Genomic DNA, 55,754 nt, shown 5'->3' with positions numbered 1-55,754 from the left:
CTTGTAGCAGCTGTCGAGCCCCGGCGAGGCTGCGTTCGGCTTGTAGCAGCTGTCGAGCCCCGGCGAGGCTGCGTTCGGCTGCGTAGCAGTCGTGAACCTGGCGAATTCGGTCTACCTGATATACCGCAATCTCTGATTTTACGACTGCTTCGCAGCCGAACGCAGCCTCGCCGGGGCTCGACAGCTGCTACAAGCCACGTTGTTTCCTGCGCCGAAATAACTGATAACAGACCCTCATGACGCTGCGCTACAATCCTCCCCTTTGTGCTCTGGAGACCTCACATGTCTGACTTCTCTGGCTTGGCGCTGGTGATCGAGCCGAGCGACCTGCTCCCGCGTCTCGACTCCCGCGAACTGATTCTGGTGGACCTGACCAGCAGCGCCCGCTATGCCGCAGGGCATATCCCCGGGGCACGCTTTGTCGATCCAAAACGCACTCAACTGGGTCAGGCGCCTGCGCCAGGCCTGCTGCCGACCCAAGCCGCGCTTGAAGCATTGTTCGGCGAACTGGGCCACAACCCCGATGCGGTCTATGTCGTCTATGACGACGAAGGCGGCGGTTGGGCCGGGCGCTTTATCTGGCTGCTGGATGTCATCGGCCACAGCAAGTATCACTATATCGATGGTGGCCTGAAGGCCTGGCTGGCGGAAGGCATGCCCATGTCGATCCAGATCCCGGCTGCGGTCGGTGGACCGGTCGCCCTGACGCTGCACGACGAACCCACCGCCACCCGCGAATACCTGCAAAGCCGTCTCGGTGCCGCTGACCTGGCGATCTGGGACGCACGCGGGCCGCAGGAATACTCCGGCGAGAAAGTGCTGGCGGCCAAGGGCGGGCACATTCCGGGCGCTGTCAATTTCGAATGGACAGCCGGCATGGATCAGGCACGCAATCTGCGCATCCGCACCGACATGCCAAAAATCCTGGAACAACTCGGTATCACCAAAGACAAAGAAGTCATTACCCACTGCCAGACTCACCACCGTTCTGGCTTCACGTATCTAGTAGCCAAGTCGCTCGGTTATCCGCGAGTCAAAGGCTACGCCGGCTCCTGGGGCGAATGGGGCAACCATCCCGACACGCCCGTAGAGATTTAAGGTTTTTAAGGACAGTTAATGAATAAGCGTTTGTTTATCCTCAGCCAATACCTGTTGCCTCATCACTTGCTCTCGCGACTGGCCGGCTGCATTGCCGAATGCCGCGTGCGCTGGTTCAAGAACGCCCTTACCGCCTGGTTCGCCAAGCGTTATCAAGTGGACATGTCCCAAGCGCTGGTCGAAGACCTGACGGCTTACGAGCACTTCAATGCATTCTTCACTCGTGCCTTGAAAGACGGCGCTCGCCCGCTGGACGAAACCCCAGGCGCGATCCTCAGCCCGGCCGATGGTGCCGTCAGCCAGCTCGGCCCGATCGAACACGGTCGCGTTTTCCAGGCCAAGGGCCACAGCTTCAGCGTGCTGGAACTGCTCGGTGGTGACGCGGCCAACGCAGCGCCATTCATGGGCGGTGATTTCGCCACCATTTACCTGTCGCCCAAGGATTACCACCGCGTGCATATGCCGCTGGCCGGCACTCTGCGCGAGATGGTCTACATCCCAGGCCGCATTTTCTCGGTCAACCAGACCACCGCTGAAAACGTACCGGAACTGTTCGCGCGCAACGAGCGTGTGGCGTGCATTTTCGATACCGAGCGCGGGCCGATGGCCGTGGTGCTGGTGGGCGCGATGATTGTGGCGTCGATCGAAACTGTCTGGGCCGGGCTGATCACGCCGCCAAAACGCGAGCTGAAAACCTTCCGTTACGATGAAGCTGCCCGTGCGCCGATCCATCTGGAAAAAGGCGCGGAGCTGGGTCGCTTCAAACTCGGCTCTACGGCTGTCGTGCTGTTCGGGCCGGATCAAGTGAAATGGGCTGAAGGACTGGGCGCTCTTTCGCCAGTGCAGATGGGTCAGAGCATCGGCTTGCCAAGCGCCTGATCCCGGGCCCGCCGCCCCGAATTTCTTCCGGGCGGCACATCCCCCTGCAAGGCAAGCGTGACGTAAAAATCGCGACACCCCCTCCGCGTTCATAGCTGCTACAGTCAAGTCATTCACTGCCCATTTCCCGGTCGGAGTTTGTCTACGGCATGAATGAGACCAATCCTGTCTTGCTGCTACGCGCACCAATCCCGACGCAGTCGCGTTTGTCTTTCTGCGAAGCCACGCCTCGCGACCTCAAGCGCTGGATCGCCAACCTGCCCAAAGCCAACATCGGCGAAACCGCTCGCCAGTTGTATCAAGGCTTGAGCGAACTTAATCAACTGCTCACACCCAGCGATAATCGCCTGCAATTGCTCGAACTGCTGCGGCCCGAGGTGTATTACGTCTGCAAGCACCTGGAGCGGCATTTCCTGCATCAGGCCATTGTGCTCGACGAGCGCTCGCGCAAGATCGCCAACCTTTGCCAGGTGCTGCAGAGCCACTTGGCGATCGGCTACAAGCAAATCGTCATTCGCGTCACGCCGCGCTTCAGTAAGGATCGCGCGCCGCTGCTGACCCAGGCTTTGCAGCGGGCAATCCATTGCCTGAACGGCGCATTGATCCGCGCCACTGAACTCTATTGCCCGGTACCCGAAAATCTGTGGCTGGAACTGCATCAGCTGTATCGGATTGGCTGTCAGTTCCAACTGCAAAATCTGAGTGTGCGCGATGAACTGGCCAGCCAGACGCAAAAGCTGAGCATCGAGCAAACCTACGTCGTCGCCCTTCTGCTGGGTGCTTCACGCTGCAATCAGCTGCGCCAGAACCAGATCGCCCGGCTCGCCGAGGTGCTCGAACCCTGGAGCCAGTGGATCAAGCTGCAACCGGCCAAACCGGACAACGGGCTGTTTGCCATCGCCCCGGATCTCGACACCGGGCCGCGCTACCGCTCCAAATTCCTCGCCGAACAACAGGAGAGTTTGCTGGGGATCGACCCGCAACCCTTGGTCATGGCCATCGAGAACCATCTGCAGCAGTCGGCCGACAAGGCATCGCCGCTGCCCGTTCCGGCGGGGCTGAGCCTGGATACGCTGCAACACCTGCATGCCGCCTGGGGTCAGGCCGCCGAGCGCAGTTTCCAGCGCACTGTCGGCCACGGCACGTTGACCCTGTGCGTGGGCATGAGTGCATTGCACTTTTATCTCGGCGGGCAACGCTCGTTCAACGACATCCTGAAGAAACCCGGCGCCCGCCCCGCGCAGTTCTCGGCGACCAACCCGACACGTCGAGCCAAAGACCAATGGAACCAGGCCTTCGACGCCGCCCCCCATGGCACCGCAGACACGCTGCTGCCCTACGAAGAGATCGAATACCCGCACCTTCAAAACGATGACAGCCACGAGGCATCCGACCGCCAGCAGCATTTCCCGACCTATGCGCTGCCGGTGATCAATCACAGTCCTGGCGGCTATTGCCTGGCCTGGCCCGGCGCGGTGCCCGCCGAGCTACAGGCTGGCGAAATGGTTGGTATCGAGGATGCCGCCGGTCAAGGCTGGAGCATTGCAGTGGTGCGCTGGATCCGCCAGGTGCGGCGCGGCGGCACGCAGATGGGTATCGAGCAAGTCGCGCCTTGCGCCGAACCCTGCGGCCTGCAACTGATGCGTGCCCACGACGAGCACAGCCAGTACTTGCGCGGGCTGTTACTGCCCGCCATCAGCGCCATCGACCTGCCGGCCACCCTGCTCACGCCGCGCCTGCCGTTCCAGGAAGGCAATAAGGTGTTGATCAATACCAACGGCGAGGAACGCCGGGCCGGGCTGGAGCGTCGGGTGGCGAGTACCAACAGCTTTAATCAGTTTGCCTACCGTTCGCTTGAGACAGCCAGAAACGAAAACGCCGCGGGGAGCGGCGTGGTCGGGGTAGCGGAAGAATTTGATTCGTTGTGGAAGTCGCTTTGAGCGTAAGTCTGTAAAACCGCGGCGCGCCCTTCGCGAGCAAGCCCGCTCCCACATTGGATCTATGTCGATCACACGATCAATGTGGGAGCGGGCTTGCTCGCGAAGGCGCCCTGCCAGTCAATACAAAGCTCAGAGCTGCCCGTCGCGATCCCGAAAGCCCAGCAGATACAGCACACCATCCAGCCCAAGGGTGGAAATCGCCTGTTTCGCCGATTGCTTGACCAGCGGCTTGGCACGGAACGCTACACCCAGCCCGGCAATCGCCAGCATCGGCAGGTCGTTGGCACCGTCACCGACCGCAATCGTCTGCTCCAGACGCAAACCTTCCTTATGCGCCAGCTCACGCAGCAGATCCGCCTTGCGTTGCGCATCGACAATCGGCTCGACCGCCACACCCGTCACCTTGCCGTCGACCACTTCCAGTTCGTTGGCAAATACATAGTCGATGCCCAGCTTGGCCTGCAGTTGCTTGGCGAAGTAGGTGAAGCCGCCCGACAGAATCGCCGTCTTGTAGCCCAGACGCTTGAGTTCGGCGAACAGGGTTTCGGCGCCTTCGGTCAGGCGCAGCGAGGCGCCGATGGAATCCAGCACGCTGACGTCCAGCCCTTGCAGCAAGGCCAGGCGTTCTTTGAAGCTGGCGCGGAAGTCCAGCTCGCCGGCCATCGCCCGCTCGGTAATCGCAGACACCTGGTCGCCCACACCGGCGGCCTTGGCCAGTTCGTCGATGACTTCGGCTTCGATCAGCGTCGAGTCCATGTCGAACACCGCCAGACGGCGGTTACGGCGGAACAGCGAATCTTCCTGGAAGGCGATGTCGACGTTCAGCTCTTGCGCGACGCTGAGAAATTCGGCCCGCAGCGCTTGCGGGTCCGCCGCCTCGCCGCGCACGGAAAACTCGATGCAGCCTTTGCCTTTGTCGGCCGGAGTGTCCAGCGGCATGCGCCCGGACAGGCGATCGATATGATCGATATTCAGCCCATATTTGGCGGTGATCGAGCTCACGCGCTGCAATTGCTCGGCGGTCACTTTGCGGGTCAGCAGGGTAACAATGTGGCGTTTCTTGCCCTGATTGCCGACCCACTGCTGGTAATCCTCTTCGGACACCGGCGTGAAACGCACCTGTTGCTCAAGCTCATAGCCTTTGAACAGGATGTCTTTGAGCACCGAGTTACCTTGTTCGGTATCGGGAATTTCAACCAGGATGCCAAACGACAGGGTGTCGTGGATCACCGCCTGACCGATGTCGAGAATGTTCACACCACCCTGGGCCAGAACACCGGTAATGGCCGCAGTCAGACCCGGACGGTCGACTCCCGTGATGTTTATCAGGACGATTTCGCGCAAGGCGCACCCCCGCAGGTGGAAAAAAACCGCATTCTACCCATTTTCAGTGACCATCGGGCACCGCGAGCGCTTTGACGGCCTAGGGCCTGTCGCTATACTGCGCGTCAACTTCACGGACAAAGAGCCGAGCTCAAGTGAACCGGCCCACGCCAGTAAAAACCGATAACTTCTTTCTGCTGATCTTCCGGGCACTGCGTCATCGCCGTGTGCCGATCGCATTGCGCATTGCCAGCCATAACGTGATCCTGGTCGCTCTGGCCCTGGTGATCTATGCCTGCGTGATGGGTTTGCAGTTCAAGCAGGCCATGCACGAGCAGGCGGATGCCCTGGGCGAAAGCCTGACCACCCAGACCGCGACCTCGGCCACGGAGCTGTTGGTGTCCAATGACATCCTCAGCCTGAATGTGCTGCTCAACAACCTGACCAAGAACAAACTGGTGGCTCACGCGGCCATTTACAGCGTGGATAACCGTATCCTCGCCGAAGCCGGTCAGCGCCCCAAGCACGGCCTGTTGGGCGAAGCCGAAGGCATGTACCAGAGCAAAATCACTTTCCAGGATGTGACTGCCGGGCAACTGCGCATCAGCCTGGACATGGATCAGTTCCAGCAGCCGATGACCATCAGCCTGCAAAGCATGGGCATCCTGAGTGCGATTCTGCTGGCGCTGTCCCTGGCCTTGAGCCTGCGCCTGGGGCGCAATATCTCCACGCCGCTGCTGCAGCTGCGGGTATGGCTGCGCAATATCGACGAATACACCCCGGCCACCGAGCGCCAGGATGAGGTCGGCGACCTCGCTCGTCAGCTGCACGCCAATTTCGCACCGGAGCCTGCCGAGCCCGTGCCAGAACCTGAGTTCGACGACAGCGATTACGACGACGAAACCGATCCGGCCTTCGAAGTGCGCAACCTGCGTGATCCAAGTTTCGATGAAACCAAGCCTGTAGCCGGCCTCAAGCCTGCGCCGCGGCGCATTGTCAGCACCGTTGAAGACGATGATGACGAAGATCCGTTTGCCGATCTGCGTGACGACGCGACAGACAGCGCACCGAAACCAGTCGTAAAGCCGCAGGTATCGAATCTGCCGCAGCACAGCGCAGTACTGGCCGTGCAACTGGGCGCACAAGATCAGCTGCGCCGCCTGCCCCGCGCACGCCTGGAAGAGCTGCTGAAGCGCTACCGCGATTGCCTCGATCAGGCTGCGTCGCTTTACCAGAGCGAACTGCACACATTGAATGATGGCAGCACGCTGATGCTGTTCCACACCGAAGACAGCGGCGACGATTACCTGACCAACGCCATCTGCTGCGGCGAGTTGCTGCGCGCCCTGGGTCATCAGTTGCAGATCGAAGTCGCCGACAGCGGCATCACCCTGCAATTGCAGCTGGGTCTGACGCTGGGTGACGAGTTGTTCGGCTTGAGCCAGATCGACTTGCTGCTGACTGAAACCGCTCAGGATGCACTGGCCCTGTCGCAACACAGCCGCAACCTGCTGCTGGTTGAGCGCAAGATCAGTGACGACGCGCTGATTCGCCAGCGTGCGCGAATCCGCCCGATCGCAAGCCCTGAAGGTGCATGTTGCGTAGAGCGCTTGATGGAGCCTTATCCGTCGATGCTGGAACGGCAACTGGCGCGGATGCACGAACGCCGGGCGTAAGCCTTAGCCTTGCTGTAAAGAAGCCCGCAGATGAGTGATCGTCTGCGGGCTTTTTGTTGCCTGTTCGGACGCTATCGCGGGCAAGCCCGCTCCCACAGTGTGCGTGTCGTACACAAAATTTGTATTCGCAGCGGTAAATGTGGGAGCGGGCTTGCCCGCGAAGAGGCCGGCAGCAGCACCGAAGATCTCCAACCTGCAGAAACGACAAGGCCCGCATCTACGCGGGCCTTGTTTCGGATCAATCCAGGCTTAGAACCTGAACACTTCCATATCCGTGCGAATCGGCGAAGCCATCGGGATTTTCGGCTGCTTCTCCGGTTCTGCTGCCGGTGTCACAGGTTTGGCAGCTGGCTTGCGAGGTGCTTCGGCGATCGGCGGCTGGTTCGCCAGTGGCTTGAGCGCCGTCGACAGCTGCTCGGCCAGACGCTGCAGCAACACACCCTGAGCCTGAACCTGAGCCGCAGTCCCGCCGGTGTGCTGTTCCTGCAGATGAATGATGCGGTTATCACGCACCTGACCACGACGGTCAATCAGCCGCCATTGGGCATCAAGGATCGCCGGTTGCGATGCACCCGAGTCCAGACGCGTGATCGTCAGCAGCACCTGAACATCCGGCGTGAAGCCTAATGTCGCCGGTGCCAGGACAACGCGCTGGCTGTCCAGATGGCCGGCGACCTGACGCAGCAACAGCTGATCGATATCGGACGACAGGCTACCCGCCCAACGACCATCAGCCGAAGCTTGCAGGCTGCCATCGGGCTGACGCTGCAACAAGGTTTCGCGTTGCAGGTAGTCGGCAACCGTTACCGGGCCCAGCAATACCGCCATGCCAGCGCTTTGCGCAGGCTGAGCCGGACTTCCGCTGTCCAGCTGATACAGCGACACCGGTTGGTGAACGCTGCAACCCGCCAGGCCAAGTACGCCGGCGAGCATCAAAATAAAAGGAAGGCGCAGAGCAGTCATCGTCCCATCCAGGTGGCTGCCACAAGGCTAACCACAGTGAAAATACTCAAAAAATATGAAGAACGCTCGGCTACGCCGGCGCTTGAAAGGCCATATCATCCGTGAATATGCGTTCCGACTCCAGCGGCAAAGCGTCGATCTACGCTTTAAATCGTAGATCGAGCGCTCTAGGACGCCTAATTGAGGTTTTCGACGAACAGCGCATCAACCCTCTGAAAGCCACGTGGCAGTTTGTTACCGCGACGTCCACGCTCACCTTTGTAGTGTTCGAGGTCGTCCGCCTTCAGTGACAAGGTACGTTTTCCGGCCTGCAGCACCAAAGTGGCACCCTCCGGCAAAACGGCAATGTCCGTGACATATTCTTCGCGACTGGCAACACGTTCACCGGAAATCCCGATGATCTTATTCCCTTTTCCTTTACCTAATTGTGGCAAATCGCTGATTTTGAAAATCAGCAGCCGACCTTCGGTGGTCACCGAGGCCAGCCAGTTGTGCTCACGATCGGCTACCGGACGCGGCAGAATCACTTTGGCGTTGTTCGGCAAACTCAACAGGGCCTTGCCCGCCTTGTTCTTGGCTTGCAGGTCTTCACCCTTGACCACGAATCCGTAACCGGCGTCGGAGGCGATCACGTACAGCGAATCGTCTTCAGGCATCAGCACGCATTCGAAACTCGCCCCTGGCGGCGGCGTCAGGCGGCCGGTCAGCGGTTCGCCCTGGCCGCGGGCCGATGGCAGCGTATGTGCAGCCACCGAATAGCTGCGACCCGTGGAGTCGATAAACACTGCAAACTGGTTGGAGCGACCGGGCGCTAAGGCCTTGAAACCATCCCCGGCCTTGTAGGAAAGCCCGGTGGCGTCGATTTCGTGCCCCTTGGCAGAGCGAACCCAGCCTTTTTCCGACAGAACTACGGTCACTTTCTCGTTCGGCAGCAGATCGTGCTCGGTCAAGGCCTTGGCTTCTGCACGCTCGACGATTGGCGAGCGACGGTCGTCGCCATACGTTTCGGCGTCCTTGATCAGCTCGGTGCGTACCAGCTTTTTCAGCTTGGCTTCGCTGCCCAGCAGGGCTTGCAGCTTGGCTTGCTCCTTGAGCAGTTCATCCTGCTCGGCACGCAGCTTCATTTCTTCCAGTCGCGCCAACTGACGCAAACGGGTGTCGAGGATGTAATCGGCCTGGATTTCGCTCAGGGCGAAACGCTCGATCAGTGCGGCTTTCGGGTGTTCCTCGGTGCGGATGATGTGAATCACTTCATCCAGATTGAGGTAAGCGATCAACAAACCGTCCAACAGGTGCAGGCGACGCTCAACCTTGTCCAGGCGGAATTGCAGACGACGACGCACGGTCTGCACCCGGAACTCCAGCCACTCGACCAGCAAGGCCCGCAGGTTTTTCAACTGCGGCTTGCCATCCAGACCGATGATGTTGATGTTGACCCGGTAGCTCGACTCCAGCTCTGTGCTGGCGAACAGGTGCTGCATCAGCGCGTCGTGATCGAAGTTTTTGCGCGCACCGGGAATGATCACGATCCGGCACGGGTTTTCGTGGTCGGACTCGTCGCGCAGGTCAGCGATCTGCGGGGCCTTGGACGGCTTGGCCTGCATCATGGCCGCGATCTGTTCCAGCACCTTGGCACCGGAGACCTGGTGCGGCAGCGCGGTGACAATGATGTCGCCGTCTTCAATGTGGTACACGGCGCGCATGCGCACCGAGCCCTTGCCAGTTTCGTAGATTTTCAGCAGGTCGGCGCGCGGCGTGATGATTTCTGCTTCGGTCGGGTAATCCGGGCCCTGGATGTGTTCGCAGAGCTGCTCGACCGTGGCTTTCGGCTCGTCCAGCAAGCGCACGCAAGCGGTCGCGACTTCGCGCAGGTTATGCGGCGGTACGTCGGTGGCCATGCCCACGGCGATACCGGTGGTGCCGTTGAGCAGGATGTTCGGCAAACGGGCCGGCAACACCAAAGGCTCTTCCAGCGTGCCGTCGAAGTTCGGGCCCCAATCCGCAGTGCCCTGGCCCAGTTCGCTGAGCAGCACTTCGGAATAACGTGATAGCCGCGCCTCGGTGTAACGCATGGCGGCGAAGGACTTCGGATCGTCCGGCGCACCCCAGTTACCCTGGCCGTCGACCAGCGTGTAGCGGTAGCTGAACGGCTGGGCCATCAAGACCATGGCTTCGTAGCACGCCGAGTCGCCGTGCGGGTGGAACTTACCGAGCACGTCACCGACGGTACGCGCCGATTTCTTGTGCTTGGAATCGGCGTCCAGCCCCAACTCGCTCATCGCATAGATGATGCGCCGCTGTACCGGTTTCAGGCCGTCGCCGATATGCGGCAGGGCACGGTCCATGATCACGTACATGGAGTAGTTGAGGTAGGCATTTTCGGTGAAGTCAGCCAGTGACCGGCGTTCTACACCGTCCAGGCTGAGATCAAGGGAGTCGCTCATGCGGGCCTCATCAGTTCGTTGTCTGGCGCAGCAGCATGGTGCCACCGCGCTGGGTAAATTCAAGTTTGTTCAGTGCGCTCATACCGAGCAGCACCTGATTGCCGTGCAAACCGGGCGCCACCAGCGCGCGAACGTCACGCAGCACGATGTCGCCCAATTGCAGGCGGTCGAGGCGGGTTCGATAGCCCTCGCTCAAGCCATTGGCCGTGCTCAGGGTCACCCCGAAGCCTTTTTCCAGTTTCAGTCGCTCGGCCATTTCGGCCGGGATCGCCACGTCGGTCGCACCGGTATCGAGCATGAACTCCACCGGCTGGCCGTTGATCTGGCCAGTGGCAATAAAATGCCCCTGGCTGTTGCTGATCAGCTTCACTTCGATAAAACCTTGGCCCTGCTCGGAGCTGACGACAGTATTGGGATTTTGCTGGCGCGCCTCCCACTGAGCGAAAAACCGCGTTGCCAGAAACAGCGCGGCGCACCAGGCCAACACCATCAACACCCGACCGGCGCGTTTGCCCGGCGGCTGTTGACTCATGGCTTGGCACTCCAGCCACCTTCAGGCGCGGCAAAGCGCCAGACAATCGGGCGTTTCTCGCCGTCGACGCGCGCACCATTATTGTTGTCGATACCGATCCAGGCGCCATCGGCGTCCACGATCAACGCTTCCGCCAGCCCAAAGGGCTGCGAATAACGACGGTTTTCCTGCAAGGCCTCGGCGGCAAACGACCAGCAGCGCTCGACTTCGCCCGTCGCCGCATCGCGACGGCAAACCTGAAAGGCATTGCGCTCAAGGGTAAACAGCTTGCCGTCGAACAATGACAGATCGGCAAAATCCCGGGAGCGCGCTTTGGCCTTGGGAAATTGCGCTGGCTGCATTTCCACCCCAGCCTCACTCAGCAACACACATCTACCGTTGCAGTCCCAGACCGTTTGCTGGCGCTTGATCAGCAGCAAACCCCGGCGCTCACGTTCGGCGGCCAGCCACAGCGTGTCACCGGCCGGATTGATCGCCAGCCCTTCAAACAATGCATTGAAGTGCAGCAACATACCGCTCGCCCGTGCTTCGCGTACCAGCATCGGCGAGATTTTCAGCCAGGACGCAGGCCCGATTGGCGGAACTTGCAACACCGCGGCGTGTGCTTCGCTGACTATGTAACGATTGCCAGCGCTGTCGCAGGTGATGCCTTCGAAATCCAGGTCCCCGCCCCGCACGAACGATGCCGCCCAAGTCCGCGAACGCAAGCCCCAGGGTAAACCGCTGTCGGGCACCAGGGGTGCGTCGATGCGCACGGTTTCGGCTTGCCAGGTGGTGTTGCGGGTGTCGAGGCGATAGATTTGATCATCGTCACGATCCGAAACGGTCCACAGATCCTTGCCGCACTGGGCCAGCCCCGACAGATTGCCGCCGCGCATGCCGTCGACGGCATGCTCGGACAACAGGCGCAGCTCGGGTGCAGGCTCCGCCGAAACCGTTATCGAGGTCAGCAGCAACGCACACGCCAGGGCCCAGCCAAATCGCATCAGCCCAGAACCTCGGCCAGGTTACCCTTGGACTCCAGCCAGGACTTGCGATCGCCAGCGCGTTTTTTCGCCAGCAGCATGTCCATCATTTCCGAGGTCGCGTCGAAATCTTCCAGCGTCAACTGCACCAGACGCCGCGTGTTCGGGTCCATGGTGGTTTCGCGCAACTGCGGCGGGTTCATTTCACCCAGACCTTTGAATCGGGTGACCTGTGGTTTGCCGCGTTTCTTCTCGGCTACCAGACGATCGAGGATGCCATCGCGCTCGGCTTCGTCCAGGGCATAGTAAATTTCTTTGCCCAGGTCGATACGGTACAGCGGCGGCATGGCGACGTAGACGTGACCGGCATCCACCAGCGGGCGGAAATGCTGGACGAACAAAGCGCACAGCAACGTGGCAATGTGCAGACCGTCGGAGTCGGCGTCGGCGAGGATGCAGATCTTGCCGTAACGCAGCTGGGCGATGTCCGTCGAGCCCGGATCGACACCGATGGCCACGGCGATGTTGTGCACTTCCTGGCTGGCCAGCACTTCGCTGCCGTCGACTTCCCAGGTGTTCAGAATCTTGCCGCGCAATGGCAGGATCGCTTGAAATTCTTTGTCCCGCGCCTGCTTGGCCGAACCGCCGGCGGAATCACCTTCCACCAGGAACAGCTCGGAACGCATCGGGTCCTGCCCGGCGCAGTCGGCGAGTTTGCCCGGTAATGCCGGACCTTGGGTAATGCGCTTACGCTCGACCTTCTTGCTGGCCTTCAGACGACGGCCGGCGTTGTTGATCGCCAGTTCCGCCAGCAACATGCCGGTTTCCGGGTGGGCGTTGAGCCACAGGCTGAAGGCGTCCTTGACCACACCGGAAACAAACGCCGCCGCTTCACGGGAAGACAGGCGTTCCTTGGTCTGGCCGGAGAATTGCGGTTCCTGCATTTTCATCGATAGAACGAACGCGATGCGCTCCCAGACATCTTCCGGCGCCAGCTTCACACCGCGCGGCAACAGGCTGCGGAACTCGCAGAACTCGCGCATCGCATCGAGCAAGCCCTGACGCAGACCGTTGACGTGCGTACCGCCCTGGGCTGTCGGGATCAGGTTGACGTAGCTTTCCTGAACGCTGTCGCCGCCTTCGGGCAACCACAGCAACGCCCAATCGACCGCTTCTTTGTTACCGGCCAGGCTGCCGCAGAACGGCTCGTCCGGCAGGCGTTCGAATTCGCTGACCGCGTCCACCAGGTAGGAGCGCAGGCCGTCTTCGTAATGCCATTCGACTTTCTCGCCGGTGGCCTTGTCTTCAAAACTGACCAGCAGCCCCGGGCACAGAACGGCTTTGGCCTTGAGCACGTGCTTGAGGCGGCTGATGGAGAATTTCGGTGAATCGAAATACTTCGGGTCCGGCGCGAAGAACACGCTGGTGCCGGTGTTGCGCTTGCCGACGGTGCCGATCACTTCCAGCTCGGTTTTCTTGTAACCGTCAGCGAAAGTCATCTGGTATTCGTTGCCGTCGCGTTTTACACGCACCCGGACTTCGGTCGACAAGGCGTTGACCACAGAAATACCCACCCCGTGCAGACCGCCGGAGAACTGGTAGTTCTTGTTGGAAAACTTGCCGCCCGCATGAAGCTTGGTGAGGATCAGCTCGACACCCGACACACCCTCTTCAGGGTGAATGTCCACCGGCATGCCACGGCCGTCATCGCTGACTTCCAGGGAATGATCGGCATGCAGGATGACCTGCACCGATGTCGCATGTCCGGCCAAGGCTTCGTCGACGCTGTTGTCGATGACTTCCTGGGCGAGGTGGTTCGGCCGACTGGTGTCGGTGTACATGCCGGGGCGTTTGCGCACCGGGTCGAGGCCCGAGAGGACTTCGATGGCGTCTGCGTTATAAGAGCTAGCGCTGGGAGTGGCCATGGGGTCTCGTCGTCCGCCTGTAAAAAGTGTTCTGTGAAAAAGAGGCGACAAATCACAGTGCAGTGAAATCAATCGCCTGATACAAATCTGCGCCGATGCCGGCGAAACTCAGCATTGCCGGCAATTGCTCGGCAAAACCCTGGAAACTATGGTCGCCGCCCGCCTGGATACGCAAGGCACAGGCCCGGTAATACTGCTGGGCGAGGCGATAATCCAGCGTTTCGTCGCCGGTCTGCAACCATACTTGAAACCGCTGCGGATCCTTGGGCGCCGGCACTTCCAGCTCGGCCAGGGCCGTCACGTGGTCGCGAGTCAATTCCCAAGTCTCATCGGTGTACAGATTTTTCTGCGTTCCCAGGAACCCGTCGAACATCCGGTGCGGGCTGACGGCAGGATTGATCAGCAGGGCTTTCAAGCCATGGCGCTCGGCCAAGTGAGTCGCATAGTAGCCGCCGAGTGAGCTGCCGACCAGCAGTGGCCGCCCCAGCTCGGCAATCGCCTGCTCCAGCTGAGCAATGGCCTCGCGGGGATGGTGATGCAGGGCCGGCACACGCAATTGGTCGCTCAAGCCCAGCCGTTCCATCACATTAATCAACTGACAGGCCTTTTTCGACGCCGGCGCGCTGTTGAAACCGTGGATATAAAGGATCGAACCAGACATTTGAGCTCCCTTTGCGTCGGGTAAAGAAGGCGGAGTTTACAGGGAGTCGGGGAAATCGTGGATATGCGTGGGATTCATGTCGCCTGAATCGACGCTATCGCGGGCAAGCCCGCTCCCACACGGATCTGAGGTGCTCACAAATCCCCTGTGGGAGCGGGCTTGCCCGCGATGGCCGCGCCTCGGTCTTTGGAAATGACAAAGAAATCAGTAACCGTTAGAACCATAATCAATCTGGAAATCGAACCCGCTAACGCGCTCCACGCCCGTTTCCAACCGACCATCGGGCAAAAGCCGCAACCACCGATACCCCGGCGCCTGCTCACTCACCTTGAAATCATCACTGCCCGGTTCGAACTGAATGCAGGTCGAGGGCGATGCGATCAGGCGCACACCGTTGCGCACCTGATCAATTTCCTGATGCACATGCCCCCACAACACCGCACGCACCTGTGGAAAGCGATCCAGCACCGCGAATAATGCTTCTGGATTGCGCAAGCCAATGGGCTCCATCCATGCACACCCGATCGATACCGGATGATGATGGAAACACACCAGATGATGCCGCTCCGGTGCCTCACTCAACGAGCGAGCGAGTAACTGCAATTGCTCATCCTGCAAATACCCCGGCACCGACCCTGGCACCGCCGAATCGAGCAACGTGACCCGCCAGTTGCCGATATCCACCACCGGCTCCAGCAGCGCACTCTGCACCGCCGCCACGGCCATGATCTGCGGCTCGTCATGATTACCGGGAATCCAGCGTGCCGGCGCATCGATCTGTCGGCTCAGGTCACGAAACAGCTGATACGACTCCAGCGTCCCGTCCTGAGACAGATCACCACTGGCAATCATCAGATCGATCTGCGGCTGCTGCTTCAATACCAGCTCAATGACCTGTTGCAGGCTGTCGCGGGTATTCATGCCCAGCAACGTCCCGCCCGCCTCGGCAAACAGATGGCTGTCGGAGAGTTGCACCAGCAACGCCGGATCGGCGGTGGTCAATGTGGATACGCTCGGCAAGGCGTTCTCCCAGGGCGTGATCACGGGATGGATAAGTGCCGCAATTATGCTGGGGGACGATCAAAAGAGGAAATCTGTGAACCGGACGCAGTTCACAACTACACAGGGCTCTTAGCGCACAACGGCGTACTCGTGCCCGCAAGCCAGGCAATGACTCAGCCATTCCCCCAGGAACAGATTGAGCTGAGCTTTTTCATCCGGCTGATGCATCGCGGCGTTCGGGTAAGGATAGATGCCCCGGAAGCGTCGTGCATGTTCGGCGCTGACCACTTCGGCCATGCACGCGTCGTGATACACCTGAACTTCAAGTTGCGGCACCGGCAGCCACGGCAGGCTGTGTTCCTGGCGGACTTGCAGGGTCGTGGTGTACGGACAAACCTGCAGCACTTCGAGGGCCAGCACGCCCAGCATCTGGTCGCCGTGGGTCACGGCAATGCGCCGCGCCTGCGGCTCGCTACGCATATCCGGTAGCAGTCGCATCAGGCGCGCGTAGTTGGCCTCGCAGGAGGCTTGCAGCCCCACGAGGTCGATCCGGTAGCGATCGCGCAGCTTGTTTACGACCATAACCCCCTCACTTCAACGCGGTTCAAAGCCAGCCATTGCAAGGCAATGATGCTTGGCGCGTTGGCAATACGTCCGTCGCGTACGGCTTGCAGGGCATCTTCGAACGCCCAGACCGTGACACGAATATCTTCTGCCTCTTCCTCCAGCCCATGCAGGCCGCCAACCCCGGCACTGTCGCAACGCCCCAGATACAGATGCACAAATTCGTTACTGCCACCCGGCGATGGAAAATATTTGGTTATCGGCCAGAGTGCCCCGAATACAAGCCCAGCTTCCTCCTGCGCTTCGCGGTGAGCAACTTCTTCCGGTACTTCATCCTTGTCGATCAGACCGGCGACCAGTTCGATCAGCCACGGGTTATCGATCTTGCCCATGGCGCCAACGCGAAACTGCTCGATCAGCACCACTTCATCGCGCTGCGGATCGTAAGGAAGCACGCACACCGCATCGTGGCGCACGAACAGTTCACGATTGATCTCGCGACTCATGCCACCGGCGAACAACTCATGACGCAGGTGCACGCGGTCGAGCTTGTAGAAGCCCTCGTAGCACTTTTCGCGCCGAACGATATCAACGGCGGTCGGAATGGCGTTGGCAAAATCAGTCATGACAATCCTCGTTTACTGCAAATCCGTTACGAGGCTCCTTTTTGTTACTTGCAACCTCGACTTCGCGCCATCCTAACGCGCCCGCGATGTTTGATGCAGCCCCTTTCCAGTCAGCGGGATAGACGGTGAGGGTGAAACCAACTCTAATTAGCTTAGTGGCGAACTGACTGCTTCGTTGAGAGTCGAAGCGGGTAACTTTTCGCCTTCCCCTGTTTCGTAAAGGACGCCCATGTCGCTTTTCAAGATCGCCTCCGTGGCCGCCATCGCCCTGACCCTGGGTGCGTGCCAGAGTTTGTTCCAGCCCAACTATCGGGCGCCGCTGGAAACTACCCGCGACGCATCGGAACAGTTGAAACCAGGCTGTGCCAACCCTGAATGCCCGTTGGTGAATATCGATACGCTGCGTTTCCCCGATGAGCCTGCACTTGACGGCATCATCGAAAAACGCCTGCTGCAAATGACCCGCACCTCGCCTGACGCCCCTGTAGCGCCAACGCTGGCGGCGTATCGCGAGCAGTTTTTGAGCAGCGCAGGCCCGCGCTACAGCAGCTACCTGCAAGCCAAGGTACGTGAGCAGCATGACGGCTTGGTGATCGTTGAATTGTCCAGCTACCTGGACACCGGCGGTGCCCATGGCACGCCGGGCCGCGGTTTCATCAACTATTCACGTCAACAGCATAAAGTGCTGACCCTCTCGGACATGTTGATCCCGGGGCAGGAAGAGGCATTCTGGAAAGCCGCCCAAGTGGCGCACAACAGCTGGCTGATCAGCACCAAGCTCGATCAGGAACCGGAGTTCGTGAAAAGCTGGCCCTTCGTGAAAACCCAGAATGTGGCGCTGACCTACGGCGGGGTGATCCTCAAGTACGAAGTGAGCACCCTTGCGCCTTACGCATTGGGCCACGTCGAACTGAAGATCCCCTACCCGCGCCTGAACGGTATTCTCAAGCCTGAGCTGTTTCCCGGCCGTAGCTGAAGGCTCGACCGAGCAGCAGTTGCAGCAGCCCTGCCAGTACCAGCGACGGCAGGGTTGCGCCGATGTCCGGATAGAGATTGGCCAGCAAGTGATAGGTGCTCACCCCACCTAACCAGGCGAGCAACGCCGGCCAGCGCAATGCAGCTGACGCTACCTGGCCACTGCGCTTGCGCAAGATGAAGTGATCCACCAGCACCACGCCGAACAGCGGCGCAAACACCGAGCCGATCAATAGCAGAAAGTTCTGGTACTGGGCCAATGGCGCCAGGCAGGCGATCAGCGTGCAGATGACGCCGATGGCCAAGGCCAGATGCTCGACTTTCAAGCGCAACAGAATCCCGCTGGACACCGCCGCCGAGTGAATATCGGCAAAGGCATTTTCCGACTCATCCAGCAAAATCAGCAGCAATGGAATCCCCAGTCCTGCACCGGCCAATGCCAGCAACAAGGCATTCACTTCGCCGCTCGGCGCGAACGCCAGGGTGTAGGCCACGCCTAGGCTCATCAGCCAGAAGTTACCGAAAAAGAAGCCCAGCGCCGTACCGCCGAAGACATTCTTCGCACGCTTGCCGAACCGCGAATAATCGGCAATCAGCGGCAGCCAGGACAGCGGCATGGCGATCGCAATGTCGAAGCCCACGGCAAACGGCATCGAACCATCACCGGCCTGCGCCCACAATGCGGCCAGATCGGCTTTGGCGAACAGGTTCCAGGTCAGCCAGATACACGCGGCCAGCAGCAGCCAGATACCCCACTTGCGCAGGATCTTGCGCACGAAGGTCAGTGGCCCGCTGACGGCCAGCAAAGTCGCCAAACCACCGAAGAAAACTGTCCAAAGCAGCGGATTCGACAGCAGGCTGCCTTCGCTGAAAGCGCGGGCGCCGAGCAGGCTGGCAGCGTCGCGCATCACGATGATTTCGAACGAACCCCAACCGATCAGTTGCAACAGGTTCAACACCGCCGGAAGGCTCGCGCCATGACGGCCCAGGCTGAGTTTGAGTGCCGCCATCGACGACAGGCCGGTGTCGCTGCCGATCACACCGACAGCGGCCAGCAACAGAACGCCGACCAGCGTGCCGAGAAAAATCGCCAGCAACGAGCCTGACAGGCCCAAGCCTGGTGCGAGCAAAGCACCGGTCTGCAACACCATCAGGCCGATGCCAAGGGAAAACCACAGGGAAAACAGATCACGGCCGCCGAAGACACGTTTGTCGATCGGCACCGCGGTATCCGGGGAGTAAGTGCTGGGTTGGATGCTCAAGGGTGTTATCTCAGAGGGATAAGTGTATCAGTGGGATTTTTGGTGCCTGATCCGACGCTTTCGCGAGCAAGCCCGCTCCCACATTTGATCCCGGTCGTACACAAAATTTGTGTTTACAGGTGATCCAATGTGGGAGCGGGCTTGCTCGCGAAGACGGCAGCACAGGCACCGTCAATCACAGGTCAAATCAAACCTTCTTGTACAACTGACTGCCTTCCTGCTTGAACCGCTCGGCCTGTTCGGCCAAGCCCTGGGCGATTTCCGCATCGACGGTTTCGATCCGCTGGTTGGCCGCGTATTCACGGACTTCCTGGGTGATCTTCATCGAACAGAATTTCGGCCCGCACATGGAGCAGAAGTGCGCGACCTTGGCCGAATCCTTCGGCAGGGTTTCGTCGTGATACGAACGCGCGGTGTCCGGGTCCAGGCCCAGGTTGAACTGGTCTTCCCAACGGAATTCGAAACGCGCCTTGCTCAAGGCGTTGTCGCGAATTTGCGCCCCCGGATGCCCTTTCGCCAAGTCGGCAGCGTGGGCCGCGATCTTGTAGGTGATGATCCCGGTCTTCACGTCATCCTTGTTCGGCAGGCCCAAGTGCTCCTTCGGCGTCACGTAGCAAAGCATCGCGCAACCGAACCAGCCGATCATCGCCGCACCGATACCCGAAGTGATGTGGTCGTAGCCCGGCGCGATATCGGTGGTCAGCGGGCCGAGGGTGTAGAACGGCGCCTCGTCGCAGCACTCGAGCTGCTTGTCCATGTTCTCTTTGATCAACTGCATCGGCACGTGGCCCGGGCCTTCGATCATGGTTTGTACGTCATGCTTCCAGGCGATTTTGGTCAGCTCGCCGAGGGTTTCCAGCTCACCGAATTGTGCGGCGTCGTTGGCGTCGGCAATCGAGCCCGGACGCAGGCCATCGCCCAGGGAGAAGCTGACGTCGTAGGCCTTCATGATTTCGCAAATCTCTTCGAAATGCGTGTAAGCGAAGTTCTCTTTATGGTGCGCCAGGCACCACTTGGCCATGATCGAACCGCCACGGGAAACAATACCGGTCACGCGTTTGGCGGTCAGCGGCACGTAGCGCAGCAACACGCCAGCGTGGATGGTGAAGTAGTCGACACCCTGTTCGGCCTGTTCGATCAGCGTGTCGCGGAACAGCTCCCAGGTCAGGTCTTCAGCGGCGCCGCCGACTTTCTCCAGGGCCTGGTAGATCGGCACGGTACCGATCGGTACCGGCGAGTTACGGATGATCCACTCGCGGGTTTCGTGAATGTGCTTACCGGTGGACAAGTCCATGATGTTGTCCGCGCCCCAGCGAATGCCCCAGGTCAGTTTCGCCACTTCTTCTTCGATGGACGAACCCAGTGCGCTGTTGCCGATGTTGCCGTTGATCTTCACCAGGAAGTTACGGCCGATGATCATCGGTTCCAGTTCGGTGTGGTTGATGTTGGCGGGAATGATCGCGCGACCACGGGCAATCTCTTCACGGACAAATTCGGGGGTGATGATTTTCGGCACGCTGGCGCCGAAGCTGTGACCGGCGTGTTGCTGGTCCAGCAAACCTGCGGCGCGGGCCACTTCCAGCTTCATGTTTTCGCGGATGGCAACGTATTCCATCTCGGGCGTGATGATACCTTTGCGAGCGTAGTGCATCTGGGTGACGTTGCCACCGGCCTTGGCGCGGCGCGGGTTGTTCACGTGAGCGAAGCGCAGCTTGGTCAGCTCCGGATCCGCGAGGCGTTCCCTGCCGAAGTTCGAGCTCAAACCCGGCAGACGCTCAGTGTCGCCACGGGCTTCGATCCAAGGCGAACGCACGTCAGCGAGGCCTTTGCGCACGTCGATGATGACGTTGGGATCGGTATAGGGGCCCGAGGTGTCATACACCACCACCGGCGCGTTGATTTCGCCGCCGAAGTCGGTCGGGGTCACGTCCAGGCTGATTTCGCGCATCGGCACGAGGATGTCGGGGCGAGAGCCCTGGACATAGATTTTTTGCGAGCGGGTAAACGGCTGAACCGATTGCTGATCGACCTTGGCCGAGTCACTCAGATTGGTTTCGATTTTTGATTTTGTAGTCATCACGGGCTCTCCAGACACACATCCAGGCAGTGGATTTTTGTCGGAGCGAACCTGTAAACGAATGGACGCACGTGCGCTGGGAAAACCAGCTGTGCTGTGCTCGGTGCTCGAGGGGTGTTCGATTGTCGAACAACATCCCGGACGAAGCACAAGAGGACTCGTCGGGTGACGAGAAATCTTGTTCCCTACGCAGGCGTTAACCTGATCAGGTTCAACGGGATCCGAAATTATTCGATCTCAGCCTCATAGCAAGGCACCCCGACAAGAACCCGGCCAGTCTAGACACAACCGGCAAAGAACGCCAACTCCGCAGCAAACACCATGATGAATGGCGCAATTGCAGGATTGTTGCCATGCCTGCGTGCAACTACACTCGCTACGCCATGCCGCGCCTTGACGCTGCAGGGCGCCGCGCCGTAGCCTTGGCGCTCAAATTATCAGCGTAATTTTTTAGGGATGGCCTCATGCTGCGCAAACTCTCACTGGCCCTTGCCGTGTCTTGTGCGTCCAATGGAATGGCCTGGGCAGCAGAAGCGCCCTTATCGACCAAGACTGACCTGGTCAGCGTCTATCAGGAAGCGGTGGACAACAACGCCGACCTCGCCGCCGCCCGCGCCCAATATGGCGCCCAGAAGGAAGTCGTGCCCCAGGCTCGCGCTGGCCTGTTGCCCAACCTGTCTGCCGGTGCCGACCTGAACAACACCCGCACCTCGCTCGACCAGCCATCGCTGACCTCGACCCGCAGCGGCACGGTGTATCAGGCGACTCTCGCGCAACCGATTTTCCGCGCCGATCGCTGGTTCCAGTTACAGGCCGCCAAGGACGTTAACGAACAGGCAGCCTTGCAACTTTCGGCCACTGAACAGAACCTGATTCTGCAAAGTGCCGAAAGTTACTTCAACGTGCTGCGCAGCCAGGACACTTTGGCCTCGACCAAGGCCGAAGAAGCGGCATTCAAGCGTCAACTCGACCAGTCCAACGAGCGCTTCGACGTCGGTCTGTCGGACAAGACCGACGTGCTGCAATCCCAAGCCAGTTACGACACCGCGCGGGCCAACCGGATTCTTGCTCAGCGCCAGGTGGATGACGCGTTCGAAGCGCTGATCACCCTGACCAACCGTCAGTACAACTCGATTCAGGGCATTGTCCACACCTTGCCGATCCTGCCGCCGGCACCGAACGATGCCAAAGCCTGGGTCGACACCGCCGCCAAGCAGAACCTGAATTTGCTGGCCAGCAACTACGCGGTGAGCGCCGCCGAGGAAACCCTCAAGCAGCGCAAGGCCGGGCATGCGCCCACCCTGGATGCGGTCGCGCAATACAAGAAAGGTGACAACGACGCCCTCGGCTTTACCAACCCGAACCCGAACGGCGTGCGTTACGGCGGCGATGTCGAGCAGCGCACGGTTGGCCTGCAATTGAGCATCCCGCTCTACAGCGGCGGGCTGACCAGCTCCCAGGTGCGTGAGTCCTATTCGCTGCTGACTCAGACCGAACAACAACGCGAAGCGCTGCGTCGTCAGGTCGTGGAAAACACCCGCAATCTGCACCGCGCCGTGAACACCGACGTCGAGCAGGTGCAGGCCCGCCGGCAGTCGATCATCTCCAACCAGAGCGCGGTGGAAGCGACCGAAATCGGTTATCAGGTGGGAACGCGCAACATCGTTGACGTGCTCGATGCCCAGCGTCAGCTGTACACCTCGGTGCGCAACTACAACAACACCCGCTACGACTACATCCTCGACAACCTGCGCTTGAAGCAGGCCGCCGGCACGTTGAACCCGGGGGATTTGCAGGACCTGACGCGTTACCTCAAACCCGACTACAACCCGGACAAGGACTTCCTGCCACCGGATCTGGCCAAGGCTGCGGCGGAGCAATTACGGGCTAATCCCGCCCAATAAAAGAAAACTCTGTGGCGAGGGAGCTTGCTCCCGCTGGGCTGCGAAGCGGCCCCAAACCCTGAGCATGCGGTCTGTCTGGTAGACCACATCGGCTGATTCCACGACTGCTTCGCAGCCGAGCGGGAGCAAGCTCCCTCGCCACAAAGGAGCAGTGACAAATTCAGGACTTGTCGATCAACCTGCCCACCCCATCCAGCAACCGCTGCAACGCCCCCTGATTGGTGCGCATCACTTTCAGCCCCGCCTCCGCCATCCGCTGCGCATCGCTCGGCAATTCGAACAGTCGCTGCACCGCCAGCGCCAGACCTTCGGCATCATCGACCTCGGCCAACGCCCCGGCGCTACGCAACTGCGTGGCGATTTCGAGGAAGTTGAACAGGTGCGGCCCGCTGAGCACCGGTTTGGCAAGGGCCGCCGGTTCCAGCAGGTTATGACCGCCGTTGGGCACCAGGCTGCCACCGACGAACGCGCTGTCGGCCAACGCATAGAGAAACAGCAACTCGCCCATGGTGTCGCCCAACAGCACCGAAGTACTGGCGGTAACCGGCTCGCCCGTCGAACGCCGCACCGTGGCGAATCCCTGCTGCCGGCACAATTCGAACACCGGGTTGAAACGCTCCGGATGGCGCGGCACCAGAATCAGCAGCGCATCAGGATGATTGGCCAACAGCCGACGATGGGCTGCCAGCACCACGTCGTCTTCACCTTCATGGGTACTCGCGGCGATCCATACCGGGCGATCCTGCGCCTGCCACTGCGCACGCAACTCAGCGGCACGCTGCAGCAGTCGTGGGTCGATGGTCAGGTCGAACTTGATCGAACCGGTCACTTCGACGGTTTCCGGGCGCGCGCCCAAATCCCGGAAGCGCTGCGCCTCGGCTTCGGTCTGCACCGCGAACAGGCTCATCTCGGCGAGCATCGGCCCAGTCAGTTTATGGAAGCGGCCATAGCCTTTGGCTGAGCGCTCGGACAGTCGCGCATTGGCCAGCGCCACGGGAATCCCGCGCTTGGCGCATTGGTGGATATGGTTGGGCCAGAGTTCGGTTTCCATGATCACCGCCAGTTTCGGCCGGGCCCGATCTAGGAATCGCTTGGCGGCGCAGGGCAAGTCATAAGGCAAATAGCAGTGCTGAATGCGCGGCTCGTTGGCGAACAATGCCTGGATCCGCTCGGACCCGGTCGGGGTCATGCAGGTGACGGTGATCGGCAGCGTCGGATACCGTTGCAGCAAGGCGCGGATCATCGGCGCGGCGGCGATGCTTTCGCCCACCGACACCGCATGCACCCAGATACCGCCCGGCTTCATCGCCGGTAGCGCGAGGGAGAACCGTTCGCCAATGCGCTTGGCGTACGCCGGCGCCTTGCGCGCCCGCAGCCAAAGCCGAATCGCTACCAATGGCAGCCCCAGGTAAAACAGCGCGGTGTAGAGAGTTCTATTCATGGCGGCGGAGTTTATCGGTTTTTTAGCCGATCGCCTGCAAGTGCACGGCAAAACGTTCCGCCAGCCAACGGGCCGCCGGGCCGAGGGGCTCATCGCGACGCCAGACCAGTTCGACAATCAAGGCCGGCGGCGTCCATTCGCTGGCCAGTTCGACCATCTGATTCTGATACGCCGGGTACTGCACCACATGTCGCGGCAACCAGGCCCAACCAAGACCGCGCATGACCCATTCAGCCATCACATAGAAACTGTCGGCGCGCCAGACCTGCGGGCTGGCCGGCTCACTACCGGGATAGACGCTGGATTGCGTGGACATCAGCAACTGTCGATGCTGCGCCATTTGCTGGCAATCGACCTGCGCCTGCTGCGCCATGGGATGCCCGACGCCGCACACCGTAACCATTTCGACGCTACCCAGCACCCGCCGCTCGAGGGCTTCGGGTATTTGCTCATGATAAAACAGCAAGCCCAGATCGGCCCGGCGCTCCACCAATTTGCGCGCGACATCCCCCTGGGCGGCGCTGGTCAGCTGAACTTCGAGGCTGGGAAACTTTTCTGCCAGGGCCTCGAAGCTTTCAACCACTGCTTGATAGGGCATCGCCTCATCCTGAGCCACCCGCAGACTCGCTTCCTGGCCGCGCATCATCGCCAGCGCCCGGCCATTGAGGCGCTCGCATTGGCGCAGTACTTCCCGCGCCTCCTCAAGCAGGGCGGTGCCGGCTTCGGTGAGTTTCGGCTGACGACCACTACTGCGATCGAACAGGCTGACGCCCAGGTCCTCTTCCAGCAGCGCAATCGAACTGCTGACCGCCGACTGCGCCTTGCGCTGATCCCGCGCCACCGCGGAGAACGAACGCTGTTCCGCGACACTGACAAACAAGCGCAGCTGTTCCAGATTCCATTGCATGTTCATGGCTCAACCCATCTCCAGATCAGATAGGTAATGACTTTACCGCATCTGGCGAATCTCTAGAATGCCGACCTCAGAGAGCAACACTTCATACGAGGATTGACCCATGACCGCTTACTACTACCTGGCCATCGCCATCTGCGCCGAAGTGATCGCCACCGTTTCGATGAAAGCGGTCAAAGGTATCAGCACGCCACTGCCGCTGCTGCTGGTCATCGTCGGTTATGGCATTGCTTTCTGGATGCTGACCCTGGTGGTGCGCAGTGTTCCGGTGGGCGTGGCCTACGCGGTATGGGCCGGCATGGGCATCGTGATGGTCAGCGTTGCGGCGCTGTTTATCTACGGGCAGAAGCTCGATGTGCCGGCAATGCTGGGGATGGCGCTCATCGTATTGGGTGTCGTAGTCATCCAGCTCTTCTCCAAAACCGCCGGGCATTAAAACCCGAAGTGCGATCCATTGTGGGAGCGGGCTTGCTCGCGAAGAGGGGCTGTCAGTCGACTTCTATGTTGCCTGACACACCGCTTTCGCGAGCAAGCCCGCTCCCACAGGTTTTGCATCCATCCGATTGATCACCAACAATCCCCTTTTCTTCGAGTCTGTATACTGCGCCCTCGTCTTGAACACTGAGGTCGCTGCATGCCATCCGTTATTTCCACCGACGTTCTGATTGTCGGCGCTGGTGTCGCCGGCCTCTGGCTGAATGCGCGCCTGCGCCGCCAGGGCTTTTCGACCGTGCTGGTGGAAAGCGCCAGCCTCGGTGGCGGGCAGAGCGTGAAGTCCCAAGGGATCATCCACGGCGGCGCCAAGTACGCGTTGCACGGCGCCCTGACCGGCGCCTCGGAAGCCATTGCCGACATGCCGCGTCGCTGGCGTGAAGCGTTGGCCGGCGACGGTGAACTGGACCTGTCCGGCGTGCGTCTGCTGTCCGACGCCCATTACCTCTGGTCCCCCGGCACCCTCGCCGGCAACCTCACCAGTTTCTTTGCCAGCAAAGCCGTGCGCGGGCGGGTCGATCAGGTCAAGGGCGAACAATTGCCGCCAGCCCTGCAAGACAAGCGTTTCAAGGGCAAGGTCTATCGCCTGGCGGAATTGGTGGTTGACGTGCCAAGCCTGATCCAGCGCCTGGCCGATTTGGCCGGTGACGGTCTACTGGCCGGTCAGCACATCGAACCGCTGCTGGAAAACGGCGAACTGGTCGGCTTGAAAGTCGACGAACGCGAGATTCGCGCCCAGCGCATCGTTCTCAGCGCCGGTGCCGGCACCGCCGACCTGCTCACGGCGCTGGGCCTGAGCCAACCGGCCATGCAGCGCCGTCCCCTGCACATGATCATCGTCAAAGGCCCGGGCCTCAAACCGCTGTACGCCCATTGCCTGGGCGGCGGGCCGAAGCCGCGCATTACCGTGACTACCCACCCGGCCGTCGATGGTCAATGGGTCTGGTATCTGGGAGGCGATATCGCCGAAGCCGAAGGCGTGGCCCGCGATCCTGCGGCGCAAATCGCCACGGCGAAAAAAGAACTCGGCAACCTGCTGCCGTGGATCGACTTGAGCACCGCGCAGTGGGCGACCTTGCGGGTCGAGCGCGCCGAGCCGCTGCAATCAGGCCTGACCCGCCCGGACAATGCCTTCCTCGCCGAGCAGGATCGTCTGCTGGTGGGTTGGCCGACCAAACTGGCCCTGGCGCCGGACTTCGCTGACCGCGTCCTCGCCGCACTGCAACGCGACGGCATCCAGCCGAGCCATCCGGCGCCGCTGCCGGAACTGCCAAAACCGCCGATGGGCGTCCCTGCCTGGGAGCAACTGCTGCCATGAGCCAACCGACCCTGCACGATCTGCATCGCCCTTTGGGCAGCACCGGCCTGCTGGTTTCGCCCCTGGGCCTGGGCACGGTGAAACTTGGCCGCGATCAAGGAGTGAAGTATCCCAACGGTTTCCAGATCCCCGGCGATGACGAAGCGCGCATGCTGCTCAAACTCGCGCGCGACCTGGGCATCAACCTGATCGACACCGCGCCGGCCTATGGCCGCAGCGAAGAGCGTCTTGGCCCGTTGCTGCGGGGTCAACGTCAGGACTGGGTGATCGTCAGCAAGGTTGGCGAAGAATTTGCCGACGGCCAGTCGCACCACGACTTCAGCGCCGCCCATACGCGCCTCTCGGTGGAACGCAGCCTGCAACGCCTGGAAACGGATGTTATCGATCTGGTACTGGTGCACTCCGACGGCAACGACCTGGCAATCCTCAATGGCAGCGAGGTCTATGCGACCCTCTCCGAGCTCAAGCGCGAAGGCAAGATTCGCGGTTTCGGTTTTTCCGGTAAAACCGTCGAAGGCGGCTTGAAGGCTCTGGAACAAGGTGATTGCGCGATGGTCACCTACAATCTGAACGAACAGAACGAGAAGCCAGTCATTGACTATGCTGCTGCTCACGGCAAAGCGATCCTGGTCAAAAAAGCCCTGGCCAGCGGCCACGTTTGCTTGAGCCCTGGCGTGGACCCGGTGCGCGCCAGCTTCGAGTTGTTGTTTGAACACCCGGGTGTGGCCAGTGCTATTGTCGGGACCATCAATCCGCTGCACCTCGCCCACAACGTCGCGACCGTTGCGCAGGTCCTTCGTAGCCATTGATGCCGCCCACGCGGCCTTAAGCAGGAGCCGACATGCCGCGTACGCTGATAAGAAAGAACCCGAGCAACTTCAAGACCTTGCCGTTATTCGTCGAAGCGACACCCGAAGGCCTGAGTTACCAGAGCGTCGGGATGCCGTTGAATTTCTCCCAGACTTTGCAGCGCCGCCGTCCGGTAACGGTGCCCGACAGCGAACGGTTTGCCCTGGAGCTGGCGAACCTCGGGGTTTCGGTGCGCCTGACCCTGCATTGGCAGAATCGCGATTACTGGGTATTGGTGCGTCAGCGTCGGCAGGACCGAGGCGATGTGGTGCTCAAGCTGATCTCGGGTTATGTGCCGGCCCATGAACTGAACCTGCCGCTGCACACGGCAACCCAGGAAATTGCCGAAGAGTGCCTTCTGGAAACCCCGGAAGGCTGGCTCAGCGGGCGTTTCAACGACACCTGGCTGCCCGCGCCCTACTCGTCCGCCCTGCATTACCGCGAAGCCCTGCCGTTTCGCCTGACACCGCTGTCCGGTTCGGCGCGGCCGGTGCGCTGCGCCAACATGCCGCTGATCGAGCGTCCTCGGGCCTACGTGCATTTGCCGACCGCGTCGCTGCAATTGATCTACGACTTGCGCCTGGATGTGCCCAAGGAAGCCAAGTCCCTAAGCCTGTTTCATGTCGACGAACGACTGGAAGGCGATCAACTGGTGGCCCGGCTCGATCGCAAACGTCCCGATTTGTATCTGATGCCACTGCAGGACGGCCAGCCGATGGCCGAGCTGTATACCCTGAAAAAAGATCAGCTGTACCCGGCGAGTACCCGCGGGCTATATCTGGCAGAGAGTTTTGCCCGACAGGAAGGATGGCTGGTGAAGGATGAGCGGATTCGCTGGAAAGACTGGGTGCGCCAACAGGGTTTGAGCCCGCCGGGGAAGGATTCCGGTTTAGCCCGCTTGCATGGAAAAGCAAAGCAGCTGCTGAAAAGAATCGTGCCGCGCAAGAAGGTCAGCTCTTAAAAGCAAAAGATCGCAGCCTCGTTTCACTCGACAGCTCCTACATTAAAATGCGATTCCCTGTAGGAGCTGTCGAGTGAAGCGAGGCTGCGATCTTTTTTGGTGTTACTCGAATTTGCGGATCTTCTCGACAATCGCCGTGGTCGAGCTGTTTTCTACCAGCCCCAGCACTTTCACAGTCCCGCCGTAAGCAGTGACGATGTCTGCGCCAACCACCTGGTCGATCCCGTAATCGCCGCCCTTGACCAACACATCCGGCTTGACCTCGCGCAGCAGGTTTTCCGGGGTGCCTTCAGCGAAGCTGATTACCCAGTCCACTGCGCCCAGACCGGCCAGTACAGCCATGCGACGGTCGACGCTGTTGATCGGCCGACCCGGCCCTTTCAACCGGCTCACCGACGCATCGTCGTTGACCGCCACGATCAGACGATCGCCTTGGGCACGCGCCTGTTCGAGGTAGGTCACGTGGCCGGCATGCAGGATGTCGAAGCAGCCATTGGTGAACACAATCTTCTCGTTGTGTGCACGTGCGTCGTCGACTGCCAGCAACAGCTGCTCCAGCCCCAACACACCACGCTCGGAACCTTCTTCACGCTGGATCGCACGACGCAATTCCGGGGCACTGATGGCCGCGGTACCGAGCTTGCCGACCACGATGCCTGCCGCCAGGTTGGCCAGGGCCACCGCGTGAGGCAGTTCTTCGCCAGCGGCGATCGCTGCCGCCAGGGTAGAAATCACCGTGTCACCGGCGCCGGTCACGTCGAACACTTCGCGGGCACGGGCCGGCAGGTGCAACGCCGGATGATCCGGGCGCAGCAAGGTCATGCCGTGCTCGCCACGGGTCACCAGCAAGGCGCCGAGGTCGAGGTCGTGCATCAGCTGCGCGCCCTTGCTCACCAGCTCGTGTTCATCGGCGCAACCACCGACGATGGTTTCGAATTCGCTGAGGTTCGGGGTGATCAGGCTCGCGCCGCGGTAGATCGAGAAATCCTTGCCCTTGGGATCGGCCAACACCGGAATCCCACGGGCACGGGCAGCCTGGATCAGCACCTGATGGTTTTTCAGCGCGCCTTTGCCGTAGTCGGACAGCACCAGCACCTTGATGCCTTCGAGCAATTCGTCGACTTGCTCGCCCAGCGCCAAGGCGTCGGTAGAGAAAGGTTCTTCGAAGTCGATACGCAGCAATTGCTGGTGACGGCTCATCACCCGCAGCTTGACGATGGTCGGCTGGTGGGCGATGCGCTGGAACAACGCCCGCACACCGGCGCCCTTGAGGCTATTGACCAGACTGTCGGCAGCCTCGTCGTCGCCGGTCACGCCGACCAGCGAGGCCGGCGCACCGAGCGCGGCAATGTTCAGGGCAACGTTGGCGGCACCGCCCGGGCGGTCCTCGATTTGCTCGACTTTGACTACCGGTACCGGTGCCTCAGGGGAAATCCGTGAGGTACCACCATGCCAGTAACGGTCGAGCATGACATCACCGACCACCAGGACAGGGGCCTGATCGAATCGTGGCATGGATAACTTCATGGAAACTCCAGGGGCAATAAAAGCGTCGCGGATAATAACATAGCGAAAGAATGCGGCCGCACGCGAGCAAACAGGCTCAGCGGCGGTCATCCTGTGGAGGGGCATCCAACGGACGCACCCAGAAAAGTTCGTGTCGGCGCACCGCTTTGCGGAAGAACTCGTCTTCACCTGTGCGGGGCCAGCGACGCCCGGCCAACAACCGCTGAATCACCCGGCGCAGACGTTTTTTGAGCGGTGGACGGCCCTGCAAGTCGTGCTGCATGCCCAAGGCCATGGCTTTGTCCATGCGGGTTGGCGCGTCCAGTAACGGGCTCCATAGCCCATCGGCCGGTAACGGCTCGATGGTAGGCGGCAGGGCAATGCCATAACACGCCGGGCCCATTGGCCAGCGATCGTTGTCGTGCAGGTGATTGGCATAGAGCAGCAGGGTACGCGGGCGCCAGGTACTGAGTTCAATCGCGTCCATCAAGGCGCGCGTGCTGGCGACATGATCGCTGTGAGGATCCAGTTCGGGATGGGGCGTCAGCACCGCGTCGGGACGGTGATGTTCAAGCAGACGCGCCAGATCAGCCACCAGGTTGCGCCAATGGGGCTGACCGTCGACGTCACCCGGCAGGCTCAAGGCATTGTGCCGACGCACGTCGCGTATATCGCTCTCCCCCGACTCCAGGGAACCGAAGCTTTGCTCCGGCTGCTGCGCCATCGCATTCAGCTGCAAGCAGTAGTAGCCCAATTGCACACATTGCTGTTGCGCCACCCCGCCCCACAGCGGCACTGCCAGGCTATCCCAACTGCGCAGGCGCCCCTTCAGACGGGCGGCCTGAGCGGTGTCGAGACCCATATCGCGATAGTTTTCGGCCTCAATCTCGCCTTGGGTCAGTGTGACAATAGCCACCTCCGACGCCCGGCTATAGAGACCGAAAGCCGCCAGTTCAGCATCATCGGCATGGGGGGCGATGATGAGCAGGCGCTGCTGAGCAAAATCCGGATTATTCAGGGCGTGCAAAGTTGCCTGTGGCGCCAGGCTGCAAAAGCGTCCACGTAAGGTCAGGGTCCCGGCAGCCAGCGCCGAACCTTGCCCGGACAGATTGAGAAAACGCTCTCCCGCGACACCGCGCTCCAGATCCTGACGGTCGTCACCGATCCATACCTGGGGATCAAGAAAGCGCCCTAGCCAATGGCTCTTGACCCGCACCTGCAAAACCAGGGTTTGCGCCACGCCAAAGTCCCCCGCCACCTGCAAGACACCATTGGCCAGGGTGATGGGGAATTGCGGCGTACCCGCCGGGAAGTCATAGCGATAATCGTCGCTCGGGGCATAGAACAGATGGTCGGCGAACCAGGCCTCATGGGCGATCCAGCCCAGCAGCAAGAACAGCGGCAACGGCCACCATGCGACAAAAATGCCAAATAGTAATGCAGCCAACAACGCACCGATCAGCACCACACGTTTGCGTTGGCGATGGCGTTTAAGCAATTGTTGCTTGCGTGCGCTCATGACTGCCTGTCCTCGCTCAAACCTGATAGACCGGAACCCGGTGACACCAGCGATCCTTGTATTCGCGATCGGCGCGGCCGAACGAGTAACGCAGCGGCTTGCCCACGGCGCGGGCCTGCTCCCATGCGGCTTGAGTGTTGACGAAGCTGAGTACACTGCCAGGGCTGAACTCGCGGTTTTGCGGGTCGACACCGCCGTTAATGTATTCCAGGCTGACCCACTTGGGCGCCTCGACCCGGTACAGAATCTGGATCGCCACCGGTTCGTCGTTCAGGTAAATCAACGACCCGGTCATGAACTCACGCAACAGGCTGAACACTTCAGAAAGACGCGCCTTGCCCGGTGCTTCAAAGTTCCAGCGGCGCTGGAACAGGTCAGCATAGATGGTGGCCTGTTCGCTGGCGCCCAGCTCCAGCATCGGTCGGATGATGCCACCCGCCTCTTCAAGCAAACGCTGGTCACGACGCTGGTTGTAGCGAAACTTCTTGCTGTAGTCCTCGGGCTCACGAGCCAGCGCCAGGCCTTCAGGTTGCTCAGCGAGACCGGTGATGTTTGGGGCATTGAGCTCGGACACATAACGCGCGCGATGCCGCACACGAACCTGGACGTCTTCGGCAACCGGCAGGATGATCTCGGCATTGCCAAGATCGAGCAGGCCACGTTTGCCTTCACGCTTGAGCACTTCCTTGGACAAAGCCACATGACGGCCCCAGGTCGGCATCGCGGCGCACAACTCACCGTCGACGAACCAGCCCAGATAACGCACCGGGATGCCTACCAGCCCTGCCAGACGCTCAACCACTTCGGGATGAGTCGCCACGCTGCCGCCGAACTGTTGCCAGGCCTGGCTATAAGCCGTTGCATCGATGGGCGCCCAACCGCTTTCTCTCCAGGCTCGCCAGTAACTCAAAATCAAACGTGGGACTCCGTCATCGCCTCGTCGGTGCTTTCGACGAAGTCCTTCTCGTGCAGGCGTGCGTAGTGACCGTTCAACGCCAACAACTCGGCGTGGGTGCCGCGTTCGACGATGCGGCCCTGGTCCATCAACAGGATCAGGTCAGCCTTCTCGATGGTCGACAAGCGGTGAGCGATCACCAGCGTGGTACGGCCCTTCATTACTTGTTCCAGAGCCGCCTGAATGTGGCGCTCGGATTCGGTGTCGAGGGCCGAGGTAGCCTCATCGAGAATCAGCAATGGCGCATTCTTGAGCAGTGCCCGGGCAATCGCCAGACGCTGGCGCTGACCGCCGGAAAGCAGCACACCGTTTTCGCCCACAAGGGTGTCGTAGCCTTGAGGCATTTGCTCGATGAACTCGGCGGCGTAGGCATCTTCGGCTGCCTTGCGCACATCTTCGAACGGTGCGCCGGCGAGGTCGCCGTAGGCAATGTTGTTGGTGACGCTGTCGTTGAACAGGGTGACCTGCTGGGTCACCAGGGCAATGTGACGACGCAGGTTGGTCAGCTTGTATTCCTCGACATCCATACCGTCGAGCAGGATCTGGCCCTTGTCGTGGTGATAGAAACGCGGAATCAGGTTGGCCAAGGTGGATTTGCCGCTGCCTGAACGCCCCACCAAAGCAACCATCTGGCCCTCTTCGGCGGTAAAGGAAATATCGTTGAGCACGAGTTTCTCGGTGCCCGGGTACTGGAAGCTCAGGTTACGCACTTCCAGGCGACCGCTGACGCGCACCATTTCCTTGGTGCCCGTATCGACTTCCGGTTCTTCGTCGAGCTGCTCGAAAATGCTCTCCGCACCGGCCAGTCCTTTCTGGATCGTGGCGCTGACTTCCGACAACTGACGAATCGGCTTGGGCAACAAACCGGCAGCGGTGATGTAAGCAACCAGTTCGCCAGCAGAGGCATCGCCGCGAAGGTAAAGCACCAGATACATCAACACGGCCATGCCGATGTAAATCACCAGTTGCAGCATTGGGGTGTAGATCGATTGGGTGCGGGTCATGCCCAGGCTGCGGTTCATGTTGTCGGCGCTGGCCTTGTGGAAACGCTCGATTTCGTAAGTCTCACCGCCAAAGCTGCGAACCACGCGGTAGCCCTGGATCGTCTCCGAAGCCACATGGGTCACATCGCCCATCGCCACCTGGATTTTCTTGCTTTGCTTGCGAAATTTTTTGCTGGCGCTACTCACCAGAATCGCGATGACCGGCAGGATCGCCAGCAATACCAGGGTCATTTTCCAGTTGCTGTACAGCAGGTAACCGAACAGGAACACCACCGTCAGGCCTTCACGGATCACCACTTTGATCGCATCGGTGGCGGCACCGGTAACCATTGTCACGTTATAGGTAATACGGGAAATCAGGTGCCCGGAGTTGTTGTTGTCGAAGTAGCGGTTAGGCAGGGTCAACAGGTTGTCGAACAAGGCGCAACGCAGGTCGTGGACCACACCACGGGCAACCTTGGCCAGGTAATAGTTACCCAGAAATGAGCCGATACCCTGGTAGACGGCAATCAGCACAATCAATAACGGTACGCCGAGTACCAGCGAGACACCCAGAAACTTGGTGTCATTGGGTTTTTGCAAGGCGTCGAGAAAATGTTTGAGCATATCCGCCAACATCGGCTGGCTAGATGCGAATAGCACGAAGCCGACAATACTGAGGGCGAAAGCGCCCCAGTACGGGAGCACGTATTTCAGCAACCGCAGGTAAATCTTCATGCTTGATTGCTGGTCGGAATTGGCCATTCGGCACGCCTCGTACGTTTGAAAAAGACAGACAACCTGTGGATTGTAACAGCGAACGAATTACAACATCGGCTCAGCCCGGACGAGGGGCCGAAACGCTTTAGCATTTCGCTACCGGACCACGCGCATCAGGAGTTGCAACACTCCAGACGAAATCCTTGGTTGCATTGCTCCCACGAGCGGCCAGTACGATACTCAAGGCAATCGGCAACCAGGTGATCAACCAGTCGGCATTGGGCTTGAGCCAGAGGCCAATGCCATCAGTCATCAGTGACGCCCCGGAAAATACCCAAAGAGCCAACAATGCCTGCCCCAGTGGCTGCGCGCGCGAAATCCAGCCACGCCAGCCAGTTGCCAGCCACAGCCAGCCGAACAGCAGCAGGCCAGGGACTCCGAGACGCACACCGATATCCAGAAACAGGTTGTGCGGATGCTTGAATGCCTGTCCGATTTCGGGGACAGGAATCAGGTACTCATGGAATCCCAACCCCATCGCCCAATGATCCAGCATCAATTGAACGCCGCCGTTCCATAGCTCGGGACGGAAAGAAACACCGCGCTGCAAGAGAATTTCCGGCTTGAACACAGCAACGGACGCCAACCCCAGCACCACCAGAATGATCAGCCCGCCTGCCAGGCGCGACGGTCGCGCCACTCCCATCACGAAGAGACAGGCCAACAAGCCAATCCACACACCACGGGTTTGGCTGAAACCCAGGAATAACGCATATCCCAGCGCCGGAATCAGCACCAACACCATTAGCCAGGGATTGAAGCGCTTGGTTTGCAACGTAAATACGCCAAGAATCAGCAAGGCACCCACCGCATGCGCGGCCATGATTGCAGTGTCCCACAAGCCAATGGCAATCAGCCTGCCGCTGAAAGGTTGAGCGGACACTTCATAAAAGTAGACCCAGGAAGCCGCAGCAAAGAAACCGCCCATGATCGATGCGTACAACAACATCGACTCCAACCGCCACTTGCGGTTCTGGGCAGCCAGTAGCACGCCCAACAGGGTAAGGGCCACATAGAGCGTCACCTTGCTTTTGCCCAGGATATTATTGCCACCCTCAACCATCAGCACCAGTAACGTCCAGGCCACGAAGAAAACAAAAAGGACGCACTCCGGTTGCTTGAGCATTACGCGAAAATCCCGATGGAACAGCGCCAACAGGGCGGGCAGCCACAGCAGGAAAATCATCATCTGGTGATATAGCTTGTTGTCCGGCAGTACCCATGCCCCACACAGCAGCACAAGAAAACCGATAGACGCCCACACTTCCAGGACTTCCTTACCGAAAAACTTCTTCATTCCTGTCAGCACTCGGCTTTACCCAGCATTCGATTGGCGACCCGCTGCAACTGGGCCTTGTCGGCGTTCTTCCAGCCACCCTTGATGCAGTAGTGCTCGGAGAGGTAGTGGAGGAAGTTACGCCTCAACCGCTCATCGAGTGGCCATTGCGGGAATGCACGCGCCAGTTCCATCACCTGCTCGGCGTTGTCGGCATGCATTACCAACCCCTCAATATTGAAAAACGCCTGACCCAGGGTCAGCACGGGCTTACCCAAAAGCAGGCTTTCCAGGCCGACCGTCGAGTTCAGCGTGATCACAAACTGGCTGGACTCGATCAACTGCTGAGTGGCATTACCGTTGGCGAACAAAAGGCGGTCGTGAGTACGCTCATGCAACTCAGGATACGTTTCGCGACTGGATGGATGCTCCTTGAACACCACTGTCAATCCAGTCTCTTTGGCCAAGCGCTCGCCCAAGGCGAACATCTCGCGCATGTTCTTGATCCAGGGAGAAAACAGCCGAACCTGGCTATCGCGATCATCCTGGAACGGAATAAAGACGAATTGCTCCGGAAGCACAATCGGGGCCGGGCCGCTGGTGCGAGGCTGGCGTGGAATCAGCACGGGTGCTGCCTGATTTTCAGGAACCGGATAAGGATAGTTGAGATAAAAACCGGCTTCGCGCGGAACGGCATTCAGGTAGTTCACGCCCCGCGGATCAACGGTGGTGGTATCGGGCAACAAGCCGTTCTCGAAAAAGAACGTCTTGCAACCCGCCGGCGCCAAGGCCGTCAGCAATCGGCAGTAGCGGTGGGAACCATTCCAGAACACCAGCGCATCGGGGTGCTCGCGATCAAGCAACGCCTGAGCGCGTAGCGCCATCCAGATCAGCTCAAGACGTAACAGTAGACGATACAAGCGACCGTCGTTTTTATTCTTGACGCGCCGCTCCTCGCATTTTTCTTCGATCAGGCTCGGCCAGTCGATTCGCGAAAGCACTCTGGATGCATGCGACAGCTTTGGCCAAGGCATCTGTGGCGGGGTAACGACTTTACCTTGTAGCTCGGTCTCGTTGAGTAACCGATTGAAATAGAGGCCTTGATGCTTGGCCAAGGAAATGAACAGCATTGTCGTCATAGGGTGTCCAAAAAATAGGCCGCATCCACCCGCCAAAGCGCAATATAACCACGTGCGACACGTCCGCAGACATCAACACCCTGTTATTCGCCCGTCCGCGTATAGAAGTATAAAACCAAGAATCAGAAGCAAGCACTCTGTGGTATTGCGCCAGGCAACCCCGTGAACGGGCAACTGCCTCTTAAAAAGTGCGGCGATTGTACCACAGCGGTTTTTTGCAGCATGCGCACTGCGGTAACATAGCCGGCTGACCATCCCATCAGGCCAAGCCTTGGAGCCTTGATGCAAACGCTCGACCATACCGCTTATCTCAACATGCGCGAGGGCGCCGACGTTCTCGAGGCCGATGGTAAAGGGGATAAAGTCTTGTGCCTGGCCGATGGCTCGATGCTCAAGCTGTTTCGCCGTAAACGCCTGCTGACTTCTGCGCTTTGGGCGCCTTACGCCCGGCGCTTCGCCGACAACTGCCGAGCACTGCACGAACGCAATATCGAATGCCCAACGGTTCGCCAGATTTATCGCATCCCCAGCATCGAGCGCGATGCCGTGCATTACGACCCTCTGCCAGGTCGCACCCTGCGTCAGTTGCTAGGCACCGACAACAACGAATTTCTCCGGGCACAGCTGGGTGAGTTCATTGCACGCCTGCATGAGGACGGCATTTACTTTCGCTCCGCGCACTTGGGCAATGTGGTATTGACGCCTGAAAACACGCTGGGGCTGATCGACATCGCTGACCTGCGCGCCTATCGCAAGCCGCTGCGCAAAGGCCTGCGCCTGCGCAATTTCAAGCATATGTTGCGCTATCGCCAGGATCGCGAGTGGCTACTCAAGGACAACCAGTTCCTTGAGCATTACCTGAACCACCAACGTGTGTGCAGTGGACGCGAATTGAGCCTGGCGCTCACCCCTTAAGCCCTGGTGCCGTCAGTGTCAGCCGGCGGCAGACAGCCTGAAGGTCTCGAAGTCACGTGCAGGGTCTGCGCCTCGCAGCAAGTTATCAACCAGTTGAATGGTCTTTGCCAAACCCTGAGAACCGTATACCAGGTGGTAATCGGCAAAACGCCGGGCCTGGGCCACATGCCCCGGATAATCCTGCTCAAGCGCTTGTAGCTGGCGGGAAAACTCATGCTCATCGCGCACTTGAGGCCCAAAAAACAGCGAGTGAGAGAAAATATCCACATCGCTGCCCGCATTCACATGGATTACCGGCCGGCCCGCCAGCCCTGCCTCGATACCAGCATTGGACATGATATTGACCACAACGCTGGCCTGCGCCAGAGCGTCCGCCAGTGAACACTTGCTGTCCAGCAAGTCGATGTTGGCTAACTGCGCAGCGGCATCGCTCCAGAATTGCGCCTTGCTGCGCGGATGACGCTTGAACAGCACGCGATAATGCGGATGCTGCTCGGCCCAGGTGCGCAGTAACTGATAGGTGCGCTGATAGCCCGGTTCTTTTTCCCGATCAGGGCCAACCCCCAGAATCAACAACGTATGGAGAGCAGGATCGGCAACTGGCAGATCATAGGTTTCATCGGCGAGGTAAGAACCGATCAACACCACCGTCGACTCACCGAATCGCAATGTTCTTTCCTGCAAGGCAACCAGCGAACTATGGCCAAAGACGCCGTAATAGTCGTAATCGTTCATCCCCAGTCGCCGAGAAGATTCCAGCGTCGTGGCATGGGCCAGTTGCAGCAATCGGGCACCACGCGCAGCCAATGCCAGGCGCAGGAACGGCGCATGAAGACTACCGTTGCGTTCGTTGATCAGTACCTTGGGCGAATACGTCGTCACCAGCCACTGGGCATGGGCGGCGTACACCAGATAACGCAGCGGCACAGGCTGCGGCGGCGCCAGGAGCATGCGCTGGGCGCAGGCGTCCGATGGCGAACGTAACGCGGCCTCTGTCAGGTGGTGCCCGCGCTTGCGCAGGCCCTCGATCAGAATATTCTTGCGTTGCAACGCCATGGACTTTGGCGCCGAATGCAGCAACAGCACCTCACAGGGCGCAGAGACAACCGAACCACTCAAGCACGCTTTGGCGCGAATCCCGACCGCCACATCCACCAGCACATCACGAACCAGACGCAACAAGCTGCCGCAGCGACCATGACGCTCGCGCAGCAGCTTCCAGCGGTAACGGTCCAATTCACGCGCTTTTTGTGCCCAGCATCCCGCAGCCTGGAACACACTTGCCTCAGACGGCGGCACGTTCACTTGAACAACAACCGGATGGCCTTGCGGGTATAGGACCAGCGCGTGAGCGAGCGCAGATCGGCGCGCACGGCGCGGGCGTAAAAAGCCTTGGCGTTGACATAATCGCCGGCACTGTAGCAATCGCGGAACAACGACAGGCAGCGCTGAGCCAGGAAAGCCTGGCGCAGGTCCTGCAGTTCTTGAGGCATGCGTACCGAGGAAAATACCTCGTCAACCATCCCCACGCCCGCCGCCAGGCTTTGCTTGAGGTCATGCCGCATGCTGTCGCCATGCTTGTAGATCAACGCCAGCGGCTGATCGAGCACACTGCACGGGAAACGCGCCAGTACCTGAGCAAACACCGGAATATCCTCAACGTTGCGCAAGTGCTCAGGATAGTTGCCCGGCGCGAACACTTCGCGATGCATCGCGCAGGCGCCGTTGGACAGCGATACCGTCTTGTCCAGCAAGTAGCCACGCACACGCTGGCGCGGGGTAGCTGGCAAGGGTTTGACTGCGTGCTGGACACGACGACCGTCGTCGAACACCGACCAGTGACCGCCAATAATCAAACGGCTGTCAGGGTTGCTGGAGATATGCCGGGTCAACGCAGCCAGCGCACCAGGCGCCATCTCATCATCGGCATCGAGGAAGATCAGGTATTGCCCCCGAGCCTCCTCGATCCCGCGATTACGCACCGAAGACAAACCGCCATTGGGTTTGCGCAGAGCTCTAAAGCGTCCCGCATGTTCAGCCAGGAGCTGCTCCAGAACTTGCGGCGTCGCGTCGGTGGAGCCGTCATCGATCACCAGCAACTCAGCCTGGGCATCCCCTAACTGCGCCAGCACCGATTTCACCGCACGCGGCAGGGTTTTGGCGTAGTTATAAGCGGGAATAACGACACTGATCAGCACGTCAGTCAACGGCATACCCGTCCGCGCCTTCTTTGACCACCAGAATGTCTTCCATGATCAGGTACTGCAGGTCGGAACCGAAGAACATGTTCAAGGCATCGGTCGGCGAACAGATCATCGGCTCGCCACGACGGTTGAGCGAGGTGTTCAGCGACACGCCGTTACCGGTCAGCACTTCCAGCGCCTTCATCATGTCGTAGTAGCGCGGGTTGTATTCGCGCTTGAGCACCTGGGCGCGAGAAGTACCGTCTTCATGGACGACTTCCGGCACGCGGGTTTTCCACTCTTCAGCCACTTCGAAGGTGAAGGTCATGAACGGCGCGGGGTGATCGATCTTGATCATTTGCGGCGCAACGGTGTCGAGCATCGACGGGCAGAAAGGCCTCCAGCGCTCGCGGAACTTGATCTGGTGGTTGATGCGGTCAGCCACACCGGTCGCGCTCGGGCAACCGATGATCGAACGACCGCCCAAGGCACGCGGGCCGAACTCCATGCGGCCCTGGAACCAGGCCACCGGGTTGCCGTCGACCATGATCTTGGCAATCTGCTCCGGCATGTTCTCAAGCTTGCGCCATGCAGGCTTGTTCGGGTGACGGGCACAGGCCGCGAGCACGTCTTCGTTGCTGTAGGACGGGCCGAGGTAGACATGTTCCATCTTCTCGACCGGTACACCACGGGCGTGGGACACGTAAGCCGCAGCACCCACCGCGGTACCGGCATCACCGGAGGCAGGCTGAACGAACAGCTCCTTGATGTCGTCGCGGGCAATGATTTTCTGGTTCAGCTTGACGTTCAACGCACAACCGCCGGCGAAGGCCAGCTTGCCGGTTTCCTTGAGTACATCGCCCAGGTAGTGGTCGATCATCTGCAGCGCCAGTTTCTCGAACAGCGCTTGCATGCTCGCGGCGTAGTGGATGTACGGCTCGTCGGCGATGTCGCCTTCGCGCTTGGGCCCCAGCCACTCGATCAGCTTCGGCGAGAAGTAGAAACCTTTGCCCTTCTCTTTATAACGGCGCAGGCCGATGACGTTGGCGTAGTCGGTGTTGATCACCAACTCGCCGTTTTCGAACGAGGCCAGACGCGAGAAATCGTATTTGCTGGCGTCGCCGTACGGCGCCATGCCCATGACCTTGAACTCACCGTCGAGCATCTCGAAACCGAGGAACTCGGTGATCGCGCCGTACAGGCCGCCGAGGGAGTCCGGATCGAAGAATTCCTTGATCTTGTGGATCTTGCCGTTTTCGCCGTAACCGAAGAAAGTCGTGGCGTACTCACCCTTGCCATCGATCCCCAGGATCGCGGTTTTCTCTTTGAAACCGGAGCAGTGATAGGCACTGGAGGCGTGGGCAAGGTGGTGCTCGACCGGCTCGATCTTGATTTTCTTCGGATCGAAACCCAGTTGCTCGAGGCACCAGACAATCTTGTTGCGATAGCGCTTGTAGCGACGGTTGCCCATCAGGATCGCGTCGAGGGCGCGGTCCGGGGCGTACCAGTAACGCTTGGCGTAGTGCCAGCGAGCCTTGCCGAACAGGCTGATCGGCGCGAACGGAATCGCTACCACGTCAACGTCGGACGGCTTGATGCCCGCTTGTTCGAGGCAGAACTTCGCCGATTCGTAAGGCATGCGGTTCTTTGCATGTTTATCGCGCACGAAGCGCTCTTCTTCAGCTGCCGCGACCAGCTTGCCGTCGATATACAAGGCTGCGGAAGGATCATGGCTAAGGGCGCCGGACAGGCCAAGAATCGTCAATGCCACAGGGGTCTAGCCTCTTTAGTCTGCATGCAGGCGCAACGCGCCTCAAAAATTAATGTGCCCTCGCAAGGGGCGAGAGACAGCTAAAGGGCGGGATTATAGCTTAAACGTGTCGGGAATGACCCTGCCCTTATCAGCACCGTGAAGATGACGTCGAGCCCACGCGTTCGCCTTCGCTTATCCGCGACCCGGACGCCCGTAAATCCTGATATTGCCGTCGGTTGCCTGCCGGTAAATCGCATAGGGCAAGGAAACCGTGCCGAGGGTTTCCTCACCGAGTGACTCGGCTGACAGTTCCGGCCTCCTCGCGAGCAAGCCCGCTCCCACATTAGGTTTATGTTGAACACAGATTTTGTGTACGACCGAGAACCACTGTGGGAGCGGGCTTGCTCGCGAAAGGGGCGAAGCCCCGATTCAGGCAGCGCTAGAGATATCTTTGGGCAATCGCTGATCAATCACCCGATACAACGCACTACTCTCGGGCCAATTGCGCATGAACCGCGCCCGATCCCGCGCATACGCCGGGGCAAAGCTACTGACCGAGCTATGCTGACACATCGAATCCAGATCGATCAGCGCCCAGCGATCCTGCTGCCAGAACAGGTTATGGCCCTTGAAATCGCCATGGCTGATGCGCTCGCGAATCAACTCCGCGAACAGGTGATCCAGGGCCTGAAGCTCGGCTTGCGGCGCTTCGCCGCTTTCCACGTAGGGTGCGAAGCGCTCGATGATGTCCGGCCCCGGCAAATATTCGGTCACCAGGTACGCCCGGCTGCGCAGCCAGAGAAAACGCTTCTCCAACAATGCCAGTGGCTTGGGCGTGGCGATGCCCAGGAATGCCAGGCGATTGCCTTCACGCCATGAGTGCCAGGCGCGGCTCGGGCGCCAGAAACGTTTGAGCCAATGGGCAAAGCCCTTGATGTTGTAGCGTTTGACCAGCAATGTGCGACCCGCCACTTCGACCTTGCCGACGCTCGCGGCGCCGCCGGTCTTGTACAGATGGCCTTGATCGAGCAAGGCATCAGCCTGCTCCAGCACCGGCAACATCGCCGCCTCTTCGTCACGGCGAATCGCCCGCAAGCCGAACGCCCCGCGCTGGACGCAGAACAACGTGCATTCGCGGCCGACCTTGATCAGGAAATCCTTCAAACGCCAGCGACGGACCTTGTCGATCTGCTTCTGCAACGCTTCCATGGGCAAGGCATGCTCGCCGTTTCCCAACAAGTAATACACCAGCAATTCTTCGGTGAAGGGTTCCAGCGATTTGGGCAACTGGGCGAAAAACACCCCGAGGTTTTCCAGGACTTTGTGCTGCGACAGTGGCTTGCCAGCCGTCTCGGCACAGATGCCGGCACCATCGATCAAATACAACAGACCGCCATGGCGCAGCAAGTTGTCCAGATGCAGATCTTCCTGCCACAGGCCTTTGCTGTGCAGATGCGCGATCGCACCCAACGCCTCGGCCAGCACAGCTGATTGTTCATCCGCCAGCACTGGCAAGTGTTCGACCTGTTTCCAGGCGTCTCCCAGGCTCTCAGCGCCCTCAAGGAAATCGAACAACAGCCAGCCGCCCTCGCCGTCCTTCAGGCCATCAGCCAATAACAACGGCGTGGTCAGCCCCTGAGCCGCGAGCAAACGCACGCCGTCCAGCTCACGCTGAAAATGCCGCGCCGCTTTACCGCCAACCAGCAATTTGGCCAGCACCGGCCGGCCGCGCCAGACGCCGGCGCCCACATAACGCTGCCCTGGCAACACCCGCAGCAGGCTCAGCAGTTGCAACTCTGCAGCCCCTGCGGCATCGGCCAGTGGAATGCTTAGAGGCAGGCCTGGGCTGCGGCCCGCATGTTTCAGTTCGGACAAACGCATCAACGCGTCTCCTTGTGACTGCGCCGCGCACTCAGGCGCGATACCCAACTGTCCACCAGCGAACTGTTCAAGGGCTGATCCAGATAAGCCGCCAACAACTCGCGCAACTGACTTTCGCTCCATTCCGACGCCCGACGTAGCAACGGCTCCAGGTCCTTGACCCGATCACGTTGGCCAAACAGCAATGGCCGGGTTTTTTCCAGGTCGATCAACTGAGCCTGGTAACCGTCACCGGTGGCCTGGAGAAAAATATGCTTGGGATAGAAGCACCCGTGCAGTTGACGCTCCTCATGCAGGCGTCGCGCCAGTTGCCCACAGGCTTTCAGAATTGCCGTGTGCTGCGCCGCGCTCAGGTCGGACCAGCGCTGCAACAGTGAATCCAGATCATCCCAACCGTCCAGCGCACGGGTCAGCAGAATCGCCCGGACTTCGCCGCCGACTTTGCGCTCACCGAAGAACGCCGCCTGCAACGCCGGAATGCCCAGTTTCTGATAACGCCTGATGGTGCGAAACTCACGGGCAAAACTCGGCTCGCCAAAGGGAGAATGCAATGTACGTGTCAGGTAGTTGCACTGGCGCTTGAGGTAGTAACCATGACCTTCCAGCTCTAGCCGAAATACACTGCTCCAGCCACCACCGACGGTATTGGGTTCATCCACCGCCTCGAGCTGTTTGGCCCAGAGTGCGTCGAAGGTGCCGAGGCCATGACGCTCAAGCAGCGCACGGTCTTCAGCAGCCAGAAAATCAGTCATTCGCGTCCCTCGAAAAATCTCACCACGTGCCGAATCCGTTTCTTGTCGGCGGCATCGAGCCGGGTGCTTTGGCGGTATTGCAGATAGAAGCGCAGGCGCTGGGTGGCCGACAGATGATATTTGGCCACTTTGTCCAGACACGCCAGGTCCTTGGTGATCCGGTACTTGAGCCAGAAGCCGCGCCAGAAATCACCGTTGGGGCAGTCGATCAGAAACAGCCGCGCCTCATCGTCGATCAGCAGGTTGCGCCATTTCAAATCATTGTGGGTAAAACGATGATGGTGCATGGTCCGGGTATAGCCCGCCAGCTGCCGACTGATGTTGTCGACCCAGGCGCGGTCCGCCAGTTTCGGATCATGCCGACCTGCCAGGGCCGACAAGTCTTCGGTATTGGGCAGCTCGCGCGTGATCATCGCCCCACGATCGTATGCCGCGCCGCGCCGTTCCAGCCCCCAGGCCACTACTTCGGCGGTGGGAATGCCCCATTTGGCGAAACGCTTGAGGTTCTGCCATTCGGCTTTCACCCGCGGCTTGCCCAGGTAACGGCGCAGGCCTTTACCTGCGCCTGTGTAGCGCTTGACGTAATAATTGACGCCATTGCGCTGGACGCGAATGACCTCGGACAGTGGATCGCGGGTCAGTCGCTCGCCTTCGAGCGCGAACACCGCGTCAAGACTGCCGAAGTCTTCTGCCAGATCGCTGTAAGCAGGTTCCAGTGTCCAACCCGACATCAGAGCGCATCCCCGTATCGCTGCTTACGCTCATAGAGCTTGTTGGCCTTGCCTTCGAGCCATGCCAACAGTCCCGCTTCTTCAGCCAGAATCTGGCGCAGGGGCTGTTGGAAGTACCCCTTGAGGAAACGCAGTTTGTCGCGACGGGTCAGGCCAATGTCGAGCGCCGAAAAATACAGCGCCGCCAGGTCCTTGTTACGCCAGCGTTGGGTAATCGTCGGACGCGTCTGGGCACGGTGCAGATCGATCACCGACAGCTTGAAGTCGTCGGCTGTCACTGGTTTATCGGTGTGCAGCAGGAAGTGGCAGATGTAGCAGTCGCGGTGGTTAACCCCGGCGCGGTGCATCATGCCGGTCATTCGCGCGACCTCGGCGATCAAGGCGCGCTTGAGTTTTGGCTCGGGCGGTTGCTTGACCCAGTCGATGCTGAAATCTTCGAGGCTGACGGTGGGCGCCAGCTCTTGCGTGACGATGAACGAATGCTGGTCCGCCGGGTTGCTGCCCTTTTCGCCGTAAGCGACAGCGGTCATGGTCGGCACGCCGACTTCTTGCAGGCGCTGAATGGCCTTCCACTCCTGGCCCGCGCCAAGCACTGGCAGCTTGGCGGTCAGCAGGTTTTTGAAAATCTCGCCCCAGCCGATGCCACGGTGGATTTTCACGAAGAACCCGTGACCGTCCACTTCAGTACGCAGTGTCCGGCGCGCTTCAAGCTCGCGGTATACCTCGCCCTTGAGGCCCTCGACTTCGGCGAACGGATCGCGCCCGGCCCAGAGGCTCTTGAACGGTTCAGCCAGCATCAACTTCATTAAGCGTGCTCCGCCAGAATCACATCGGCCGCGTGCTGCGGCATGCTGTAGAGGTCGGCCGTCTCGGCGAAAGCCAGACCGTTGCGGCTCCAGGCCGCCCGTGCATTTGCGTCATTCAACATGCCGGTCAGGTATTGCGTCAGTTGCGCCTGATCGAAGGGTTCGTCCAGCACCAGGCCTGCATCGGCCTCGGCGATGTAATGGGCATAGCCGCACACTGCGCTCACCAGCACCGGCAAGCCGGCCACCACCGCTTCAAGCAGCACCGTACCGGTGTTTTCGTTGTACGCCGGGTGGATCAACAGATCGGCACCGAGCAGGAAACGCGGGATATCGCTGCGCCCCTTGAGGAACGTCACGTTGTCGCCCAGGCCCAAAGTGGCGCTCTGCAGCTGGAATACTTTGGGGTCGTCCTGGCCAATTACAAACAGCCGGGTGCGTTTTTTCAGCTCGGCAGGCAGCGCGGCCAGCGCCTTGAGGCTGCGGTCCACGCCTTTGGTCTTGAACCCGGAGCCGATCTGCACCAGCAGCAATTCATCATCTTTCAGATTGAACTCGCGACGAAACCCGGCACGGATCTCGGCGGCATTGGCCGGCGCGCGACGGTCCAGAGAAATACCCGGCGGCAGTAAATGGAAACGCGCAAGCGGCGTGTCGTAATGCTTGATGAACAGCGGCTGCTGGACTTCGGAAATCATCAGCACTTCGGTTTTGGCGTCCTTGGCGAACACCGCGCGCTCGTACTCGGCAAAGTGCCGGTAGCGACCCCAACGACGGTACAGCGAGTTGCGCAGGTTTTGCGCCTTGTCTTCGAAGCAGCCGTCGGCGGCGTAGTAAACGTCCAGGCCCGGCATTTTGTTGAAACCGATCAGGCGATCCACCGGACGCTTGGCCAGATCGGCCTCCATCCACTCAGTGAGCTTCTCGTTGCGCCGATGATTGAAGAACGCCTTGACCGGTGCCACCAGTACTTCGAAACCCGGCGGAACGTCGCCTTCCCAGATCAGCGTATAGACACGAATCTGATGACCGCGTTGCTGACATTCAAGGGCGATGCGCATGAAGTCGCGCTGCAAGCCCCCAAACGGAAAATATTTGTACAGGACAAATGCCAATTGCATCAGCGCAGCTCCTCAGCCAGTAACAACGTGCTCAGTCGGCTCGCGACACGCTCGGGATTCAGACGCGTGAAGCACAAGGGCCACTCGCGTTTCAGGTCGAACCGACGGGCATCATCGGCCGTCGGTTGATAGGTGCATTTCTTTTGCAGGCACGGTGCGCAAGGGAAGTCGCTGGCCATGTGAATCTGCGACTTGCCGTACGCGCCGGTCAGGCCCGGGTTGGTCGGGCCGAACAGCGACAGAGTCGGCACGTCCAGCGCCGCAGCCAGGTGACCGAGACCGGTGTCCACCGCTACGCAGGCTTGCGCTCCGGCCAGGACTTTGCCGACACCCGCCAGGTTCAGTTTGGGCAGCACCTCGACGTGTCGCATGTCTTTGGCGATGCGCTCGGCGCGGGCCTTTTCGACCGGATTACCCCACGGCAGCTTGACCGCTACGCCAAGGTAACCCACCCGCTCGGCCAACTCGCGCCAATAGGCTTCGGGCCAGTGCTTGGTGTCCCACGTGGTGCCATGGAGAAACACCACGTACGGATTCTTGCGCGGCAATTCCACCAGTCGTTCGACGTTCAGGCCATAGTCGCCCAGCCCCTTAGGCAGGTCGTAACCCAGTGCCACTGCGAACAGCTGGCGCACTCGCTCTACCGCGTGCTGCCCACGGGCCACGGCCAGACGTCGGGAATAGAAGCGCGCAGCGATGGGTTCGCGGGCCGAGTTTTTGTCCAGCCCGGCCACTGGTGCTTTGGCGTAGCGAGTCAGCAACGCGCTTTTCAGCAAGCCCTGGGCATCGATCACCAAGTCATATTTGGTCGCGCGAATGCTTTGCTTGAAGCGCTTCCACTCGCCACTCTTGATGGTCTGCCAGATGTTCTTGCGCCAGCGACGGATCGCCACCGGAATCACCTTGCCCACGGCCGGGTGCCAGGTCGGAATCTCGGCGAAGCCTTCTTCCACCACCCAGTCGAACGTGATGCCGGGGATCGCCCGCGCCGCGTCGGTCAACGCTGGCAACGCGTGAATTACATCGCCCAGCGAAGAAGTCTTGATCAACAGTACCCGCAAACTATTTGACCTCGACCACAGTGCCCAGCAACCGCTGCAAGGCTTCGTTCACCGCTTTGGGCATGAGTTGGCGCAAGCAATTGTAATGACCGAAACGGCAGGTGCGATCGAAGCACGGACTGCATTCGATGCCCAGGCGCACGATCTCGACGTGCTCGGCCAACGGTGGTGTGAAACCCGGCGACGTCGAGCCGTACACCGCCACCAACGGGCGGTTCAGCGCGGCAGCCACGTGCATCAGGCCGGAGTCGTTGGAGACCACCGCATCGGCGCAAGACAGCAGATCGATGGCCTCGGCCAGAGACGTGTCGCCACTGAGGTTCACCGACTCTTCACGCAACCCCGGAATCAGCCGCGCACGAATGTCTTCGCCCACCGCATGATCGTTTTTCGAGCCGAACAGCCAGACCTGCCAGCCTTCACGGATCTTCGCTTCGGCGACCTTGGCGTAGTGCTCGGACGGCCAGCGCTTGGACTCGCCGAACTCGGCACCGGGACACAGCGCCAACACCGGACGGTCGAGGGCCAGACCGAACTTGGCCAGTGCACCGTCGCGGGTCACCGGGTCGATCTGCAGGCTCGGTCGTGGATACGGCTTCGGCAATTCGGCACCGGGCTCAAAGGCCAGGGCCATGAAGCGTTCGATCATCAGCGGGTAACGCTCTTTGTCGAGCGTGCGCACGTCATTGAGCAAGCCGTAGCGGAATTCGCCGCGCCAGCCGGTGCGTTTCGGGATGCCGGCGAAAAATGGCACCAGCGCCGACTTCAAGGAATTGGGCAGCAGGATGGCCTGGTCGTACTGACCGGCCAGGGATTTACCGATGCGCCGACGCGTCGCCAGCTCCAGCACGCCGTGGCCGAGCGGGAAGCTCAAGGCCTGGCGTACTTCGGGCATGCGCTCGAGAATCGGCCGGCTCCACTCGGGGGCCAGCACGTCGATTTCGCACTGCGGGTGGCGCTGCTTGAGACACTGAAAAAGTGTCTGCGCCATCACCATGTCACCGACCCAACTGGGCCCAACGATCAGAATTTTCATGTGGTTTCCAAAAACGAGCCGGGGAGGCATACGCCTCCCCGCCTCGAGAATCACTGTGGAAGTTTGTTTGACCGCGATGGGATCATCACCTTCGACATTATCGTCGACTGTCACTCCGCTATCGCGAGCAAGCTCGCTCCCACATTGGGTATTGGTGCACATCCAGTGCGGTACAGCTTAGCGCGCTGCCTGCTGCCTTCAATCAAAAAACACTGCAGCTCTAATGTGGGAGCGGGCTTGCTCGCGAAGAGGCCGTCACATCCAGCATAAATGGTGACTGACACTCCGCTTTCGCGAGCAAGCCCGCTCCCACATTTGAATCTCGTTGCCTGTTCAGCTTAACCCCAGTTCGCGCCAGATCCGCATGACCTGCTGTCGTTCATCCACGAACTGGTCGCCCGGTATTACACCGGCGTCCTTCTGCAAGGCCTCCCGGTGAGCGGCGGAGCGGAAGGCCTTATAGGCTTCACGCAACAGGCTGGCGTCTTCGGCGGGCATCAGCCCGACCTCCTCCAACCCTTCCAGAATGCGGATATTGTCGGTGTAGCGCAGCAATGACGGATGCGCTTCAGACCATGCCAGAGCCGCGTATTGCACCATAAATTCAATATCGACGATACCTCCGGCGTCCTGCTTGAGATCGAACGGCGCCGTGGCCTCGAAGGCATTTGCCGCGGTGCCCGCCGCAGTGCTCTTGCTGCCCAGATTATCGCGCATCTTGGCGCGCATTTCGCTGACCTCCTGGCGCAAGGTCGGCAGGTCCCGCGGCTTGGCCAATACTGCGGCGCGAACCTTCTCGAAGGCCTGGCCGACATCCTGACTGCCCACCAGCACCCGCGCCCGCACCAGCGCCTGGTGTTCCCAGGTCCACGCTTCGTTTTCCTGATACCGGGCAAACGCCCCCAGGGAACTCACCAGCAAACCAGACGCACCGGACGGCCGCAGGCGCATGTCCACTTCATACAACTGGCCGGAGTTGGTCTGCGCCGTCAGCAAATGAATGATGCGCTGCCCGAGCCGGGTAAAAAACTGTGCGCCGTCGATAGGTTTCGGCCCGTCGGTTTCCGCCTGCGGATCGCCGTCGTGGATGAACACCAGATCCAGGTCCGAACTATGCCCCAGCTCCAGACCGCCGACTTTCCCGTAACCGACAATGATGAAGCCAGGGTCGCACAAGGTACCGTCAGTGCGCAGTGGTGAGCCGTACTTGGCCACGGTCTGTCGCCAGGCCAGGGCCAGCACTTGTTCGAGGATCGCTTCGGCAAGCCAGGTCAGGTAATCGCTGACCTTCATCAAGGGCAGGCTGCCGGCGATTTCCGAGGCGGCGACGCGCAAGCGGTGCGCCAGTTTGAAATGCCGCAGGGCTTCCATTTGTTGTTCGAGGTCATCTTCGGGAATCCGCGTCAGACGCTCGCGCAATTCAGCGGCCAATTCCGGCGCCAGCGGCGGCTTGAACAACCGGCCTTCGTTGAGCAATTCGTCGAGCAGCAGCGGAAAGCGCGTGATCTGCTCGGCAATCCATGGGCTCGCGGCGCACAGCGTCAGCAGGCGGCGCAGGGCCCCGGGGTTCTCGGTTAACAACACCAGATAGGCGGAACGACGCGCGACAGCTTCCACCAGCGGCAGCACCCGTTCCAGCACCAGATCGGGATTGGCATGTTCCACAGCCTGAGCCAACAAGCGCGGAATAAAAGCATCGAGGCGTTCCCGCCCCAGGCGCTGCATGGCACGCAATTGCGGGCTGCCGCGCAGACTGGCCAAGGCTTTCAGCGCCTTGGAGGCGTCGGCGAAACCACCCTCTTCCAACTGACGGCACGCGGCCTCCTCGTCCTGCGCCTCCTCCCACAGCGGCAGCCATTCCCCGCCGACCACCACTTCGCTCTCAGCGCCATTCTCTTCATCGGGATCGGCAATCACCTGAGCAAAGTGCCAGGCCACCCGGCCACGCCAGTACATCAGCTGTTCGTGGAATGCCGTCCAGTTGGCAAACCCGAGCATAAAGGCAATGCGCGCCTGATCCTGTTCGCCATCCGGCAGCATCTGGGTCTGACGGTCGGCAATCGCCTGGATCGCGTGCTCGGTGTAACGCAGAAATTCGTAGGCTTCGCGCAATTCGCTGACCACCGCCGCTGGCAGGTAACCCTGACCTTCGAGGGTACTCAGTACTTTTAATAGGGGACGCTGCTGCAGGCTCAGGTCGCGGCCACCGTGAATCAGCTGGAAGGCCTGGGCGATAAACTCGACTTCACGAATGCCGCCGGAACCGAGTTTGATGTTGTCGGCCATGCCCTTGCGCCGGACTTCCTGCTGGATCAGCTGCTTCATGGTGCGCAGCGCTTCGATGGCCGAGAAATCCAGATAACGCCGGTAAACGAACGGGCGCAGCATTTCTTGCAATTGCGCCCCCGCCACTTGATCGCCGGCCACCACGCGCGATTTGATCATCGCGTAGCGTTCCCAGTCGCGGCCCTGATCCTGGTAATACTGCTCCAGTGCATTGAAGCTCAGCACCAGCGCACCGGACGAACCGTAAGGCCGCAAGCGCATGTCGACGCGGAACACGAAACCGTCGACGGTCATCGGGTCCAGCGCCTTAATCAGGCGCTGGCCGAGACGAATGAAAAACTCCTGGTTATCCAGCGACCGTTTCACACCGACGGTTTCGCCGCCCTCGGGGTAGGCGAAAATCAGGTCGATGTCCGACGACAGATTCAGCTCCACGGCGCCGAGCTTGCCCATGCCGAGGATGACCATCTGTTGCGGCTCGCCGCTACGTCGCCCGGTGGGCGTGCCGAACTGCTGGCAATGGCGCTGATACAACCACTGATAGGCCTGATCGATGCTGGCATCGGCCATGTCCGAGAGGTCGCGACAGGTCTGGATCAAATCGGCCTGGCGAGTCAGGTCGCGCCAGATGATCCGCATTTGCTGGCGGGTGCGCTGGCGACGCAGGGCGCGGCCAAGTTGGTCGTCGGTTTCGGCTGCGCTCACCGCCGTCGCAATCTGTGCGCACAATTCGCCCGGCGCAAAAGCGCGGTCCAGTTCACCGGACCGCACCAGCTCCAGCAACATCAAAGGGTCACGCACACCCTGTTCAATGACAAAGTCGCTGGCGGCGGTGACGCGGGCAAATTGTGCCCAGCGCTCAGGCGTCCAGGCAGACAGGCCACGATCGTCGGGAAGAAGCGCGACGGCCGTACGGAACGACTGCTCGGCACGGGTGACAAAGGGCAGGAGTACGCCGGGCAGTTCGGCAAGCGAAGGGAGGCTCATGGTCTATCCTTGATCGGCGTGTGAAGGGCTGCATGTAGTGATTCGTGAAAATGCGCTACCTGACCGACTGTCGAACAAAGGTTAGAAATAGCTGAAATTTGTTTATTTTTGGCAGCGATCATCAAGCCTTCACCTTTTTTGGTTGGCAAAAGACCAACCTTAACGATTATTCTCACAACGCAGCCGGAGGCCACAAGCCGATCTTCTGTAGTTTTACTACTCGTCTATACATTCGAAAGGCTGAAATGCCCGATGATTTGTAGTAAAACTACACGCCGCCGGAACATACCTCTCGGCAATCCAAGAATTTATATCGTCTGCCCACAAGGCCAGTCGCAAACTCAGGCAACCGATTCTGGAAGCCTTTCCGCCCTGGAGCAAGCCATGCAAGACCTCGATCCCGTCGAAACCCAGGAATGGCTGGACGCCCTGGAATCGGTTCTCGACAAAGAAGGCGAAGACCGTGCTCACTATCTGATGACCCGTATGGGTGAACTCGCGACCCGTAGCGGCTCGCAGCTCCCTTACGCCATCACTACGCCGTACCGCAACACGATCCCCGTTACCCACGAAGCACGCATGCCTGGCGACCTGTTCATGGAACGCCGCATTCGCTCGTTGGTACGCTGGAACGCGATGGCCATGGTAATGCGTACGAACCTGAAAGATTCTGACCTGGGTGGTCACATCTCCAGCTTCGCCTCCAGTGCGACCCTGTATGACATCGGCTTCAACTACTTCTTCCAGGCTCCGAGCGACGAACACGGCGGCGACCTGATCTACTTCCAGGGCCACACCTCGCCAGGCGTCTACGCCCGTGCATTCATGGAAGGCCGCATCACCGAAGACCAGATGAACAACTTCCGCCAGGAAGTCGACGGTCAGGGCCTGTCGTCCTACCCGCACCCTTGGCTGATGCCTGACTTCTGGCAGTTCCCGACCGTATCCATGGGTCTGGGCCCGATCCAGGCGATCTACCAGGCTCGCTTCATGAAGTACCTGGAACACCGCGGTTTCATCCAGCCGGGCAAACAGAAAGTCTGGTGCTTCCTGGGCGACGGCGAGTGCGACGAGCCGGAATCCCTGGGCGCGATCTCCCTGGCCGGCCGCGAGAAGCTGGACAACCTGATCTTCGTCATCAACTGCAACCTGCAGCGCCTCGACGGCCCGGTTCGCGGCAACGGCAAAATCATCCAGGAACTCGAAGGCGTGTTCCGCGGTGCTCAGTGGAACGTGACCAAAGTCATCTGGGGCCGTTTCTGGGACCCACTGCTGGCCAAAGACGTCGACGGTATCCTGCAACGCCGCATGGACGAAGTCATCGACGGCGAGTACCAGAACTACAAAGCCAAAGACGGCGCGTTCGTGCGTGAACACTTCTTCAACACGCCAGAACTCAAGGCGATGGTTGCAGACTTGTCCGACGACGAGATCTGGAAGCTCAACCGTGGCGGCCACGACCCGTACAAGGTCTACGCGGCGTACCACGAAGCGGTCAACCACAAAGAACAACCGACCGTCATCCTGGCCAAGACCATCAAGGGTTATGGCACCGGTGCCGGCGAAGCGAAAAACACTGCGCACAACACCAAGAAAGTCGATGTCGACAGCCTGAAGTTGTTCCGCGATCGTTTCGATATCCCGGTCAAAGACGACGAACTCGAAAACCTGCCGTTCTTCAAACCGGAAGAAGGCAGCGCCGAAGCCCGCTACCTGAGCGAGCGCCGTACCGCACTGGGCGGTTTCGTGCCTCAGCGTCGCGCCAAGAGCTTCAACATTCCAACCCCGCCACTGGACACCCTCAAGGCGATCCTGGACGGCTCGGGCGACCGTGAAATTTCCACCACCATGGCCTTCGTGCGGATCCTCGCGCAACTGGTCAAGGACAAGGAAATCGGTCCGCGCATCGTACCGATCATCCCGGACGAAGCCCGTACCTTCGGTATGGAAGGCATGTTCCGTCAGTTGGGCATCTACTCGTCCGTCGGCCAGCTCTACGAGCCAGTCGATAAAGACCAGGTGATGTTCTACAAGGAAGACCAGAAAGGTCAGATCCTCGAAGAAGGCATCAACGAAGCGGGCGCCATGAGCTCCTTCATCGCTGCCGGTACTTCGTACTCCAGCCACAACCAGCCAATGCTGCCGTTCTACATCTTCTACTCGATGTTCGGCTTCCAGCGTATCGGCGACCTGGCCTGGGCCGCTGGCGACAGCCGCACCCGTGGCTTCCTGATCGGCGGCACCGCCGGCCGGACCACGCTGAACGGCGAAGGCCTGCAACACGAAGACGGTCACAGCCACATCCTGGCTGCCACCATCCCGAACTGCCGCACCTACGATCCAACCTACGGCTACGAGCTGGCGGTGATCATTCAGGACGGCATGAAGAAGATGACCGAAGAGCAACAGGACGTCTTCTACTACATCACCGTAATGAACGAATCCTACCAGCAGCCCGCCATGCCGGCCGGTGCCGAAGAAGGCATCAAGAAAGGCATGTACCTGCTCGAGGAAGACACCCGCGAAGCGGCGCATCACGTTCAGCTGATGGGCTCCGGCACCATCCTGCGTGAAGTCCGTGAAGCGGCGAAGATCCTGCGTGAAGAGTTCAACGTCGGCGCCGACGTGTGGAGCGTTACCAGCTTCAACGAACTGCGTCGCGACGGCCTGGCCGTTGAGCGCACCAACCGTCTGCACCCGGGCCAGAAGCCTAAGCTGAGCTATGTGGAAGAGTGCCTGAACGGCCGTAAAGGTCCGGTCATTGCCTCTACCGACTACATGAAGCTGTTCGCTGAGCAAATTCGTCAGTGGGTCCCGTCCAAGGAATTCAAAGTCCTGGGCACCGATGGTTTCGGCCGCAGTGACAGCCGCAAGAAGCTGCGTCACTTCTTCGAAGTCGACCGTCATTTCGTGGTGTTGGCAGCCCTGGAAGCCTTGGCTGACCGTGGTGACATCGAACCTAAAGTGGTGGCTGAAGCCATCGCCAAGTTCGGTATCAACCCGGAAAAACGCAACCCACTGGACTGCTGAGGAGACACTCTGTGAGCGAACTCATTCGCGTACCTGACATCGGCAGCGGTGAAGGTGAAGTAATTGAACTGTTTGTGAAGGTCGGCGACCGTATCGAAGCCGACCAGAGCATCCTGACACTTGAGTCGGACAAGGCGAGCATGGAAGTGCCTGCGCCGAAGGCCGGTATCATCAAGAGCCTGAAAGTGAAGCTGGGCGATCGCCTGAAAGAAGGCGACGAACTGCTGGAACTGGAAGTCGAAGGTGCCGCTGCGGCTGGCGCCG

At 60.1% G+C, this 55,754-nt stretch carries 44 protein-coding genes and 1 riboswitch; of the genes, 13 read left to right on the top strand and 31 right to left on the bottom strand.

Translation table 11 applies throughout. The annotated features are described in order from the left end of the window. The first annotated feature begins 282 nt into the window (after positions 1–282). From PMI36_RS31640 to PMI36_RS06040, 3 genes are all read left to right on the top strand, one after another. The gene (locus PMI36_RS31640) at positions 283–1,098 is read left to right on the top strand and encodes a rhodanese-like domain-containing protein (RefSeq protein WP_008074681.1); all 816 of its coding nucleotides are present in this window, start codon (positions 283–285) and stop codon (positions 1,096–1,098) included. 18 nt (positions 1,099–1,116) lie between these two features. Next, complete coding sequence (gene asd / locus PMI36_RS31635) at positions 1,117–1,977, top strand: archaetidylserine decarboxylase (RefSeq protein WP_008074674.1); 861 nt, start codon at positions 1,117–1,119, stop codon at positions 1,975–1,977. Positions 1,978–2,126: 149 nt separating this feature from the next. Beyond that, a complete protein-coding gene (locus tag PMI36_RS06040) occupies positions 2,127–3,917 on the top strand; it encodes a hypothetical protein (protein WP_008074673.1) in 1,791 nt (596 codons plus the stop codon). A gap of 129 nt (positions 3,918–4,046) precedes the next feature. On the opposite strand, the gene serB is transcribed toward PMI36_RS06040, so the two are convergent. Further along, the gene (serB, locus tag PMI36_RS06045) at positions 4,047–5,261 is read right to left on the bottom strand and encodes a phosphoserine phosphatase SerB (RefSeq protein ID WP_007939616.1); all 1,215 of its coding nucleotides are present in this window, start codon (positions 5,259–5,261) and stop codon (positions 4,047–4,049) included. Between the two features lie 134 nt (positions 5,262–5,395). Here serB and PMI36_RS06050 point away from each other — a divergent pair, with 134 nt between their 5' ends. Further along, positions 5,396–6,916 (top strand): AhpA/YtjB family protein, encoded by a 1,521-nt coding sequence (locus PMI36_RS06050; RefSeq protein WP_008074672.1) that lies wholly within the window; start codon positions 5,396–5,398, stop codon positions 6,914–6,916. Positions 6,917–7,165: 249 nt separating this feature from the next. Here the strand turns inward: PMI36_RS06050 and PMI36_RS06055 are convergent, their stop codons facing one another. From PMI36_RS06055 to PMI36_RS06095, 9 genes are all read right to left on the bottom strand, one after another. Next, positions 7,166–7,879, bottom strand: a complete 714-nt coding sequence (locus tag PMI36_RS06055) for a PqiC family protein (protein WP_008074671.1) — start codon at positions 7,877–7,879, stop codon at positions 7,166–7,168. A gap of 176 nt (positions 7,880–8,055) precedes the next feature. Continuing rightward, complete coding sequence (gene parC, locus PMI36_RS06060; protein ID WP_008074670.1) at positions 8,056–10,323, bottom strand: DNA topoisomerase IV subunit A; 2,268 nt, start codon at positions 10,321–10,323, stop codon at positions 8,056–8,058. 10 nt (positions 10,324–10,333) lie between these two features. Further along, entirely contained in the window at positions 10,334–10,855 is a 522-nt protein-coding gene (locus PMI36_RS06065) for a retropepsin-like aspartic protease family protein (protein WP_008074669.1), read from the bottom strand. Then, complete coding sequence (locus tag PMI36_RS06070) at positions 10,852–11,841, bottom strand: esterase-like activity of phytase family protein (protein ID WP_008074668.1); 990 nt, start codon at positions 11,839–11,841, stop codon at positions 10,852–10,854. The genes PMI36_RS06065 and PMI36_RS06070 overlap by 4 nt, the downstream gene beginning before the upstream one ends. Next, complete coding sequence (gene parE, locus PMI36_RS06075; protein WP_008074667.1) at positions 11,841–13,745, bottom strand: DNA topoisomerase IV subunit B; 1,905 nt, start codon at positions 13,743–13,745, stop codon at positions 11,841–11,843. The genes PMI36_RS06070 and parE overlap by 1 nt, the downstream gene beginning before the upstream one ends. Before the next feature lie 52 nt (positions 13,746–13,797). Next, a complete protein-coding gene (locus PMI36_RS06080) occupies positions 13,798–14,406 on the bottom strand; it encodes a YqiA/YcfP family alpha/beta fold hydrolase (RefSeq protein WP_008074666.1) in 609 nt (202 codons plus the stop codon). Positions 14,407–14,610: 204 nt separating this feature from the next. Beyond that, positions 14,611–15,426 (bottom strand): 3',5'-cyclic-AMP phosphodiesterase, encoded by an 816-nt coding sequence (gene cpdA / locus PMI36_RS06085; protein ID WP_008074665.1) that lies wholly within the window; start codon positions 15,424–15,426, stop codon positions 14,611–14,613. A gap of 111 nt (positions 15,427–15,537) precedes the next feature. Next, positions 15,538–15,990 (bottom strand): DUF1249 domain-containing protein, encoded by a 453-nt coding sequence (locus tag PMI36_RS06090; RefSeq protein WP_007902592.1) that lies wholly within the window; start codon positions 15,988–15,990, stop codon positions 15,538–15,540. After that, positions 15,981–16,598 (bottom strand): NUDIX domain-containing protein, encoded by a 618-nt coding sequence (locus PMI36_RS06095; RefSeq protein ID WP_008074664.1) that lies wholly within the window; start codon positions 16,596–16,598, stop codon positions 15,981–15,983. The genes PMI36_RS06090 and PMI36_RS06095 overlap by 10 nt, the downstream gene beginning before the upstream one ends. Positions 16,599–16,827: 229 nt before the next feature. Here PMI36_RS06095 and PMI36_RS06100 point away from each other — a divergent pair, with 229 nt between their 5' ends. Beyond that, positions 16,828–17,574: an RsiV family protein gene (locus PMI36_RS06100; RefSeq protein ID WP_008074663.1), complete on the top strand. Its 747-nt coding sequence runs from the start codon at positions 16,828–16,830 to the stop codon at positions 17,572–17,574. Here PMI36_RS06100 and cytX read toward each other — a convergent pair. Continuing rightward, a complete protein-coding gene (gene cytX / locus PMI36_RS06105; protein WP_008074662.1) occupies positions 17,543–18,835 on the bottom strand; it encodes a putative hydroxymethylpyrimidine transporter CytX in 1,293 nt (430 codons plus the stop codon). The two genes, PMI36_RS06100 and cytX, sit on opposite strands and share 32 nt — an antisense overlap. Positions 18,836–19,022: 187 nt before the next feature. Next, positions 19,023–20,912, bottom strand: coding sequence for a phosphomethylpyrimidine synthase ThiC (gene thiC / locus PMI36_RS06110; RefSeq protein ID WP_008074661.1), 1,890 nt, complete (start codon positions 20,910–20,912; stop codon positions 19,023–19,025). A gap of 165 nt (positions 20,913–21,077) precedes the next feature. Continuing rightward, a riboswitch (TPP riboswitch) is annotated at positions 21,078–21,183 on the bottom strand. A gap of 193 nt (positions 21,184–21,376) precedes the next feature. Here thiC and PMI36_RS06115 point away from each other — a divergent pair. Next, positions 21,377–22,816, top strand: coding sequence for a TolC family outer membrane protein (locus tag PMI36_RS06115; RefSeq protein ID WP_008074660.1), 1,440 nt, complete (start codon positions 21,377–21,379; stop codon positions 22,814–22,816). Positions 22,817–22,976: 160 nt separating this feature from the next. On the opposite strand, the gene waaA is transcribed toward PMI36_RS06115, so the two are convergent. Both waaA and PMI36_RS06125 read right to left on the bottom strand, forming a co-directional pair. Beyond that, positions 22,977–24,257: a lipid IV(A) 3-deoxy-D-manno-octulosonic acid transferase gene (gene waaA, locus PMI36_RS06120; protein WP_008074659.1), complete on the bottom strand. Its 1,281-nt coding sequence runs from the start codon at positions 24,255–24,257 to the stop codon at positions 22,977–22,979. 22 nt (positions 24,258–24,279) lie between these two features. Continuing rightward, on the bottom strand, positions 24,280–25,170 hold the full coding sequence (locus tag PMI36_RS06125; protein ID WP_008074658.1) for a LysR family transcriptional regulator: 891 nt from the start codon (positions 25,168–25,170) through the stop codon (positions 24,280–24,282). Positions 25,171–25,273: 103 nt separating this feature from the next. Here PMI36_RS06125 and PMI36_RS06130 point away from each other — a divergent pair, with 103 nt between their 5' ends. The 4 genes from PMI36_RS06130 to PMI36_RS06145 all read left to right on the top strand — a co-directional run bounded on the left by PMI36_RS06130 (position 25,274) and on the right by PMI36_RS06145 (position 28,790). Then, positions 25,274–25,606, top strand: a complete 333-nt coding sequence (locus tag PMI36_RS06130; RefSeq protein ID WP_007902582.1) for a DMT family transporter — start codon at positions 25,274–25,276, stop codon at positions 25,604–25,606. A 198-nt stretch (positions 25,607–25,804) separates the two neighbouring features. Further along, the gene (locus PMI36_RS06135; RefSeq protein ID WP_008074657.1) at positions 25,805–26,980 is read left to right on the top strand and encodes an NAD(P)/FAD-dependent oxidoreductase; all 1,176 of its coding nucleotides are present in this window, start codon (positions 25,805–25,807) and stop codon (positions 26,978–26,980) included. Further along, entirely contained in the window at positions 26,977–27,789 is an 813-nt protein-coding gene (locus PMI36_RS06140; protein WP_008074656.1) for an aldo/keto reductase, read from the top strand. Before PMI36_RS06135 ends, PMI36_RS06140 begins: the two co-directional genes overlap by 4 nt. Positions 27,790–27,821: 32 nt before the next feature. Further along, positions 27,822–28,790 (top strand): hypothetical protein, encoded by a 969-nt coding sequence (locus PMI36_RS06145; RefSeq protein ID WP_008074654.1) that lies wholly within the window; start codon positions 27,822–27,824, stop codon positions 28,788–28,790. A 102-nt stretch (positions 28,791–28,892) separates the two neighbouring features. Here PMI36_RS06145 and hldE read toward each other — a convergent pair whose 3' ends face one another. The 6 genes from hldE to PMI36_RS06175 all read right to left on the bottom strand — a co-directional run bounded on the left by hldE (position 28,893) and on the right by PMI36_RS06175 (position 36,948). Continuing rightward, entirely contained in the window at positions 28,893–30,317 is a 1,425-nt protein-coding gene (gene hldE, locus PMI36_RS06150) for a bifunctional D-glycero-beta-D-manno-heptose-7-phosphate kinase/D-glycero-beta-D-manno-heptose 1-phosphate adenylyltransferase HldE (protein ID WP_008074653.1), read from the bottom strand. A 76-nt stretch (positions 30,318–30,393) separates the two neighbouring features. Further along, positions 30,394–31,815: a PIG-L deacetylase family protein gene (locus PMI36_RS06155; RefSeq protein WP_008074650.1), complete on the bottom strand. Its 1,422-nt coding sequence runs from the start codon at positions 31,813–31,815 to the stop codon at positions 30,394–30,396. Positions 31,816–31,831: 16 nt separating this feature from the next. Continuing rightward, the gene (locus PMI36_RS06160) at positions 31,832–32,728 is read right to left on the bottom strand and encodes a GNAT family N-acetyltransferase (protein WP_032830598.1); all 897 of its coding nucleotides are present in this window, start codon (positions 32,726–32,728) and stop codon (positions 31,832–31,834) included. After that, positions 32,728–34,518 (bottom strand): lipid A export permease/ATP-binding protein MsbA, encoded by a 1,791-nt coding sequence (gene msbA / locus PMI36_RS06165; protein WP_008074646.1) that lies wholly within the window; start codon positions 34,516–34,518, stop codon positions 32,728–32,730. Before msbA ends, PMI36_RS06160 begins: the two co-directional genes overlap by 1 nt. Before the next feature lie 100 nt (positions 34,519–34,618). Beyond that, positions 34,619–35,830, bottom strand: coding sequence for an O-antigen ligase family protein (locus tag PMI36_RS06170; RefSeq protein WP_008074644.1), 1,212 nt, complete (start codon positions 35,828–35,830; stop codon positions 34,619–34,621). Positions 35,831–35,835: 5 nt separating this feature from the next. Then, a complete protein-coding gene (locus tag PMI36_RS06175) occupies positions 35,836–36,948 on the bottom strand; it encodes a capsular polysaccharide export protein, LipB/KpsS family (RefSeq protein WP_008074642.1) in 1,113 nt (370 codons plus the stop codon). 282 nt (positions 36,949–37,230) lie between these two features. Here PMI36_RS06175 and PMI36_RS06180 point away from each other — a divergent pair, with 282 nt between their 5' ends. Beyond that, the gene (locus PMI36_RS06180; protein WP_008074641.1) at positions 37,231–37,863 is read left to right on the top strand and encodes a hypothetical protein; all 633 of its coding nucleotides are present in this window, start codon (positions 37,231–37,233) and stop codon (positions 37,861–37,863) included. Between the two features lie 18 nt (positions 37,864–37,881). Here PMI36_RS06180 and PMI36_RS06185 read toward each other — a convergent pair whose 3' ends face one another. From PMI36_RS06185 to glnE, 11 genes are all read right to left on the bottom strand, one after another. Next, positions 37,882–39,099 carry a capsule biosynthesis protein gene (locus PMI36_RS06185; RefSeq protein ID WP_238543593.1) on the bottom strand — a complete coding sequence of 406 codons (1,218 nt, stop codon included), beginning with the start codon at positions 39,097–39,099 and terminating at the stop codon, positions 37,882–37,884. Positions 39,100–39,164: 65 nt separating this feature from the next. Further along, positions 39,165–40,076, bottom strand: a complete 912-nt coding sequence (locus PMI36_RS06190) for a glycosyltransferase family 2 protein (protein WP_008074637.1) — start codon at positions 40,074–40,076, stop codon at positions 39,165–39,167. Then, positions 40,063–41,817: a carbamoyltransferase family protein gene (locus PMI36_RS06195; RefSeq protein WP_008074636.1), complete on the bottom strand. Its 1,755-nt coding sequence runs from the start codon at positions 41,815–41,817 to the stop codon at positions 40,063–40,065. Before PMI36_RS06195 ends, PMI36_RS06190 begins: the two co-directional genes overlap by 14 nt. A gap of 411 nt (positions 41,818–42,228) precedes the next feature. Next, the gene (locus PMI36_RS06200) at positions 42,229–43,680 is read right to left on the bottom strand and encodes a lipopolysaccharide kinase InaA family protein (RefSeq protein ID WP_008074635.1); all 1,452 of its coding nucleotides are present in this window, start codon (positions 43,678–43,680) and stop codon (positions 42,229–42,231) included. Next, a complete protein-coding gene (locus PMI36_RS06205) occupies positions 43,680–44,432 on the bottom strand; it encodes a lipopolysaccharide kinase InaA family protein (protein ID WP_008074634.1) in 753 nt (250 codons plus the stop codon). The genes PMI36_RS06200 and PMI36_RS06205 overlap by 1 nt, the downstream gene beginning before the upstream one ends. Continuing rightward, positions 44,429–45,163, bottom strand: coding sequence for a lipopolysaccharide kinase InaA family protein (locus PMI36_RS06210; RefSeq protein ID WP_008074633.1), 735 nt, complete (start codon positions 45,161–45,163; stop codon positions 44,429–44,431). The genes PMI36_RS06205 and PMI36_RS06210 overlap by 4 nt, the downstream gene beginning before the upstream one ends. After that, on the bottom strand, positions 45,163–45,969 hold the full coding sequence (rfaP, locus tag PMI36_RS06215) for a lipopolysaccharide core heptose(I) kinase RfaP (RefSeq protein WP_007902532.1): 807 nt from the start codon (positions 45,967–45,969) through the stop codon (positions 45,163–45,165). Before rfaP ends, PMI36_RS06210 begins: the two co-directional genes overlap by 1 nt. Continuing rightward, the gene (locus PMI36_RS06220) at positions 45,969–47,090 is read right to left on the bottom strand and encodes a glycosyltransferase family 4 protein (RefSeq protein WP_008074631.1); all 1,122 of its coding nucleotides are present in this window, start codon (positions 47,088–47,090) and stop codon (positions 45,969–45,971) included. The genes rfaP and PMI36_RS06220 overlap by 1 nt, the downstream gene beginning before the upstream one ends. Beyond that, positions 47,090–48,151 carry a lipopolysaccharide heptosyltransferase I gene (gene waaC / locus PMI36_RS06225; protein ID WP_008074629.1) on the bottom strand — a complete coding sequence of 354 codons (1,062 nt, stop codon included), beginning with the start codon at positions 48,149–48,151 and terminating at the stop codon, positions 47,090–47,092. The genes PMI36_RS06220 and waaC overlap by 1 nt, the downstream gene beginning before the upstream one ends. Position 48,152: 1 nt before the next feature. Then, positions 48,153–49,187: a lipopolysaccharide heptosyltransferase II gene (waaF, locus tag PMI36_RS06230; protein WP_008074620.1), complete on the bottom strand. Its 1,035-nt coding sequence runs from the start codon at positions 49,185–49,187 to the stop codon at positions 48,153–48,155. Positions 49,188–49,520: 333 nt separating this feature from the next. Continuing rightward, a complete protein-coding gene (glnE, locus tag PMI36_RS06235; RefSeq protein WP_008074618.1) occupies positions 49,521–52,460 on the bottom strand; it encodes a bifunctional [glutamate--ammonia ligase]-adenylyl-L-tyrosine phosphorylase/[glutamate--ammonia-ligase] adenylyltransferase in 2,940 nt (979 codons plus the stop codon). Positions 52,461–52,844: 384 nt separating this feature from the next. Here glnE and aceE point away from each other — a divergent pair, with 384 nt between their 5' ends. Next, positions 52,845–55,490, top strand: coding sequence for a pyruvate dehydrogenase (acetyl-transferring), homodimeric type (gene aceE, locus PMI36_RS06240; protein WP_008074616.1), 2,646 nt, complete (start codon positions 52,845–52,847; stop codon positions 55,488–55,490). Between the two features lie 11 nt (positions 55,491–55,501). Next, a partial coding sequence (locus PMI36_RS06245) for an acetyl-CoA carboxylase biotin carboxyl carrier protein subunit (RefSeq protein WP_008074614.1) occupies positions 55,502–55,754 on the top strand: 253 nt, incomplete at its 3' end.

The sequence above is a fragment of the Pseudomonas sp. GM79 genome (assembly GCF_000282495.1).
Taxonomy (GTDB): Bacteria; Pseudomonadota; Gammaproteobacteria; order Pseudomonadales; family Pseudomonadaceae; genus Aquipseudomonas.
Note: the sequence above shows the minus strand (reverse complement) of the source record. Positions and strands in the feature narration are given on the sequence as shown.

Coding starts and splice junctions, on each gene's coding strand:
- PMI36_RS06130 (WP_007902582.1), top strand. CDS start 25,274: ATGACCGCTTACTACTACCTGGCCATCGCCATCTGCGCCGAAGTGATC.
- glnE (WP_008074618.1), bottom strand. CDS start 52,460: ATGAGCCTCCCTTCGCTTGCCGAACTGCCCGGCGTACTCCTGCCCTTT.
- PMI36_RS06155 (WP_008074650.1), bottom strand. CDS start 31,815: ATGAGCGCACGCAAGCAACAATTGCTTAAACGCCATCGCCAACGCAAA.
- aceE (WP_008074616.1), top strand. CDS start 52,845: ATGCAAGACCTCGATCCCGTCGAAACCCAGGAATGGCTGGACGCCCTG.
- PMI36_RS06095 (WP_008074664.1), bottom strand. CDS start 16,598: ATGACTGATTTTGCCAACGCCATTCCGACCGCCGTTGATATCGTTCGG.
- PMI36_RS06080 (WP_008074666.1), bottom strand. CDS start 14,406: ATGTCTGGTTCGATCCTTTATATCCACGGTTTCAACAGCGCGCCGGCG.
- parC (WP_008074670.1), bottom strand. CDS start 10,323: ATGAGCGACTCCCTTGATCTCAGCCTGGACGGTGTAGAACGCCGGTCA.
- PMI36_RS06200 (WP_008074635.1), bottom strand. CDS start 43,680: ATGCGTTTGTCCGAACTGAAACATGCGGGCCGCAGCCCAGGCCTGCCT.
- PMI36_RS06135 (WP_008074657.1), top strand. CDS start 25,805: ATGCCATCCGTTATTTCCACCGACGTTCTGATTGTCGGCGCTGGTGTC.
- PMI36_RS06175 (WP_008074642.1), bottom strand. CDS start 36,948: ATGACGACAATGCTGTTCATTTCCTTGGCCAAGCATCAAGGCCTCTAT.
- waaA (WP_008074659.1), bottom strand. CDS start 24,257: ATGAATAGAACTCTCTACACCGCGCTGTTTTACCTGGGGCTGCCATTG.
- PMI36_RS06205 (WP_008074634.1), bottom strand. CDS start 44,432: ATGACTGATTTTCTGGCTGCTGAAGACCGTGCGCTGCTTGAGCGTCAT.
- waaF (WP_008074620.1), bottom strand. CDS start 49,187: ATGAAAATTCTGATCGTTGGGCCCAGTTGGGTCGGTGACATGGTGATG.
- PMI36_RS06140 (WP_008074656.1), top strand. CDS start 26,977: ATGAGCCAACCGACCCTGCACGATCTGCATCGCCCTTTGGGCAGCACC.
- msbA (WP_008074646.1), bottom strand. CDS start 34,518: ATGGCCAATTCCGACCAGCAATCAAGCATGAAGATTTACCTGCGGTTG.
- PMI36_RS06055 (WP_008074671.1), bottom strand. CDS start 7,879: ATGACTGCTCTGCGCCTTCCTTTTATTTTGATGCTCGCCGGCGTACTT.
- PMI36_RS31640 (WP_008074681.1), top strand. CDS start 283: ATGTCTGACTTCTCTGGCTTGGCGCTGGTGATCGAGCCGAGCGACCTG.
- PMI36_RS06170 (WP_008074644.1), bottom strand. CDS start 35,830: ATGAAGAAGTTTTTCGGTAAGGAAGTCCTGGAAGTGTGGGCGTCTATC.
- PMI36_RS06115 (WP_008074660.1), top strand. CDS start 21,377: ATGCTGCGCAAACTCTCACTGGCCCTTGCCGTGTCTTGTGCGTCCAAT.
- asd (WP_008074674.1), top strand. CDS start 1,117: ATGAATAAGCGTTTGTTTATCCTCAGCCAATACCTGTTGCCTCATCAC.
- PMI36_RS06090 (WP_007902592.1), bottom strand. CDS start 15,990: ATGGTCGTAAACAAGCTGCGCGATCGCTACCGGATCGACCTCGTGGGG.
- thiC (WP_008074661.1), bottom strand. CDS start 20,912: ATGACTACAAAATCAAAAATCGAAACCAATCTGAGTGACTCGGCCAAG.
- PMI36_RS06210 (WP_008074633.1), bottom strand. CDS start 45,163: ATGTCGGGTTGGACACTGGAACCTGCTTACAGCGATCTGGCAGAAGAC.
- PMI36_RS06180 (WP_008074641.1), top strand. CDS start 37,231: ATGCAAACGCTCGACCATACCGCTTATCTCAACATGCGCGAGGGCGCC.
- hldE (WP_008074653.1), bottom strand. CDS start 30,317: ATGAAGTTATCCATGCCACGATTCGATCAGGCCCCTGTCCTGGTGGTC.
- PMI36_RS06190 (WP_008074637.1), bottom strand. CDS start 40,076: ATGCCGTTGACTGACGTGCTGATCAGTGTCGTTATTCCCGCTTATAAC.
- PMI36_RS06100 (WP_008074663.1), top strand. CDS start 16,828: ATGTCGCTTTTCAAGATCGCCTCCGTGGCCGCCATCGCCCTGACCCTG.
- PMI36_RS06040 (WP_008074673.1), top strand. CDS start 2,127: ATGAATGAGACCAATCCTGTCTTGCTGCTACGCGCACCAATCCCGACG.
- PMI36_RS06065 (WP_008074669.1), bottom strand. CDS start 10,855: ATGAGTCAACAGCCGCCGGGCAAACGCGCCGGTCGGGTGTTGATGGTG.
- rfaP (WP_007902532.1), bottom strand. CDS start 45,969: ATGAAGTTGATGCTGGCTGAACCGTTCAAGAGCCTCTGGGCCGGGCGC.
- PMI36_RS06220 (WP_008074631.1), bottom strand. CDS start 47,090: ATGCAATTGGCATTTGTCCTGTACAAATATTTTCCGTTTGGGGGCTTG.
- PMI36_RS06145 (WP_008074654.1), top strand. CDS start 27,822: ATGCCGCGTACGCTGATAAGAAAGAACCCGAGCAACTTCAAGACCTTG.
- PMI36_RS06070 (WP_008074668.1), bottom strand. CDS start 11,841: ATGCGATTTGGCTGGGCCCTGGCGTGTGCGTTGCTGCTGACCTCGATA.
- PMI36_RS06125 (WP_008074658.1), bottom strand. CDS start 25,170: ATGAACATGCAATGGAATCTGGAACAGCTGCGCTTGTTTGTCAGTGTC.
- parE (WP_008074667.1), bottom strand. CDS start 13,745: ATGGCCACTCCCAGCGCTAGCTCTTATAACGCAGACGCCATCGAAGTC.